Source organism: Streptomyces sp. NRRL S-337 (assembly GCF_000720175.1).
Lineage (GTDB): Bacteria > Actinomycetota > Actinomycetes > Streptomycetales > Streptomycetaceae > Streptomyces > Streptomyces siderophoricus.
The window spans coordinates 1-57,033 of the sequence record NZ_JOIX01000029.1 but is presented as its reverse complement, the minus strand read 5'-3'; the positions used below and the strand labels follow the sequence as shown (position 1 = coordinate 57,033).

The following is a 57,033-nucleotide window of genomic DNA, read 5'->3' as shown; positions in this document are numbered from 1 at the left end:
CGATCCCTGCGAGGCTAACCGCCGCCGCTCGTCACTGCTTGTCGAAACGCGGCTGGTCCTGCTGCGGGGCGGGCCGGCCCTGGCCGCCCTGACCGCTCTCGATGGCCTGCTGGCCGGCCGACGAACCGCCCGCGAGCTCGGCCTTCATCCGCTGCAGCTCCAGCTCGACGTCGCTGCCGCCGGAGAGCCGGTCCAGCTCGGCGGTGATGTCGTCCTTGGCCATGCCGGACGGGTCGTCCAGCGCGCCGGACGCCATCAGCTCGTCGATCGCGCCGGCCCGGGCCTGCAGCTGCGCGGTCTTGTCCTCCGCGCGCTGGATGGCCAGACCGACGTCGCCCATCTCCTCGGAGATGCCGGAGAACGCCTCGCCGATCCGGGTCTGCGCCTGGGCCGCGGTGTACGTCGCCTTGATCGTCTCCTTCTTCGTGCGGAAGGCGTCGACCTTGGCCTGCAGCCGCTGCGCGGCGAGCGTGAGCTTCTCCTCCTCACCCTGCAGCGTCTGGTGCTGCGTCTCCAGGTCCGTGACCTGCTGCTGCAGCGCGCTGCGCCGGGTCAGCGCCTCGCGGGCCAGGTCCTCGCGGCCGAGCGCCAGCGCCTTGCGGCCCTGGTCCTCCAGCTTGGCGGACTGGCCCTGAAGCTGGTTGAGCTGCAGCTCCAGGCGCTTGCGGGAGGTCGCCACGTCGGCGACGCCGCGGCGTACCTTCTGCAGCAGCTCCAGCTGCTTCTGGTACGAGTAGTCAAGGGTCTCGCGCGGGTCTTCGGCCCGGTCCAGGGCCTTGTTGGCCTTCGCGCGGAAGATCATCCCCATCCGCTTCATGACACCATCGCTCATGGGCCTCGCGCGCCCCCTTCTGACCGACTTGCATCGGGCTTAGGCTCCAGCACATCTACAGACCCCACAGTACGGGCCCTGGTTCCATTACCGCACTGTTCGCGCCCGGATGCGCTCCTCCTCCAGGACGATCGGGACGGCCTCTTCTCCCGCGCAAGGAGTAGGGAAGGGGTTGCGGGGGGTCGCCGGACGGGAGGTGACCGCCGCCTTCCGGGCGGTGCCGTTGCCGGATCGTGCCCGTCGGCCCCTGGCCCCCGGGCGGCGACCACGTACTCTTGGGTGTTGTGTTCCGAAGCCGTTCGAAGGATGAGCAGGCCGCGCCCGCCAAGGTGACCGCGGACCAGCCCCAGCAGCCCCGCGACCCGCAGGCCCCCAAGGGCCGCCCGACGCCCAAGCGCAGCGACTCCCAGTCGCAGCGCCGGGCCCGTGCGCACACCCCCACCAACCGCAAGGACGCGGCGAAGGCCCAACGTGAAGCGCGCCGTGCCGATATGGCCCGGCAGCGCGAGGCGCTGGCCAACGGCGACGAGCGGTACCTCCCGGTGCGGGACAAGGGACCGGTGCGCCGGTTCGCCCGTGACTACGTCGACTCGCGCTGGTGCGTCGCGGAGTTCTTCCTGCCGATGGCCGTGGTGATCCTGGTGCTGACCATGATCCGGGTGCCGTCGATCCAGAGCATCGCGCTGCTGCTGTGGCTCGTGATCATCGTGCTGATCGTGCTGGACTCGATCCTGATCTGGTTCCGCCTGAGCAAGCGGCTGCAGGAGAAGTTCCCGAACGAGAACCTCAAGGGCGTGAAGGCCTACGCGGTCATGCGCACGCTCCAGATGCGGCGGCTGCGGCTGCCGAAGCCGCAGGTCAAGCGGGGCCAGCGGCCGTAATCGCGGCATACGAAAGGGCCGGATCCGCCGGGTGGCGGGTCCGGCCCTTCGTGCTGTCCGGGCGGGCCGCTCAGTCTTCGTCGGCCGCCTGCAGGCTCATCGGGGCCGGGTAGATCTCCTGGCCGTCCTCGAAGAGGCGGACCTGCTCGACGCCGCCTTCGAGGAGGGCCTTCCACTCCTCGCCGATCCACGATTCCGCGTCGCCCTGCGTCGTGAACTCCTCCGGCTCCACGGCGGGTACCGCCTCCGTACCGTCCGCCTTCTCGAACCGCCACGTCCACGCCATGTCCGCCTCCTGGATCCCACCGGGTACGTGAGTCGTGCTGTCGTGCCTGTCGTGCTGATCGAGAGCCTAACGGCCGTGTCGAGTCCGCCCCCGCCGCGCTCACCGGGAGCGGACGCGAGAAACTCGCGGTGTGGATGTGACTCTCCTCGGCACCGGGGCCCCGCTGGGGCTGCCGCGCCCCGGCTGCCCGTGTGCCGCCTGTGCGACCGCCGTCGGCGACGAGGCGCGGGCGGCGACCGCGCTGCTGGTCGACGGCGCGCTGCTGATCGATCTGACGCCGGGCCCGGCCTTCGCGGCCGCCCGCGCCGGACAGTCGCTGGCGGGCGTGCGGCAGGTGCTGCTGTCGCATCCGCACGAGGGGCCGGCGATGGAGGTGCCGGCCGGGCTGCCCACCCCGGGCCGGGTCGCGGACGGCCGGGAACTGGCACTGCTCGACGGGCACCGGATCCGGGCCCTCGCGGTCGACATCCCGGGCACCGCGTACGAGATCTCCGGGCCCGCCGGCGAGCGGCTGCTGTATCTGCCGCCGGGCGCGGCACCGGCCGGCCTGGTGGACGGGAACGGGGTCGCCGGCGGCGGCTACGACGGCGCCGGCGGGAACGGCCCGTACGACCTGGTGCTGCTCGACGTGCTGGGGCGGCCGGACGCGCTGGCGCGGCTTCGGGCGAGCGGGGCGGTGGACGCGGCGACGGACGTGGTGGCGGTGCACCTCGACCACGACGTGCCGCCGGGGCCCGAACTGCACCGCAGGCTGGCGGCGGTGGGGGCGCGGGCGGTGCCGGACGGCAGTTCGCTGGTGGTCGGCGAGTACCACGCGGTGCCGGACCTGCCGCGCCGGACGCTGGTGCTCGGCGGGGCGCGCAGCGGGAAGTCGGTGGAGGCGGAGCGGCGGCTGGCGGCGTTCCCGGACGTGCTGTACGTCGCCACCGGCGGCAGCCGGGACGGCGACGCGGACTGGGCGGCGCGGGTCTCGCTGCACCGGGAGCGGCGGCCCAGCAGCTGGCGGACGGTCGAGACCTGCGATCTGGTGCCGCTGCTGGCGGAGGGCGGGGCCGGCGGGGCTTTCGGGGCGGACCGGCCGGGCGGCGGTTCGCCGTTGCTCATCGACTGTCTGGCGCTGTGGCTGACGCACGTCATGGACGAGGTCGGGGCGTGGGACGACGCGACCTGGGAGGGCGGCGGCCGAAAGGCGCTGCGGGAGCGGACCGACGCGCTGGTGGCGGCGGTGCGGGCGACGCGGCGGCCGGTGGTGGCGGTCAGCAACGAGGTCGGCTCGGGGGTGGTGCCGGCGACGCCGGCGGGCCGCCGGTTCCGCGACGAACTGGGGCGGCTGAACGCGTCGTTCGGCGCCGAGTGCGAGCAGGTGCTGCTGGTCGTCGCGGGCCAGGCGCTTGCGCTGCGCGGATGACGCGGGCCCGGCCGCGCCCGTGTCCGCTTGCCCGGGGGCGCGCCGCCGGGTGCTCTTGAAGCGTGACCGGATACGGGCTGACCGAGTGTGTCGACGCGGCCGTGCGTGCCTATCTGGCGGAGCACCCGGAGGCGACCGTGGTCGCGCTGGACGAGGGCCTCGGCACCGGCTTCTGGCGGCTGGACAACGGGCTGCTGCACTGGCTGTCGGTGCTGCCGGAGGAGGCCGCCGCGGTGCGCCGGATGCTGCTGCCGGACACCGCCCGGCGGCACACCCTCGCCCGGGAGCCGGCCGGCCGGGAGTGGCCGGCCGCGGTGCCCGGGACGTCCCGTGGGGTGGTGGTGATCGCGGCCGGGGTGCTGCGGCGGCTGCCGCTGCCGGCCGGGCGGGCGCTGCTGACGGTGTGCGCGGCGCGGTTCCCCGGCGGTGCGCTGGTCTTCGACGCGCTGCCGCGGCGCGCGGCCGCCCTGGTCGCGGGCCGTCCGGGCCTGGTACCGGGGGACGTCCGCCGGCCCACGCCGGGGCGGTACCGGCCCCCGGTCCCGCGGGCGTTGCGGCCGCGGGTGTACGAGGTCCGCTTCGCCGCCGGGCCCGCTCCCGTACCGGAGGGCGAGCGGCCGCGGCGGGGCGGGAGCGGGGCCGGTGACGGCGGCCGCAACCCCGCCGCACGCCGAACGCATTGCCGGTAATCTGCGGCCAATGAGCGCCCTGAACCTCGATGACTTCGCCCATCTGATCGAGCGCCCCGATGGCGGGGTGCGCCGTGACGCCGAGGAGCGGCGGGCGCGGCTGGCCGTACCGCCGGGCGCGCTCGGCCGCCTCGACGAGCTCGGCGAGTGGCTGGCCGGTGCGCAGGCGCAGGTGCCGGTGCGGCCGATCCGGCAGGCCCGGCTGGTGCTGTTCGCCGGCGATCACGGGGTGGCGGAGCTGGGCGTCTCGGCCCGGCCGGCCGGCGGGACGAAGGACCTGGTCCGGGCGGTGCTGGACGGCGCGAGCCCGGCCGCGGTGCTGGCCCGGGGCGCGGGGGCGCAGCTGCGCGTGGTGGACATGGCGGTGGACTGCGACCCCGGGGAGCTGCCCGAGGAGGTCACCCGGCACCGGGTGCGGCGGGGCAGCGGCCGGATCGACGTCGAGGACGCGCTGACCGCCGAGGAGGCCGAGGCGGCGTTCCGGGCCGGGATGGCGGTCGCGGACGAGGAGGCGGACGCCGGTACGGACCTGGTGGTGCTGGGCGATCTGAGTGTCGGCGGCACGACCGCGGCGAGCACCTTGGTCGCCGCGCTGTGCGGCACAGACGCCTCGGTGGTCACCGGGCGCGGCGGGGCGCGGATCGACGACCTGGCGTGGATGCGCAAGTGCGCGGCGATCCGGGACGCGCTGCGGCGGGCCCGGCCGGTGCTCGGCGACCAGCTGGAGCTGCTGGCCACGGTCGGCGGCGCGGACCTGACCGCGATCACCGGGTTCCTGCTGCAGAGCGCGGTGCGCCGGACGCCGGTGATCCTGGACGGGGTGGTCTCGGCGGCCTGTGCGCTGGTGGCCCAGCGGGTGGCGTTCCGGGCGCCGGACTGGTGGCTGGCGGGTCAGGCCAGCGGCGAGCCGGCGCAGGCCAAGGCGCTGGACCGGATCGCACTCAACCCTCTGCTCGACCACGGCGTCACTGCTGGCGAGGGGACGGGGGCGCTGCTGGCCCTGCCACTGGTGCAGGCGGCCGCGGCCCTGGCGGCAGAACTTCCCGTACACGACTGAGGTGCACGCCGCCCCGGCCGGGGCGGCGCTCCTTCCCGCCCGTACCGGACCACCGGCGGCGCCCCATAAGATCTCGGCTTTACACGTTTTTTATGGGAGACATCGCTTGAGTCCGGACGAAGACCGCCGCGAGCAGCGCGGCGGCACCTGGTCGCAGCGCGGTGCCGCGTTCGGCATCTGGTATCTGCGCACGGTCACGTTCCTCAATCTGCTGAGCGCGGTGTGGGTGTCGTTCGGCACCGACATCCGCCGGCACAACGTCGAGGAGTACTTCACCCCGTACCTGCTGACCGCGGGGTTCGCCTCGGGGGCCTTCTCGCTGTTTTTGTCGGTGACGCTGCGGCGCCGCAAGCGGGCCGCCTGGATCCTGAACCTGGTCCTCTCCGGGCTGCTGGTGGGGCTGTTCGGCTTCGCGCTGGCGGCGGCGCCGGAGTTCCGCGGGCATCCGCAGAACTGGGTGTCGCTGGTGGTGACGGCGGTGTTCGCGGTCGCGCTGGTGGTCGGCCGGCGGGAGTTCTACGCCAAGGGCGACCGGTCGAACCCGAAGCTGGCGGCGGCGGTCGCGGTCGGCGGGCTGCTGGTCACCTCGCTGCTGGCGGCGCTGCTGGTGACCGTCACCAACACCGCCCAGGACACGTCCTCGACGTTCGTCATGCGCTGGCGCTACGGCCTGATGCGCCTGGTGTCGCTGGCCGCCGACGACCACCGCTTCCCCGCGATCGACACCCCGAACTGGGTCAACGTCACCATCAACGTGCTGAGCACGCTGCTGCTGGTGGCCGTGCTGTGGGCGGCGTTCCGGTCGGTCCGCAGCACCGAGCGGCTCACCGAGGACGACGAGGAGCGGCTGCGCGCCCTGCTGGACCGGCACGGTGACCGGGACTCGCTGGGCTACTTCGCGCTGCGCCGGGACAAGAGCGTGCTGTTCTCGCCCAGCGGCAAGGCGGCGATCACCTATCGCGTGGTGGGCGGGGTGTCGCTGGCCTCCGGCGATCCGCTGGGCGACCCCGAGGCGTGGCCCGGGGCGATCGAGGTGTGGCTGGCCGAGGCCCGGGCGCACGGCTGGGCGCCGGCCGTCATGGGCGCGAGCGAGGAGGGCGGCACGATCTACGCCCGGCACGGCCTGGACGCGCTGGAGCTGGGCGACGAGGCGATCGTGGAGACCGCGGAGTTCACCCTCGGCGGCCGCGCGATGCGCACCGTGCGGCAGGCGTACAACCGCATCGAGCGGGCCGGCTACACCGTCCGCATCCGGCGGCACGAGGACATTCCCGCCGAGGAGATGGCGCGGCTGCTGGAGCTGGCCGACGACTGGCGGGACGGGGAGACCGAGCGGGGCTTCTCGATGGCGCTGGGCCGGCTCGGCGATCCGGCGGACGGCCGCTGCGTGATGCTGGAGTGCTCCGACGAGCAGGGTGAGCTGCGGGCGCTGCTGAGCTTCGTGCCGTGGGGCGCGAAGGGCCTGTCGCTGGACCTGATGCGGCGGGACCGCGCGTCGGAGAACGGGCTGATGGAGTTCATGGTCCTGGAGCTGATCCAGCGCGCGAAAGAGGTGGAGATCACTCAGCTCTCACTGAACTTCGCGATGTTCCGTTCCGTCTTCGAACGCGGTTCGCGGCTCGGCGCGGGCCCGGTGCTGCGCCTGTGGCGCTCGCTGCTGAGCTTCTTCTCCAGGTGGTGGCAGATCGAATCGCTCTATCGCGCCAACGCGAAATACCGGCCCATCTGGGAGCCGCGGTTCATGCTCTTCGAGAAGAGCACCGATCTGCTGCGGATCGGCCTGGCCGCTGCCCGGGCGGAAGGCTTCCTGGAAGCACCTGGTCTGCCGAAGTGGCTGAACCGCAAGCACCTGGAGAACGCGAGATGAGTGTGGCCCGTGCGGGGCGGCGGGACATAGCCGTTCTGCGCCGGGCGGCGCGGGCCGAGTGGGGGGCGCTGCTGCGGACGGTGCGGTCGGAGCTGGTCTCCGCGAGGCTGCGGGCGATCCCGGTGACGCTCGCCGCGGTCTGCCTGACGCTGGTCTTCCAGTTCGTGCAGAACCAGGCGTGGGGCTACCACGCCATCCAGGACATCGGCTCGGTCCAGGCGTACGAGCACCTGTGGATCGCGCTGCTGCGCACCCCGCTGTCGCTGTTCGTGCCCGCGCTGGACCTCCCGGTGTGGGGCGCGCTGGCGCAGATCCTGGTGGTCTTCGGCATCGCGGAGACCTGCCTGGGCTGGCGGAAGACGCTGCTGGTCGCCTACGTGGCCACGCTCGCCGGGACGATGTACGCCCGGATCGGGATCTGGATCGGCCCGCAGAGCCCGCTGGGCCTGCCCGACTCGGACAAGTACGTCATCGACACCGGCCCGTCGGCGGCCGTGGTGGGCCTGGCGGTGTTCGTGTGCTGGCGCTACCGGGCGTGGTTCACCGGTTCGCTGGTGGTGCTCTCGATGGTCTTCGAGGTGCTGTTCATCAAGAACAACCTGGCCGGCAAGGAGCACCTCGCGGCGATCCTCGGGGTGCTGGTGGTGTGCGGGCTGTGGGAGGCCTGGCGGCCGGTCAAACCGCGCGACGCGCAACGCGTCAGCGGCTGGGGGCGCCGCCGATGAGGTGCTCCACCTTGCGGCGCAGGCCCGACCAGCGGCGGTCGTGGCGGTAGGCGCGGACCCTCGCCCGGGCCCGCGCCCGGGGCCGGTTGCGGTAGAGGCGCCTGGCCCACGGTGAGTTGGGCCGGGCCAGCCGGATCGCGCCGAACAGCGCGACGAACGGCACGAACACCCCGATGACCGCCATCCGCGCCTTCCCCTTCACCAGTGCGAGCAGCGCGAAGAGGAAGTTCACCGCGACGGTTTGGACGACGGTGAGGCGGTCGGTGGTCTCGTCCGGGGTGAGTTCGTTGACGCCGAACGGCAGGAAACCGCCGAGGACCAGCGCGACCAGGGCGACGGTGAGGATGACGGCCTCGACGCTCTTGGTGCCCTCCTCCGTCCAGTACACGTCGTCCAGGTGCAGGATCAGCGCGAACTCGTCCAGGACGAGGCCCACGCCGATCCCGAAGAGCACCGCGGCGACGCCGGCGCCGAAGCCGCGCCGGCCGCCGGCGATCGCGATGAATCCGCCGGCGACCATCAGCACCACGCCGGGCACCACGTGGTGGACGTGCAGCCCGCCCGGCGAGATGTCGTGGAACGGTCCCTTCCCGGCCCGGATCAGCCGGGTGACGGCCCGGGTGACGAGGAAGGTCAGCACGAAGGAGGCCAGGGCGAGCAGCAGCGGCAGCTTCCCCGGCTCGACGATGTTGCGGTACCACCAGTGACCCATGGGCACCATTAGGCCCTCTCGTGACGGCCGGGGGTGGCAGGCGGGCGCGGCGGACGCCCGGATAGCCTGCCGCGATGACCGAGACCCCCGCTCCCCCGGCCCGCGCGGACGCCCTGCGCTTCGCGTTCGGCACGCTGACCGTGCTGCCGGTGCGGGTGCACCGCTGGGACCGGGCGGCGGCCCGCGGCGGGATGCTCTGCGCGCCCCTGGCCGGTCTGGTCGTCGGCGGCTTCGCGGCCGCGCTCGGCGGGGCGCTGCTGCTGCTCGGCGGCGGTCCGCTGCTGGCCGCGGTCGGCACCGCGGCGGTGCCCGCCGTCCTCACCCGCGGACTGCATCTGGACGGGCTCGCCGACACCGCCGACGGACTGGGCAGCGGCAAGCCCGCCGAGGACGCGCTGCGCATCATGAAGCAGTCCGACATCGGCCCGTTCGGCGTCCTCACGCTGCTGTTCACCCTGCTGGCCCAGGTGGCGGCGCTGGCCGGGCTGTACGCGGCGGGCTGGGCGTACGGCGCGCTGGGAGCGGGGGTGGCCGCGGTCACCGGCCGGTGCGCGCTGACCCTGGCCTCCCGTACGGGGGTGCCGGCAGCCCGTCCGGACGGGCTGGGCGCGGCGGTCGCGGGGACGGTGCCGGTGCGTGCGGCGGTGCTGTGCGCCGCCCTGGTCGTCGCGGGCTGTGCGGCGGCGGGCGCGGTGTGGGGCCCGTACGGCGCGGTGCACGCGGGGCTGGCGGCGGTGCTCGGGCTGGCGGCCGGCGAACTGCTGCTGGGGCGCTGCCGGCGGCGGTTCGGCGGGGTGACCGGGGACGTGTTCGGCGCGCTCGCGGAGGGCGCCGGGCTGACCGCGCTGCTGGCGCTGACCCTCGGCTGATCCGGCGATTCCGCCAATTCCGCCAATTCCCTTGTATCGTCCATGAGTTGGCCGGGCTCGGTACGGCCCGCCGCGCAACGGTCCGCACCGGAACGGCAGCGGGCCGGGCCTCGCGGCGCCGCCGAGCGTAGGCTCGGCCGCAGCAGCGCGCCAAGGCGCGACAACGGATTCCCGGACGGAACAGGACTCTCATCACCGTGACTGCACTGACCCTCAGTACTTCTTCCGCCGCAACGGTGCGTGCGGATGCCGTCGTCGTCGGCGTGGCCAAGGGCGCCAAGGGCGTCGTCGTGGCCCCCGGTGCCGAGGCCGTGGACAAGGCGTTCGGCGGCAAGCTCGCCGGTGTGCTGGAGACCCTCGGCGCAAGTGGTGCCGAGGGCGAGGTGACCAAGCTGCCCGCGGCGGACGGTCTCAAGACGCCGGTCGTGCTGGCGGTCGGCCTGGGCGACGCACCGGCCAAGGGCGACGGCTACGCCCACGAGGCGCTGCGGCGCGCCGCGGGCAGTGCCGCCCGGGCGCTGGCCGGCAGCAAGAAGGCCGGCTTCGCACTGCCGGTCGAGGACGCCGAGGCGGCCGCGGCGGTGAGCGAGGGCGCGCTGCTCGGCGCGTACACCTTCACCGCGTTCCGCAGCAACGGCGCCGGCAACGGCAAGAACGGCAAGAAGAACGACGGCAAGTCGGCGCCGCTGGCCGAGGTCGCGATCCTCGGCGGCAAGCCGCGCGACAAGGAGTTCAAGGCCGCCACCGAGCGCGCGCAGGCGCTGGCCGCGGAGATCAACCGCGCCCGCGACCTGATCAACACCCCCTCCAACGCCCTCAACCCGAAGTCCTTCGCGGCCGAGGCGCAGGCCGCGGCCAAGGAGTTCGGCCTCAAGGTCGAGGTGCTGGACGAGAAGGCGCTCAAGAAGGGCGGCTACGGCGGTCTCATGGGCGTCGGCCAGGGCTCGGAGGCCCCGCCGCGGCTGGTGCGGATCGCACACACCCACCCCAAGGCGAACAAGACCCTGGCACTGGTCGGCAAGGGCATCACCTACGACTCGGGCGGCATCTCGCTCAAGCCGGCCGGCCACAACGAGACCATGAAGTGCGACATGAGCGGCGCCGCCGCGGTGTTCGCCGCCGTCGTGGCCGCGGCCCGGCTCGGCCTGGAGGTGAACGTCACCGGCTGGCTGGCGCTCGCCGAGAACATGCCGTCCGGCTCCGCCACCCGCCCGGGTGACGTGCTGACCATGTACAGCGGCAAGACCGTCGAGGTGCTGAACACGGACGCCGAGGGCCGGCTGGTCCTGGCCGACGCGCTGGCGCGGGCCTCGGAGGAGGAGCCGGACGCGATCGTGGACGTCGCCACGCTGACCGGCGCGATGGTGCTGGCGCTCGGCCACCGCCACTTCGGGATCATGGCCAACGACGAGGCCTTCCGCACCTCGATCCACGAGATCGCGGAGGAGGTCGGCGAGCAGTCCTGGCCGATGCCGATGCCCGAGCACCTCCGCAAGGGCATGGACTCGCCGGTCGCCGACATCGCCAACATGGGTGAGCGCATGGGCGGCGGTCTGGTCGCCGGACTCTTCCTGAAGGAGTTCATCGGCGAGGGCATCCCGTGGGCCCACCTGGACATCGCCGGCCCGGCCTTCCACGAGGGCTCGCCCTGGGGCTACACCCCCAAGGGCGGTACCGGCTCCGCGGTCCGCACCCTGGTCCGGCTGGCCGAGCGCACCGCCGCGGGCGACCTCGGCTGACGCCGGCCCGTCTGATCCGCTTTGTCCGTACGGCCCCGAGCTCACAGCCCGGGGCCGTCGGTGTGCGCACGGGGCAGTGTTCGCCCTCAACGAAATCCGTACGTGCATACGCACCGGTAACCCCGTCGAGGCGGCGACTCAGCCGTCCAGAGCCCGGCCCGCCGTCCCGGCTTCGTTGAACAAGTGCGAAGATGGGTTCTCGGCAGGACAGGGCCCCCCTTACCCAGGGCCGAAATTAAAGCGGCCGAACAACAGCCGCGGTCCGGTCATCGCAGACCGGTCCGGCGCATCCATGCATGGAGGACGTGACGTGGCGAACGACGCCAGCACCGTTTTCGACCTAGTGATCCTCGGAGGCGGTAGCGGTGGTTACGCCGCTGCCCTGCGCGGGGCGCAGCTGGGCCTGGACGTCGCCCTGATCGAGAAGGGCAAGGTCGGCGGTACCTGCCTGCACAACGGCTGCATCCCCACGAAGGCACTGCTGCACGCCGGTGAGATCGCCGACCAGGCTCGCGAGAGCGAGCAGTTCGGTGTCAAGGCCACTTTCGAGGGCATTGACATGGCGGCGGTCCACAAGTACAAGGACGACGTCATCTCGGGCCTGTACAAGGGCCTGCAGGGTCTGATCGCCTCCCGCAAGGTGACGTACATCGAGGGTGAGGGCCGCCTGTCCTCGCCGACCTCCGTGGACGTGAACGGCCAGCGCGTCCAGGGCCGCCACGTCCTGCTGGCGACCGGCTCCGTGCCGAAGTCCCTGCCGGGCCTGGAGATCGACGGCGACCGCATCATCTCCTCGGACCACGCGCTCAAGCTGGACCGCGTGCCGAAGTCCGCGATCGTCCTGGGCGGCGGCGTGATCGGCGTCGAGTTCGCCTCGGCGTGGAAGTCCTTCGGCACCGACGTCACCATCGTCGAGGGCCTCAAGCACCTCGTCCCGGTCGAGGACGAGAACAGCTCCAAGCTGCTGGAGCGGGCCTTCCGCAAGCGGGGCATCAAGTTCAACCTCGGGACCTTCTTCGACAAGGCCGAGTACACCACCGACGGCGTCAAGGTCACCCTCGCCGACGGCAAGACCTTCGAGGCCGAGGTGCTGCTGGTCGCGATCGGCCGCGGGCCGGTCTCGGCGGGCCTGGGCTACGAGGAGCAGGGCGTCGCGACGGACCGCGGCTACGTCCTCGTCGACGAGTACATGCAGACCAACGTGCCGACCATCTCGGCCGTCGGTGACCTCGTCCCCACCCTCCAGCTCGCGCACGTCGGCTTCGCCGAGGGCATGCTGGTGGCGGAGCGACTGGCCGGTCTGAACGTGGTCCCGATCGACTACGACGGCGTGCCGCGGGTGACGTACTGCCACCCCGAGGTCGCTTCGGTGGGCATCACCGAGGCGAAGGCCAAGGAGCTGTACGGCTCCGACAAGGTCGTCGCCCTGAAGTACAACCTCGCGGGCAACGGCAAGAGCAAGATCCTCAAGACCGCGGGCGAGATCAAGCTCGTCCAGGTCAAGGACGGTGCCGTGGTCGGCGTCCACATGGTCGGTGACCGTATGGGCGAGCAGGTCGGCGAGGCCCAGCTGGTCTACAACTGGGAGGCCCTGCCGGCCGAGGTTGCGCAGCTGGTGCACGCGCACCCGACGCAGAACGAGGCGCTCGGCGAGGCCCACCTGGCCCTGGCCGGCAAGCCCCTCCACTCCCACGACTGACCCGAGTCCGGGCGCGACGACCACATCCCTTCCCCGAGCCCTCGAAACCGGCTCGGGCAGGGGAGACCCCAATCCCGTAAGGAGCAACCGAAACCATGGCGGTTTCCGTATCCCTTCCGGCGCTCGGCGAGAGCGTCACCGAGGGCACCGTCACTCGCTGGCTGAAGGCCGAGGGTGAGCGCGTAGAGGCCGACGAGCCTCTGCTGGAGGTGTCGACCGACAAGGTCGACACCGAGATCCCGGCCCCGGCCGCCGGCATCCTGACCTCCATCAAGGTGGCCGAGGACGAGACCGTCGAGGTCGGCGCCGAGCTGGCCGTCATCGACGACGGCACCGGTGCGCCGGCCGCTGCCCCGGCCCCGGCCGCCGCCGAGGCCCCCGCCCCGGCCGCGCAGCCCGAGCCCGCCGCGGCTCCGGCCCCGGCCGCCGAGGCCCCGGCCCCCGCCGCCCCCGCGGGCGGCGCCGAGGGCACCGACGTCGTCCTCCCCGCGCTCGGTGAGAGCGTCACCGAGGGCACCGTCACCCGCTGGCTGAAGGAGGTCGGCGAGGAGGTCTCGGCCGACGAGCCGCTGCTGGAGGTCTCCACCGACAAGGTCGACACCGAGATCCCGGCGCCGGCCTCCGGCACCCTGCTGGAGATCGTGGTCGGCGAGGACGAGACCGCCGAGGTCGGCGCCAAGCTCGCCGTCATCGGCGCCAAGGGCGCGGCCCCCGCCGCCCCCGCGGCTCCGGCCCCGGCCGCCCCGGCTCCGGCCGCCGAGCCCACCCCGGCTCCGGCGCCCGCGCCGGCCGCTCCGGCGCCCGCCGCCCCGGCCGCCCCCGCGGCGCCGGCTCCGGCCCCCGCGCCGGCTCCGGCCGCCCCGGCTCCGGTCACCCCGGCCCCGGCCGCCGGTGAGGGCGAGGGCGCCTACGTCACCCCGCTGGTGCGCAAGCTCGCCGCGGAGAGCGGCGTGGACCTCGCCACGGTCAAGGGCACCGGTGTCGGTGGCCGGATCCGCAAGCAGGACGTCATCGCCGCCGCCGAGGCCGCCAAGGCCGCTGTGCCTGCCGCCGCGCCGGCCGCCGCGCCGTCGAAGGCCCCGGCGCTGGAGGTCTCCCCGCTGCGCGGTCAGACCGTCAAGATGCCGCGGATGCGCAAGGTCATCGGCGACAACATGATGAAGGCCCTGCACGGCCAGGCGCAGCTGACCACCGTGGTCGAGGTGGACATCACCGCGATCATGCGGATGCGCAACAAGGCCAAGGACGCCTTCGCGCAGCGTGAGGGCGTCAAGCTCTCCCCGATGCCGTTCTTCGTCAAGGCCGCCGTCCAGGCGCTGAAGGCCCACCCGGTCGTCAACGCCCGGATCAACGAGGACGAGGGCACCATCACCTACTTCGACACCGAGAACATCGGTATCGCGGTGGACGCGGAGAAGGGCCTGATGACCCCGGTCATCAAGGGTGCGGGCGACCTCAACATCGCCGGTATCGCCCGCAAGACCGCGGAGCTGGCGGGCAAGGTCCGGGCGAACAAGATCACCCCGGACGAGCTGTCCGGTGCGACCTTCACGATCTCCAACACCGGGTCGCGCGGCGCGCTGTTCGACACCGTGATCGTGCCCCCGAACCAGGTCGGCATCCTGGGCATCGGCGCGACCGTCAAGCGTCCGGTGGTCATCAACCACCCGGACCTCGGCGAGACCATCGCGGTGCGCGACATGACCTACCTCGCGCTCTCCTACGACCACCGTCTGGTGGACGGCGCCGACGCCGCCCGCTACCTGACCACGGTCAAGCAGATCCTGGAGGCCGCCGAGTTCGAGACCGAGATCGGTCTCTGAGCCCGGCAGTCACCCGGTAGGCGTGTAGCAGCAGGGGCCGGCCCCGGTTCGTACGGCATCCGTACGGACCGGGGCCGGCCCTTCTGCATGCCGCCGTCCGGCCGCCGTCCCGGATAATGGCCCCCTCGCCACCCGCCGCGTCACCCCCCGCTCTGAAGGAGCACCTCATGACCCCGCCCGTCGTCCATTCGCTGCGCGAGCAGATCCGCGAGCACATCCTCGAGGGGATCGTCAGCGGCCGCTGGCAGCCGGGCGAGCGGATCGTCGAGCGGCGGATCGCGGTGGAGCTGGAGGTCAGCCAGACGCCCGTACGGGAGGCGCTGCGCGAGCTGGAGTCGCTGCGGCTGATCGAGTCGGCGCCCAACAAGGGCGTACGGGTGCGGAACCTGACCGCGGCCGACCTCAAGGAGAGCTACCCGGTGCGGGCCGGGCTGGAGCAGGTCGCCGCGGAGCTGGCCGCGGGGCGGCTGGCGGAGGACACCGCCGCACTGGAGCGGGAGGTGGCGGCGCTGCGCGAGGCGGACCGGGCGGGCGACGGGGAGGCGCAGGTGCGGCACACCGTGGCGTTCCACCGGGAGATCGTGCGGGCCGCCGGGAACGCCGTGCTGCTGCACACCTGGGAGTCGCTGGGCATCGAGGTCTGGACGGCGCTGTCGATCCGCTGGTTCAGCCCGGAGCAGCGCTCGCACGCCCAGGACCACCAGGAGATCGTGGACGCGTTCCGGCGGCGTGACCCGAAGATCGGCACGCTGCTCAAGACACACGTGCTGAGCTGCGCACCGAGGGTCTGAACGGGTGCGCCGGGCGGGCCCGAGGGGCCCCGGCGCGGCATAGCGGAGGACCCCTCCGGGGCTGGCACCGAGTGCCCGAAATCGCGGCACCCCGTGCCGACCTGCGGTTTTCCGGTTGCTCAGCGTTGATCGATCATCGATCAGGGGCGTATCGTCTTCCGACGGGGCGCGACACCCTGCCTGCCGAAACTGCCGAACTCGCATCCGGGTGCCGTCGAGATCCCGCCGCAGCCCACGCGCGCGGCCCGGTCCTCGACGGCACCCCCGAGCTTCCCTCCCGTCCGGAAAGGGGCCACCCATGCCCGACCCCGTGCGCCTGCCGTACAGCCAGCTCGACCAGCTCCCGGACCGCGACCCCGAGGAGACGGCCGAGTGGCGCGAGTCGCTCGACGCCGTCACCAAGGCAGCGGGCCCGCATCGCGCCGCCTACCTGATGCGCCGCACCCTGGAGCAGTCGGGGCTCGCGCTCCCCCAGCTCCTGGAGAGCGACTACCTCAACACCATCCCCACCGCCGCCGAGCCCGCCGTTCCGGGTGACGAGGCGATGGAAGCCAGGATCGCCGCCTGGAACCGCTGGAACGCGGCCGCGATGGTCTCCCGCGGCGCCAAGTACGGCGTCGGCGGCCACATCGCGACCTTCGCGTCCGCGGCCTGGCTCTACGAGACCGGCTTCAACCACTTCTTCCGCGGCAAGGAGGGCGACGGCAGCGGCGACCAGCTCTACATCCAGGGCCACGCCGCGCCCGGCATCTACGCCCGCGCCTTCCTCGACGGCCGCCTCACCGAGGAGCACCTCGACCACTTCCGCCGCGAGGCCGGGGGCAAGGGCCTGCCGTCCTACCCGCACCCGCGGCGGCTGCCCTGGCTGTGGGAGTTCCCCACCGTGTCGATGGGCCTCGGCCCGCTGTCGGCCATCTACCAGGCGCGCTTCAACCGCTACCTGACCAACCGCGGCATCAAGGACGTCTCCGACTCGCACGTCTGGGCGTTCCTGGGCGACGGCGAGATGGACGAGCCGGAGTCGACCGCCGCGCTCGCGCTCGCCTCCCGTGAGGGCCTGGACAACCTCACCTTCGTCATCAACTGCAACCTGCAGCGCCTGGACGGCCCGGTCCGCGCCAACTTCAAGATCGTGCAGGAGCTGGAGGCCCAGTTCCGCGGCGCCGGCTGGAACGTCGTCAAGACGCTGTGGGGCACCGCCTGGGACGAGCTCTTCCGGCTCGACACCACCGGCGCGCTGGCCCGCCGGCTGCGCGAGGTACCGGACGCCCAGTTCCAGACCTACGCGACCCGCGACGCGGCCTACATCCGCGACCACTTCTTCGGCGCCGAGCCCGCCCTCGTCGAGATGGCCAGACTGCTCTCCGACGACAAGATCCTGGAGTGCTTCCACCTCTCCCGCGGCGGCCACGAGTCCCGCAAGGTGTACGCGGCGTACAAGGCGGCCGTGGAGCACAAGGGCGCCCCGACCGTGATCCTCGCGCAGACGGTCAAGGGCTTCACCCTCGGCAAGGGCTTCGAGTCCAAGAACGCCAACCACCAGATGAAGAAGCTGACGGTGGACGAGTTCAAGGTCATGCGCGACCTGCTCGAACTCCCCATCTCCGACAGCGACTTCACCGACGGCCAGGTCCCCTACGGCCACCCGGGCGCCGACTCCCCCGAGGTCCGCTACCTCCAGGAGCGCCGCGCGGCCCTCGGCGGCCCGGCCCCGGCCCGCCGCGTCCACCCGCTCGCGCCGCTGCCGGCCCCGGCCGACAAGGCCTTCGCCGCCTTCGACAAGGGCTCCGGCAACCAGTCCGTGGCCACCACCATGGCCTTCGTCCGCCTGGTCAAGGACCTCATCCGCGACAAGCAGACCGGCAAGCGCTGGGTGCCGATCGTCCCCGACGAGGCCCGCACCTTCGGCATGGAGTCGCTCTTCCCGTCGCTCGGGATCTACTCCCCCAAGGGCCAGACGTACGAGCCGGTCGACCGCGACCAGCTGATGTACTACAAGGAAGCCACGGACGGCCAGATCCTCAACGAGGGCATCACCGAGGCCGGTTCGATGGCGGACTTCATCGCCGCCGCCACCGCGTACGCCACGCACGGCGAGACGATGATCCCCTTCTACATCTTCTACTCGATGTTCGGCTGGCAGCGCACCGCCGACCAGATGTGGCAGCTCGGCGACCAGCTCGGCAAGGGCTTCCTGGTCGGCGCCACGGCCGGCCGCACCACGCTGACCGGTGAGGGCCTGCAGCACGCGGACGGCCACTCGCCGATGATCGCGTCGACCAACCCGGCGGCGCTGTCGTACGACCCGGCGTTCGCGTACGAGGTCGCGGCGATCGTCAAGGACGGCCTGCGCCGCATGTACGGCGAGACCGCCCCCGGCGAGGACCCGAACGTCTTCTACTACCTCACGGTCTACAACGAGCCGATGCCCCAGCCGGCCAAGCCCGCGGGCGTCGACGAGGGCATCGTCCGCGGCCTGTACCGCTTCAACACCGCGGCCACGGCGGGCGTCACGGTGCCCGCCGACGCCCCGGGGATCCAGCTGCTGGCCTCCGGCACCGCGATCCACTGGGCGCTCAGGGCCCAGCGGATGCTCGCCGACGAGTGGGGCGTGGCCGCCGACGTGTGGTCCGCGACCTCCTGGACGGAGCTGCGGCGCGACGCACTGGAGGCCGACGAGGCCACCCTGCGCGGCGAGCAGCGCACGCCGTACGTCCGCGAGGCGCTCAGCGGCGTCGAGACGCCGGTCCTGGCGGTCAGCGACTACATGCGCCAGGTCCCGGACCAGATCGCGCAGTGGGTCGAGCAGGACTGGTCCTCCCTCGGCGCGGACGGCTTCGGCCTGTCCGACACCCGCGAGGCGGCCCGCCGCCACTTCGGCGTCGACGCCGAGTCGCTGGTCGTCGCGGCACTGGCCCAGCTCGCCCGCCGCGGTGACGTCCCGGCCTCCGCGGTCAAGGAGGCCCGCGAGCGCTACGGCTTCTGAGCCGCCCCTTCCCAGGGGCCCCCTACTCCCGTGCGGAGGTCACCCACCCGCGCCCGGAACCTCCGCACGGGAATCCACGGCCCGGCCGGTCATGCCCTGACCACGGCCGGGCCTTCTTTCTGCCGGCCGGGGCGGACCGGCCGCCCGCGACCGCTCGGCCCGCGACCGCCCGCCCCCGCGCGCCCCGGCGTTGTCAGTGGCCCCCGGCATCATGAAGGCATGCGTGCTGCCCGGCTGATCAAGATGGTGCTGCTGCTCCAGTCGCGTCCGTCGATGACCGGCGCCGAGCTGGCGCGGGAGTTGGAGGTGTCCGAGCGCACGGTCGCGCGGGACGTGCTCTCCCTCTCCGAGGCCGGAGTGCCCGTCTACGCCGACCGCGGCCGGGCCGGTGGGTACCGCCTGATCGGCGGCTACCGCACCCGCCTCACGGGTCTCGGCCGCAGCGAGGCGGAGGCGCTCTTCCTCTCCGGAGTGCCCGGCGCACTGCGGCAGATGGGGCTCGCCGACGCCGCCTCCGCCGCCCGGCTGAAGGTCTCCGCCGCCCTCCTGCCGGAGCTGCGGGACGCCGCCACGGGCGCCGCCCAGCGCTTCCACCTCGACGCCCCCGCCTGGTACAAGGAGCCCGAAACGCCCGGTCTGCTGCCCGCGATCGCCGAGGCCGTGTGGTCCGACCGCCGGATCGCGGCCCGCTACCTCCGGAAGGCGAAGGGGGCCGAACGCACCGAGGTGCGGCGGGAGTTGGAGCCGTACGGCCTCGTACTGAAGGCGGGCGTGTGGTATCTGGCGGCGCGGGCCGAGGGGGACTTCCGGGTGTACCGGATCGACCGCTTCACCGCCGTCGACGTGCTCGACGACGGGCCCGGCGCCTTCACCCGGGACGCGTCGTTCGACCTGCCGGCGTTCTGGGCCGAGCGGGCCGCGGAGTTCGCCCGCTCGATCCTCCGTACCGAGGTGGTGCTCCGGCTCTCCGAGCCCGGGGTCCGCGTCCTGCCGCACGTCACCGAGGCCGCGGCGGCCCGCGAGGCGATCGACGCCGCCCGGGCCGCCGGCGGGCCGGACGCACACGGCCGGCTGACGGTCACCCTCCGCGTGGAGTCCCACGAGGTCGCGTACTCCCAGCTGCTGGCCCTCGGCCCCGAGGGCGAGGTCCTCGCCCCCGCCGCGTTGCGTGACCGCTTGGCGGCGGCCGCCCGGCGCACGGCCGCGCTGTACGGGAGTGATCGGGGCGATCGGGGTGCCTAGCGGTAGTCCGCCGCGGTGGCGTCCTTACCGCCGAAGACCACGTCCTCGAAGTAGCCGAAGCAGTCGGGGCGGGAGCCGTCCGTGTCGGTGAAGTCGTACTCCTTCGCCAACTGGCCGCTGGAAAGCGACCGGCCGGTCCAGCGTGCCTTGTCCGGGTCGGCGGCCAGCGCCCGTACGGCCCGGCCGATCAGGGCCGGTGACTCGGCGATCGCGAAGTGCGGCTCCTTGGCCACCGCCTCGCGCCAGGTCTCCTCGGTCACCCCGAAGTGGTCCAGCATCTCCTCGGACCGCAGGAAGCCGGGGGTGAGCGACACCACCGTGCCGCCCAGTTCCTTCACCTCGGCGGCGAGGCCGAAGGCGATGCGGTGCGGGGCGTTCTTGGTGAGGTCGAAGCAGAGGTTCTCGCGGTAGGTGCGGTTGAAGGACGCCGTGCCGTCGGTGACCTCGACCAGCAGACCGCCGGGCCGCCGGTTCATCAGCGGCAGCGCGTAATGGCTGGTGATGACGTGGCTGTCGATGCCGAGGCGGAACATCCGCAGGCCGTCGGCCAGGTCGAGGTCCCAGAGCTTGGTGTGGAATTCGAGCAGATGGTCGCCGCCCCAGACGCTGTTGACCAGGATGTCCAGCCGCCCCTGTTCCCGGTCGATGCGCTCGATCAGGGCCTTGACCTGCGTCGGCTCCAGATGGTCGGTCGGTACCGCGATCCCGGTCCCGCCCGCCCGTCGCCCGCCACCGCCCTCGGCCGAGGCCCTGTGGGCCGCCTCTCCCGCTGCGGTCACCAGCTCAGCGGTCTGCTCGATCGTCTCGGTCGGGCGGCCCACCTCGCTGACCCGGTCGCGGGTCGTCCGCCCGGTGACGTACACCAGCGCGCCCGCCCGGCCCAGCTCGACGGCCATCGCCCGGCCCGCGCCCCGGGTCGCCCCGGCGACCAGCGCCACCCGCCCGGTCAGCTCCGCGGTCACCGGCCGGTCCGGTCCGCCGTTCGTCGCGTGCCCACTCGTCACGTTCCACTCCTCGATGTCAGGTGCCCCACTGTCAGATGCCGCGCGCACGGGCCGGCGGCCCACCAGGGCTCGCCCGGCCCGGCGCAGCGTGACTCTGACACCGAATCCCGACACCTTCTGTCCGGATTCCCCTCCGTGGCGGACGCCGCGCGCCACACCGCCGGCCGGCCGGTCCCCCTGGCCACCCCCTACGGCCGGAACGCCCGCACGCTCCCCCCGTTCCGCAGCCGTCCGACGACCTCGGCGGCGGGGGCCGGGCCGGGGGCCGGTGCGGCGAGGGTGGGGCCCTCGGCGGTGGCCCGGAGGGCGCCGGTGGCGTCGAGACCCTCGACGTCCGGGCCGCCCGCGGCCAGCAGGTACCACTTCCCGGACGGCGACCGCCAGGGGACGTCCCCGACGACGTGCGGGCCGTAGCGGCTGCAGGCGGCGGTGCCGTCGGACCGGCCGGCGATCCGGCCGGGGTCGCCCGGACGTACGGCGGGCGGCAGGAAGCGGACCGTCGCGCTCCCGGGCCCGCGCCAGGTGTCGGCGCGGGTGCACACCCAGGTCGCGCTGCCGCCGTCCTCGGGGAGGCGCTGCACGGCGAACGCCCAGTCGCTGACGGACCGTACGCCGGCGCCCCGCAGCGCGCCCAGCCCGCAGGCCGTACGGGCCCAGGTCCCCAGGGCCGCGGGGTCGGTGGCCTCGCGCTGCCCCGCGACCGGGCCCGCGGCGCCGGCGGGCGGCGGCGGTACGTAGGTGAGGTGGACGGGGACGAGGTCGTTGAGGTCGGCCAGCAGGAAGGGCGGGGCCGGCGCCCCGATCCGCGTCGAGGGGCGGAACTGCGCCACCGGCCAGTGCCCGCAGCCGCCGCCCGTCCGCGGGGGGAGCGGGATGCGGTCGGTGACGCCGTCGGGGGCGACGTGCAGCCCGTGCGGCGGGGCGCCCGGCGCCAGCAGGTCGCGGACGGCGACGTCGGAGATCCAGGGCGCGAGCAGATAGCGCATCCAGCCGTTGCCGCGGCCGATCACCAGCGCGGCGCCGCTCGTCAGGTCCGCGTCGTCCACCCGCGCGAAGTGCAGCGTGGGAGTGGCGTCTTCGGGTTCGGCGTAGCGGACCAGTCGTTCGCCGTCGTGGAGGACGACCACCATGACGTTGTCGATCAGGCCGGCGTACAGCAGCTGCGGCGGATGGTCGGGCGGGCGGGTGGAGGTGCCCGCGGAGGCGGTGATCCGGGCGTCGGCGGGCGGGGCCGCCCAGACCCGCAGCGCCCGGCCCAGCAGCTCCTCGTCGCCGGCCTGCCGGCCGCGCGCGGGCCAGGCGGTGAAGTCCACCCGCGCGGTGTCGGACCACTGCTCGTTGCGGGTGCGCAGCAGCTTGGCGGGGTCCAGCGCCTGCTCGGCGGGGGTCGCCGGCCGGCCCGCCGGGTCCCCGTCACCGCCGGGCACCGCCGCGACCACCGCGCCGATCGCCGCGACGGCCGCCAGCGCCACCGCGGTCCGCAGCCGCTGCCGGCGGCGCAGCAGGTCCGTCGGCCGGGTCTGGACCGTACAGGGGTCGAACTCCCCGGAGTTCAGCAGCGCCGCGGCCCCCGCCCCGGTCTCCCGGTCCAGTTGCTCGGCCGCCCGCAGCGCGGCCTCCGGGTCGGCGGCCCCGGCCCGTTCCAGCAGCGCCCGTACGGCGTCCTCGTCCAGGCCCTCCAGCTGCCACAGTCCGATGGCGGCCCGGACCGACGCCGGGACGGCGGACAGCGCCTGGTCCAGGGCGAGTTCATCGGCGCCGCCGGCCCGGGGGAAGAGCCGCAGGCCCCAGACCTGGGGCACCGCCGGGAGCCCCCGGCCGGGCCGGCCCTCGTGGGCCAGCGCCAGCCGCAGGGTCCGCAGCCGCACCAGGTCGTAGCCGTTCTCGGGCAGCGGGCCGCGCTGGGCCGGCAGCCCGCCGTCCGGGCGGCGCCGGCGACCGGTGCGCGGCAGTGCCCGCTGGACCAGACCGTGCGCGGTGAGCACCCGGCGGTGGCGGCCCATCGACGGGGGCAGGACGAGATAGGCGAGGCGGACCAGCCGCGGATAGTGCTCGACGAGGGCCGCCTCGGCCCGTTCGACGTCGGCCCGGGTGCGTTCGTCCATGGGCATGGCCTGGAACAGCCCTTCAGAAATTGGCAGATTTACCGACTATGCCGTGTATGCCGTCGTTTGGTTGTTGCACGCCTTCCAACGAGTGATTCTTGGGGCGGTCACCCGACGGCCCGCCCGGCCCCGCGCGGCCCGTACGCGCCCGGCCACCGCCCGCGCCCGGCCCGCCCGTCCCCCCGCTCCCTGCCTGCTCATTCCCCCCTCCCCCGGCCCGGACGGCAGCCCGCGTCCGGCCCGGTCCGGCCCGGTCGACGGCACGACAGCATCCGGGGGACTCCGCATGCGGCACACCCCCGCAGGGCAGATGCTGGAGCGGTGATGGACGAGACGGAGTTCTGGGAGCTGATCGACGACTCGCGCGAGGCGGCCGAGGGGGATCCCGAGGAGCAGGCCGACGCGCTGGTCGAGCGGCTGCTCAGGCGCGACCCGGACGCCGTCGTGGACTTCGCCCGCCACTTCGAGTCCCGCTACAACCGGGCGTACACCTGGGACCTGTGGGCGGCGGCCGCGGTCCTCCTGGACGGCTGCAGCGACGACGCCTTCGACTACTTCCGCTGCTGGCTGATCGCCCAGGGCCGGGAGGTCTTCGAGGGCGGGGTGCACGACCCGGACCAGCTCGCCGAGCTCCTCGACGACTTCGACGAGTCGGTGGACGGGGACGCCGAGGAGGTGGGATACGCGGCCGACGAGGCGTACGAGCAGATGACCGGCGGGTCGATGCCGGACCTGGAACTGCCGCCGCCGCCCCGCGAACCGCTCGGCACGTACGTCGACTTCGACGACGACGAGACCCTCGCCGAACGCTTCCCCCTCCTCTGGGACCGTTTCCGGCCATAGGGACTCGGGCCCCGCGCCGGGCAGTTGTCGTCGCCGGACGCCGGGCCCGGGCAGTATGGGCGCATGCGGATCGCGATCACCGGCTCGACCGGACTCATCGGCACGGCCCTCGTACGGTCCCTGCGCACGGACGGCCACGACGTCGTCCGGCTCGTACGGCGCGCCCCGGCGGCCGGCGACGAGGTGCGCTGGGACCCCGCGCGGCAGCAGGTCGACACCGCGGGGCTGGCCGGCTGCGAAGCGGTGGTCCACCTCGCGGGCGCGGGCGTCGGCGACCACCGCTGGACCACCGCCTACAAGCAGCAGATCCGCGACAGCCGGGTGCTCGGCACCCGGGCCCTGGCCGAGGCGCTCGCCTCGATGGACGTCCCGCCGCGGGTCTTCGTCTCGGGCAGTGCGATCGGCTACTACGGGGACACCGGCGACCGGCGGACGGACGAGAGCGCGCCGGCCGGCCACGGTTTCCTGCCCGAGGTGTGCGTGGACTGGGAGGCCGCCGCGCGGCCGGCCCAGGACGCCGGCATCCGCACCGTCTTCGCCCGCACCGGCCTGGTCGTGGCGCGCTCGGGCGGTGCCTGGGGGCGGCTGTTCCCGGTCTTCCGGCTCGGTCTGGGCGGGCGGCTCGGCGACGGCAGCCAGTACTGGAGCTTCATCTCCCTGCACGACCACATCGCGGCGCTCCGCCACCTCGTGACCACCGAGGAGCTGACCGGTCCGGTCAACCTCACCGCGCCGGAACCGGTGACCAACCGGGAGGTCACCGCCGTGATGGGCCGGGTGCTGCACCGCCCCACGCTGTTCTCCGTTCCGGCGCCGGTGCTGCGGATCGCCCTCGGTGAGTTCGCCGGGGACGTGCTGGGCAGCCAGCGGGTGGTGCCGAAGCGGCTGCTGGAGTCCGGGTTCACGTTCGCGCACCCGCGGATCGTCGAGGCGGTCCGGGCGGCGGTCGGCTGAGGGGGCGCCCGGCCGGGCGCCGTCCAGCCCCGATAGACGGCCGCGGCCGCCGGCAGCCGCCGGCAAACCTCCGCCGAGGGCGCTCCCACGCGCCCCGTACGCCCCCTGTCGTACGCGCCGGCGGCTCCCTACCTTTCCGCACACATCACCCGGCATTCCTCGCGGCCTCAGAGGGCATGACACTCGGTGCACCGCCGCTGGGACCGACCTCGGGAGGCCATGTGCTGCGTACCGCTTCGACCGTGGACGTCGTCATCGTGGGAGCCGGCCCGGCCGGTCTCGCCGCCGCCCGCCACCTGACCGGCGCGGGGGTGTCGGTCACGGTCCTGGAGGCCGCCGCGCGGATCGGCGGCCGCTCCGTCACCGACCGGCTCGACGGCTTCCGGCTGGACCGCTGCGGCCGGCCGCTGGCCGTCTGCGCCGCCGAACTGCGCCGCACGCCGGGGCTCGGAGATCTGACGCTCCGTCCGTTCGCGCCGGTGCTGAGCGTCCACAACGGCCAGCGGGCGCAGCACATCAGCGGCTCCCGGAGCACAAGGGGCGCACTCTCCGCGGCGCGCGCCCTCGCGCGCGCCGACCGTCCGATCCAGGACGCCCTGGCGACCCGGCCCACCTTCCCGCCCCGCACCCCGGACGTCTTCCTGCGGCCGCTGCTGGGCATGCTGCTGTGTGATCCGCGGCTGCGCGGCTCCAGCCGGAGCGCCGCGCTCGCGCTGCGCGGCTACGCGGAGACCGGCCGCCTGTGGGTGCCGGCCGGCGGCGCCTCGGCCGTCCCCGACCTGCTCGCGGCCGGCCTCCCGCCCGGCACGGTCCGCACGTCCGTCCAGGTCACCTCGGTCTCCACCACGGGCGTCAGCACCGCCGAGCACGGCCGGATCCCCTGCCGGGCGGTCCTGCTGGCCACCGGTGCCCGCGACGCCGCCGAACTGCTCCCGGGCCTGCGGGTGCCCGCCTTCCACCCGGTGACGGTGCTGCACCACACCGTCCCGGCCGGTGCGGACGGCCGCGGCATGCCGTCCCGGGACGCCACCACGGCGATCCTGCCGGTGGACGGGCCGGTCGCCTGCAGCTTCCGCGCCGGGGCGGTCGACCCGTCCCGTACGCCGCCCGGCCGGCCGCTGATCACCACGACCGTGCTCGGCGCCGCGGCGGCGCTGCCGCTGTCCGTCCTCGACAAGACCGTCCGGCCCCAGCTGGAGCGGCTCTACGGGGCGCGCACCGACGACTGGGAGCTGCTGACCGGCCATCACGACCCGTACGCGGTCCCGGCGATGCCGGCCCCGCACGATCCGCAGCGGCCCGTACGGGTGCTGGCCGGGCTCTACGTCTGCGGCGACCACCGCGATGCCGGCACGCTCCAGGGCGCGCTGAACTCGGGCCGGCGGGCGGCCCGCGCCCTGCTGACGGACTTCGGGCTGCCGGCCCTCACCACCGAACCGGACGCCCTGCGCCCGGCGGCCTGACCACCGGGGCCGGCCGGGCCCGGCGCACCGCCCGGCCCGGCTCCCCCGGGCGGTGCCTCAGCCCAGCGCGGCGATCCGCTCGCGGTAGCCGCGCACCGGCGCCGCGTCCCGGTACGGCTCCAGGCGGCGCTCGAACTCCCTGACGTACTCATGGGCGCGCACCGACCGCATCTCGGACGCCTGGAGCGCCGCCTCCGCCCCGAGCGTGCAGGCCTGTTCCAGCTCGCCCAGGCCCAGCCGCGCGGTCGCCAGCACCACCCGGCAGAACAGCCGGCTGCGGGCGAACCCGGCGGCGCGCAGCTGCAGGGAGCGCTCGGCGTGCTGGGAAGCCGCGCGGTACTGCTGGAGGTCGCGGTGGCAGTGCGCCAGTTCGTCGGCGAGCTGGGCCTCGTCGAAGAAGCGGGCCCAGTACGGGGTGTCGTCCCCGGGGCGGGAGGTCTCCAGCGCGCGTTCCGCGCGGGCCAGCGCCGCCGTGCAGGCCCGGACCTCGCCCAGGACACCGTGGCCGCGGGCCTCCGCGGAGTGCAGCAGCGCCTGGACGGCGGGCGGCGCACCGCTGCCGATGCCCTGCTGGGCGACGCGCGCCAGCTGGACGGCCTCCCTGCCGTGCCCCAGATAGACGGCCTGCCGGCTCATCGTCACCAGGACGTAGGAGCCGTACGCCCGGTCGCCGGCCGCCTGGGCCAGCCGCAGGGCCTGGACGAAGTACCGCTGCGCCAGGCCGTGCGCGGCGATGTCGTACGAGGTCCAGCCCGCGAGCCGGGTCAGATCGGCGACCGCCGCGAACAGCCGGCGGCCGGTGGCCTCGCCGTAGGTGCCGCGCAGCATCGGCTCGGCCTCGTGCTCCAGATAGCGCACCAGGGCCTGCCGGGCGTGGCCGCCGCCGTAGGCGTGGTCCAGCGCCCGGAACAGCTCGCCGACCGAGCGCAGGGCGGCGATGTCGCCGGAGGTGACCTTGGAGCCCTGGGTGCGGTCGACCCGGTCGGCGGTCCGGCGCTGCCGGGGCACCGAGGCGCGGCCGCCCTGGACGGGCACCCGGCCGGCGCTCTCGCCCGCACCCGTGCCCGCACCCGTGCCCGCACCCGTGGCCTCGCCGGTGGCCGGCTCGCCGCGGGCCACCCGGTCGTCGGGCCGGCCGATCAGCCAGTCGCGGCTGGGGACCACGAGCCCGGCCGGGGTGAAGGCGATCTTGCGGAGCTCGGCGTGGCTGCCGGAGTCCTTGCGCCACAGTCCGCTGACGATGTCCACCGCCTCGGTGGGGCTCGCGGCGAACTCCAGCCCGGCGTACACCGGCGCACAGGCGTCCAGACCGAGGTCCTGGGCGGACAGCCGGCGCCCGAGCCGGCGGGTGAAAACCTCCGCGATCAGCGCGGGGGTGGTGCCCCGGGGCTGCTGGCCGCGCAGCCAGCGGGTGACCGAGGTCTTGTCGTAGCGGAGGTCGAGGCCGTGCTCGATGCCGAGTTGGTCGACCCGTCTGGCCAGACCGGCGTTGGAGAAGCCCGCCTCGGCGATGAGCGCGGCGAGCTGTCGGTTGGGGGTGTGCGCGGGTCGTTCCGTCATCAGCTTTACGGTCTCCTGCCTTCCGGGCCGGGCGCCGGTTTCGGCCCACCCGGTCCGGCATGCTCATCGCCCTCTTGGAACGGCGTGAATGTAACGGCCTTCGGTGCCGTTCTTGCGGCCTGCGTCCCGCGTTCATCCGATCGTGTGAGCAGGGGCGGGACTGCGGTTGCTGGGGGTACACCGGCCGCCTGCGGGGACCGGATCCGGCCGCCGTACAGTTGCTGGGGGCGCGAACGCATCGAAACGCATCAACGTTGCCGCACAGCGCAACAGAAGTTCGGATGGGAGCTGCCGTGACTGCGATCTCTCGGGGGGAGACCCCCGCACCCGAGGGGCTGCGCTTTGTCCACCTGGGCTTCGGGGCCGACGCGGTCGACTACGAGTCGGCCTGGCAGGAGCAGCGCCGGATCCACGCCGCCCGGTTCGCGGACGAGGTGCCCGACACCTGTCTGCTGCTGGAGCATCTGTCCGTCTACACCGCGGGCCGGCGCACGTCCGACGACGAGCGCCCCCTGGACGGCACGCCGGTCGTCGACGTGGACCGCGGCGGGAAGATCACCTGGCACGGCCCCGGCCAGCTGATCGGCTACCCGATCCAGAAGCTGCCGCGTCCGGTGGACGTCGTCGCGCACGTGCGGCGCCTGGAGGAGGCGCTGATCCGGGCCTGCGCCGAGTTCGGCATCGAGGGCAGCCGGGTCGAGGGCCGCAGCGGTGTGTGGGTGCTGGGCGACCCGCTGGAGGAGCGGCCGGCCCTGGGCGGGCTGAACCTGGACTTCGACCCGCGGCTGGCGGACGAGCTGTTCGACCCGCGGCTGAACGGCCCGGAGTACGCGCCGTCCAACGCCGGACAGCGCCGGGAGGACCGCAAGCTCGCCGCGATCGGCATCCGGGTCGCCAAGGGCGTCACGATGCACGGCTTCTCGCTGAACGTGAACCCGGACAACACCTCGTTCGACAAGATCGTGCCGTGCGGCATCCGCGACGCGGGGGTGGCCTCGCTCGCCGGTGAACTGGGCCGGGACATCACCATCGCCGAGGTGCTGCCCGTGGTGGAGAAGCATCTGCGCGACGTCCTGGAGAACGCCGAGCTGCTGCCCCGGGCGGTCTGACCGCCCGGCGGTCCGGGACGGTCCGACCGCCCCGGCAGCGCGGGAATGCGACCCTGCGACCTGGGGTTGCCATGCACGTAAAGACGTGCGAATTATCGGGCGTACCCTGGTGTTCGCCGTAGAAACGAAGTGGTAGGGAGCCGGACGTGTCCGCAGTCGCACCCGACGGGCGCAAGATGCTTCGCCTGGAGGTCCGGAACAGCCAGACCCCCATCGAGCGCAAGCCCGAGTGGATCAAGACCCGGGCGAAAATGGGTCCCGAGTACAACCACCTCCAGGGCCTGGTCAAGAGCGAGGGCCTGCACACGGTCTGCCAGGAGGCGGGCTGCCCCAACATCTACGAGTGCTGGGAGGACCGCGAGGCGACGTTCCTCATCGGCGGCGACCAGTGCACCCGTCGGTGTGACTTCTGCCAGATCGACACCGGCAAGCCGCAGGCGCTGGACCGCGACGAGCCGCGCCGGGTCGCCGAGTCCGTGCAGACCATGGGCCTGAAGTACGCCACGATCACCGGCGTCGCGCGCGACGACCTGGAGGACGGCGGCGCCTGGCTGTACGCCGAGACCGTCCGGCAGATCCACGCCGCGATGCCCGGCACCGGCGTCGAGCTGCTGATCCCGGACTTCAACGCGGTCCCCGAGCAGCTCGCCGAGGTCTTCTCCTCCCGTCCCGAGGTGCTGGCCCACAACGTCGAGACGGTCCCGCGGATCTTCAAGCGGATCCGCCCCGGCTTCCGTTACGAGCGGTCGCTGGAGGTGATCACCAAGGCCCGCGAGGCCGGCCTGGTCACCAAGTCCAACCTGATCCTGGGCATGGGCGAGGAGCGCGAGGAGATCAGCCAGGCGCTCCAGGACCTGTACGACGCGGGCTGCGAGCTGATCACGATCACCCAGTACCTGCGCCCGTCGGTCCGGCACCACCCCATCGAGCGCTGGGTCAAGCCGGCCGAGTTCGTGGAGCTCAAGGAGGAGGCCGAGGAGATCGGCTACGCGGGTGTCATGTCCGGTCCGCTGGTCCGCTCCTCGTACCGCGCCGGCCGCCTTTACCAGCAGGCCATCGAGCGGCGCGAGGTCGAGGCGTCCAGTCAGGCGGTTTGAGTCCGGCCGGCCCTCCCCGGCGCGCCGTCTTGTGAAATGTGGCACATGCTGGAACCACGCGGCCCGCACTCCCCTCAGGACAGGGGGCGTGGCGGGCCGCGTCAACGTTTCATTGGTGTTTGACCGGCAGGTCATCCGTTGGTAACACCGTTGAGTGACGATGGATGCACGCACCGCTCCCACACCAGTCCTGCTTTCTCCGAACAGCCAGAGGGAGTCACTGACCATGCAGGCCGCGCCGCTCCGCGCCACCCCCGTCCGCCCCCTTCCTTCCGTCACCGGTGCCCTGCGTGCCGTCGAGGCCGTCCTGATGCGCGGCGGCCAGCGCACCGCCCGCCGCAACGCCTGGACGTCGGTCCTGGAGGACCGCCGCCGGGCCAAGGACCGCCACGAGGCGGCGCACGTACTGGAGGCCGCGGCGACCCGCCGCCCGCACGCCACGTAAACTTCGCTGTATGGCGAGGAAGGCACACTCCAACGGCGCTGCCGGCGCTGAGAACCCCGGGCGGCTGAAGCAGATCGCCCTGACCTACAAGATGACCCGTCGGGTCGACTCGAAGGTCGGTCTTGTCGTCGCTGGCGTAGGCATCGTCGTATTCGGCGTCCTCCTCGCCATCGGCTTCGCGATCGGCCACCCCGTCTACGCCGGAATCCTGGGCTTCGTCCTGGCCTTCCTGGCGATGGCGATCATCTTCGGACGGCGTGCCGAGCGCGCGGCCTTCGGGCAGATGGAAGGCCAGCCCGGTGCGGCGGCCGCGGTACTGGACAACGTCGGGCGCGGCTGGACGGTCACCCCGGCGGTGGCCATGAACCGCAACCAGGACGTCGTGCACCGCGCGGTCGGCAAGGCCGGCATCGTGCTGGTCGGCGAGGGCAACCCGAACCGGCTGCGCGGCCTGCTGGCCGCCGAGAAGAAGCGGATGGCGCGTACCGTCGCCGACGCCCCGGTCCACGACATCGTGGTGGGCGACGGCGAGGGCCAGGTCCCGCTGAAGAAGCTCCGCACGACCCTGCTGAAGCTGCCCCGTGTCCTCCCCGGCGCCCAGGTCACCACGGTCAACGACCGGCTGCGGGCACTGGGCGACCTGATGAGCAACATGCCCGTACCGAAGGGCCCGATGCCGAAGGGCATGCGGATGCCCAAGGGCGGCGGCAAGGCACGCTGAGCGCAGCCCCCGATCCGACACGGGTGGGGCCCGGGACCGTCGCGGTCCCGGGCCCCACCCGTCTGTCATGTCACCCGTGCGTCATGTCGAGCCGGTGTGTCATGACATCCGTGCGTCGTCACGATCCGGTGTGCCATGACATCCCTGTGTCATGAATCCATGGGTCATGACGATCCGGTTTCTCACGTCATCCGTGCGTCCTGTCGATCCGGCGGCTAGATCCGGACCTGTACGGCGCGCACCAGGCGGTCGTGCAGTCCGCGGCCGTCCCGGTCCCAGACGACGGCCGGGATGACCAGGACGAGCAGCAGGGTCCGCAGCACCACCCGCGGCAGCGAGATCCGGCCGCCGCCCTCGGCGACCACCCGCAGGCCCAGCAGCCGCTTGCCCGGCGTGAAGCCGACCGTGCCGACCGTCAGCACGCTGAGCACCGCGAAGACCACCAGAGCCCAGTTGCTCGCCGACTGGGCCCGGCCGCCGCTGAGCAGCCCGTAGGCGATCAGCAGGCACAGCGCCCAGTCGATGAAGAGCGCGGCGAACCGGCGCCCGGGGCGGGCGAGCGCCCCCGGCCCCTCCTCCGGCAGCCCGAGCCGCTGCCCGCGGTATCCGAATTCGACGCCCATGTCCTCGGCTGCCGCGCGGGGCCCGGAGATCCACGATCCGATTGCTTGCCTGTTGTCCACCCGTCCACGGTACTGGGACCGCATACGTTCCCTTCCCGGAGGGCCGGTATCCGCGCGGGCGGACCGCCCGGAACGGTGGCGGAAACCTGGCCTCACCACCGGGTCCGCAATCCCGTTCATTGGCGCACACTGGGGGGTAAAGAGGACCGCGCGGCGGTTAACCTCGGCGAAACAAATGGGTCATGCTTGAGAAATCCCGCCTGCCTATGGTCGGGCGAGCGCGCCACCGGACTGGTCGCGTTCCGAGTAGCAATCCCGCGTCCGCCGACCGGTGACCGGGCTAGGAGGAGTTGGATGTTCCAGAACGCCGACGAGGCCAAGAAGTTCATCGCGGACGAGGACGTCAAGTTCATCGATGTCCGTTTCTGCGACCTGCCCGGTGTGATGCAGCACTTCACGATCCCGGCAGCGGCCTTCGACCCGGCCGAAGAGCTGGCGTTCGATGGCTCCTCGATCCGTGGTTTCCAGGCCATCCACGAGTCCGACATGGCGCTGCGCGCCGACCTCTCCACCGCTCGTGTGGACCCGTTCCGCCGGGACAAGACGGTCAACGTCAACTTCTTCATCCACGACCCGATCACCGGCGAGCAGTACAGCCGCGACCCGCGCAACATCGCCAAGAAGGCCGAGGCCTACCTCGCCTCCACCGGCATCGCGGACACCGCGTACTTCGGCCCGGAGGCCGAGTTCTACGTCTTCGACAACGTCCGCTTCGAGACCAAGTCGAACGAGTCCTTCTACCACATCGACTCCGAGGCCGGCGCCTGGAACACCGGCTCCGAGGAGAACAACCGCGGTTACAAGGTCCGCTACAAGGGCGGCTACTTCCCGGCCCCGCCGGTCGACCACTTCGCCGACCTGCGCGCCGAGATCTCCCTGGAGCTGGACAAGGCCGGCCTGCAGGTCGAGCGCCAGCACCACGAGGTCGGCACCGCCGGCCAGGCGGAGATCAACTACAAGTTCAACACCCTGCTGGCCGCCGCCGACGACCTGATGCTCTTCAAGTACATCGTGAAGAACGTCGCCTGGCGCAACGGCAAGACCGCCACCTTCATGCCCAAGCCGATCTTCGGTGACAACGGCTCCGGCATGCACGTCCACCAGTCCCTGTGGCAGGGCGGCGAGCCCCTCTTCTACGACGAGCAGGGCTACGCGGGCCTCTCGGACACCGCCCGCTACTACATCGGCGGCATCCTCAAGCACGCCCCCTCGCTCCTCGCCTTCACCAACCCGACGGTGAACTCCTACCACCGCCTGGTCCCCGGCTTCGAGGCCCCGGTCAACCTGGTCTACTCCCAGCGCAACCGCTCCGCGGCCATGCGCATCCCGATCACGGGCTCCAACCCCAAGGCCAAGCGCGTCGAGTTCCGCGCCCCGGACCCGTCCTCGAACCCGTACCTCGCCTTCTCCGCCCTCCTCCTGGCGGGCCTGGACGGCGTCAAGAACAAGATCGAGCCGGCCGAGCCGATCGACAAGGACCTCTACGAGCTCGCCCCCGAGGAGCACGCGGGCGTCCCCCAGGTCCCGACCTCCCTCCCGGCCGTCCTCGACGCCCTGGAAGAGGACAACGAGTACCTCCAGCAGGGCGGCGTCTTCACCGCCGACCTGATCGAGACCTGGATCGACTACAAGCGCACCAACGAAATCGCCCCGATCCAGCTGCGGCCGCACCCGCACGAGTTCGAGCTTTACTACGACATCTAAGACCGCCCCAAGCCGGCGCGGTTTTCCGCTCCGGCCTGTGAGGTCTCCGGGCCGTCGGTCGTGTTTCTCCCGCTTCGGGAGAAACACGACCGACGGCCCTTTTGTGTGGGGCGGCGACCAAGGGCCAAAGGTCAGTTCCGGCGGCGACGTCCTTGGCCGTACGGACCGCTGTGGTCGTGGGGGCGCCATTCCTCGTAGTGGAGGTCCCGGTCTCCGCTTTCCTGGCGGTCCACGAGCGTGGTGTTTTCTTCGTCCCGGTCGCCTTCTTCCGGCAACGAGTAGAGCGGGGCGGGCTGCTCGTCGTCGTAGTTCTCGTACCTACTCATGTACAGGTCCCAGGGTCGTCGTGGCGGTGGGCCTGATCAGTAGGGCCGTGGCCAGGGCTGCGAGGAGGGTGAGGCCGACCGACCACCACAGGGTGTCGGCGTAGCCGCCTACCGTGGCCTTGGTGACGGTTTCCGCGAGTTGGGGTGGAAGGCCGGCCGGGGTGATGACGTGGCCGTTGCGGGCCGCGGCGCCGAAGGTGGGTGGGAGGCCCTGGACGGCGTCCAGTCGGGCGGCGATGGCCGCGGCGAGGGAGCTGCTGAACAGCGCGGTGCCGAGCGCCGCGCCCACCTCGTCGGTCGTGCTGGTCACTGCCGCGACCCCGCCGGAGTCCGGGGCGGTGATGCCGCCCGTGGCGAGGGAGTAGAGCGGCATCAGGGCCATGCCGAGGCCCAGGCCGGCCAGGGTCATGCCGGGCAGGATCACGGTGGTGTAGTCGCTGCCGGGCTCCAGGCCGGTCAGCAGGAGCAGGCCGCAGGCGGTGAGTGCCAGGCCCGGCGCGATCAGGTTACGCGGCGCCGTGCGGTGCAGCAGGCGGGCGGAGACCTGGGTGGAGCCGATGAGGATCGCGGCCACCGTGGGGAGGAGGGCCATGGCGGTGGCTGTCGGGGAGTAGCCGCGGACGATCTCCAGGTACGCCATCAGGGTCGGGAAGAGGGCGAGCGTCCCCGCACCGGTCAGAAACAGGCCGAGGAAGGAGCCGAGGCGGTTGCGGTCCTGGGTGAGGTGGGGTGGCAGGAGCGGGTCGGGGGTCCTGTTCTGCCAGAGGGCGAAGGCCAGGAGGAGGACGACGCCGAGGGCGAGCAGGGCCAGGACGAGGAGGTCCAGCCAGCCGCGCGGGCCCGTCTCCTGGAAGCCGTAGACCAGGGCCACGATCCCGCCGGTGCCGAGCAGGAGGCCCGGCGCGTCGAGGCGGCGGCGGGGGCGGAGCGGGCGGTCGTGGACCAGGGTGGCCGTGCCGATCACGGCGAGCAGGGCGAGGGGGACGTCGGCGAACAGGCACCAGCGCCAGCTGAGGTTCTCGATCAGCCAGCCGCCGGTGAGCAGGCCGGCCGTCGAGCCGCCGGCGGCGACGGCGGCGTAGATGCCGAACGCCCGGCCCCGGGCCTTGGGTTCGGGGAAGTTGGCCGTCACCAGGGCCAGTGCGGCCGGGGACAGGAGGGCGGCACAGGCGCCCTGGAGGGCGCGGGACGCGATCAGCATGCCGGAGGTCGGGGCCATTCCGCCGAATGCGGCGGCCACCGCGAAGCCGGCCAGCCCGATGAACAGCATCCGCTTGCGGCCGATCAAGTCGGCGAGGTGGCCTCCGAGCAGCAGCAGCCCGCCGAAGGCCAGTCCGTACGCGGTGAACAGCGGGTTCAGGGCGTCGGCGGGCAGGTGCAGGTCCGCCACGATCAACGGCATCGCCAGGTGCAGGGACGACGCGTCGAGCAGCACGAACAGCTGCACCAGGGCGACCGCCACAAGGCCCCACCAGCGCCTGGGGTGCGGGGGCGGATCCTGGAGGTTCGGCGGGCAGGCCGGTGGGGGCCAGGCGTGGGAGGGCGGGTTCAGGGGCGGTCCGAAGCCCTGCGGGGTGGCGAGCTGGGCCGGGGCGGTGGGTGAGTACGCGGGCGGTGGGGGTGTCGACGGTTGCGGCGGGCCGGGCGGAGTGGCGGGGGTTGCGGGGACCTCGGGAGCCGCCATGGGCGCCCCGGCGGGAGCCGCACCGGGTGTGCCGACGGCCGTCTCAGGGCCGTAGTCCAGCAACCGGGCCGCGTGACGGCCGAGTTGGGCCAGCACCGCGCCCGGCAGCCACTCCCCCTCCGCGTCCGTCTCCGTGCGAGCCGCGACCTGCTGGAGGGCGGGCCGCGCGGCCGGGTCCTTGTCGAGGCATTCGCGTACGAGGTCGAGCAGCGGCTCCGGTACGCCGGTCAGGTCCGGCTCCTCCTCGGCGATCCGGAAGAGGTGGGCGTTCAGGCCGGTCTCCGTGGCGCCGAAGAGGAGGCGCCCGGTGGCGGCGTAGACGAGGACGGCGCCCAGGCAGAACACGTCGCTGGCGGGGGTGAGTTCGAGGCCGCGTACCTGCTCGGGCGACATGAAGCCGGGGGATCCGATCAGCATGCCGGTGCGGGTGTGCAGGCTGTCCCCGGCGAGGGTGTCCATGGCCCGCGCGATACCGAAGTCGATCACGCGCGGTCCGTCCACCGTCACCAGCACATTGGACGGCTTGAGGTCGCGGTGGATCAGGCCCGCCTCGTGCACCGCCTGCAGGGCGAGGGCGAGGCGGTTGGCCAGCAGCCGGACGGAGTGCTCGGGCAGCGGCCCGTAGTCGTCCGCCACCACGGTGGTCAGGTCGGGCCCCGGAATGTACTGGGTCGCCACCCAGGGCACCGCGGCCTCGGTGTCGGCGTCGAGCACGTCCGCCGTCCAGGAGCCGCCCACCCGCCGGGCCGCGGCCACCTCACGGGCGAAGCGCCTGCGGAACTCCGGATGCTGTGCGTGCTCGTCCTGGACGACCTTGACCGCGACGGTCCGTCCGGCCTCGGAACGGCCCAGGTACACCAGCCCCATACCGCCGGCGCCCAGGCGGGCGATCAGGCGGTACGGGCCTATGTGCGTCGGGTCCGATGAGATCAACTGGTCCACGGGGGCAAGGTAATCCACGGCGCGGATCCCCGTACCGGATTCACACTTCCTTCTCCCTTCCCGGGGCGGGGCTCGGGGCGGGGGCTCTGTGGCCGGGAGCCGGACTGCGCGGCAGACTGGGGATATGCCTGAATTGCCGGAGGTCGAGGCGCTGGGGCGGTTCCTGGAGGAGCGGCTGGCGGGGCGGGTGGTGGACCGGGCGCAGCTGGTGTCGGTGGCCGCGTTGAAGACCTACGATCCGCCGCTGGGGGCGGTGGAGGGGCAGGCGTGCGAGGCCGTGGCCCGGTACGGCAAGTTCCTCGCGCTCCGGGCCGGGGAGCTGTTTGTGGTGATGCATCTGGGGCGGGCGGGGTGGGTGCGGTGGAGTGAGCGGCTGCCGGCGGCTCCGCCGCGTCCAGGGAAGGGGCCGCTGGCGCTGCGGGTGCGGCTCCGGGAGCCCGAGGGTGCGGGGTTCGACGTGACGGAGGCCGGTAGTCAGAAGCACCTCGCGCTGTACGTCGTGCGGGATCCGCAGGAGGTGCCCGGGGTCGCGCGGCTCGGGCACGATCCGCTGGGTGACGACTTCACCCAGGAGGCCTTCGCCGGAATGCTGACGGGCGAACGGCGGCAGATCAAGGGCGTGTTGCGGGACCAGAGCGTGCTGGCCGGGATCGGCAACGCCTATTCGGACGAGATCCTGCACGCGGCGCGGATGTCGCCGTTCAAGCTCGCCGCCGATCTGTCCGAGGAGGAGGTGGCGCGGCTGTACGCGGCGGTCGTCACGACGCTGGGCGAGGCGGTCGAGCGGGCCCGGGGGCTGGCGCCGGAGGACCTCAAGGCGGAGAAGAGGACGGGGATGCGGGTGCACGGGCGGACCGGGGAGCCCTGTCCGGTCTGCGGGGACACCGTACGGGAGGTGTCGTTCAGCGACTCGTCGCTGCAGTACTGCCCCACATGCCAGACCGGGGGCAGGCCGCTCGCCGACCGGCGGTTGTCGCGGTTGTTGAAGTAGTTGCGCCCGGCGTTGCTGAAGTAGTTGCGCCCGGCATGCGGCCTCCGCCACCGGCAACCGGCGGCGGAGTGGCGTCAGATCGTCCAGGGTTCACCAACTCGCTAGCGAGTACTGCTGCTATCTCACGTACCTGCAGTCCCACGCGTCACCTATTTCCGTGGCGTTGGCATTAGCCAACCGGTCAAGTGCGTCAGAGCCATATTGCCACTTGCAGACCTGGTCCACGGGTATACCCTCTACGCGCGACTTATCGGAGTTCACACAGAACCAGCGGTATGCAGGGTACTTGGCATTCTCTGAGGCAAGTAGATTGAGCCCCTTGGCTTTGCACCAACCCTCCAGGTCGGGCACTCCCGCATAGGAGACGCTATCCATGCATTCCCATGCACTGTAAGTGTTCGCCATAGTCCTGAGCCGGTCGATTACATTGCGTTTCGGGTAAGCCGCTCCACAGACACCCTCGACGAAATTGTGAATGTCTTCGTCATTGGCGAATTCTTGCAGACTGCCGTCATCGTTCTTGCAACGTATGGAGTACGCATCCTCGCCGATGGTCGTGACACCCTGCCCGTACCCCTGATCCTTGCAATAGTCGTTGAAATCCTGAACCGATAGCGGGTGAACGACATCTGCATCACTTTCTGCCACGGGGGACGCAACAGCCAGTGAACCGCTGAAACCTCCTGAGAACAGGCAGGTCGCCAGCATGAACGCTGTCACGACCAGAGAGGCTTCGACCTTTCTCACGAAACGCAACATAGCCGCCTCGATTTCACGGAGAGAACTTCATCGATTCGCCGCATGAGACAAGTGTCAGACACCGACATGAATTCCCCATCGTGCAGCCGTCGGGAGAGAACCGACTGCAGCGGCAGATAAGGCAATTCCCGTTTCGACTATTTGAGCGTGACGAGAAACGGGGCAACGGAAGGTAGACCCCCAAAGGAATGCAGTGTTCCCTCCTAGCAGGATCCCTCGCACCTCGGAGGTGGGCAACTCGCAGTCCCTCTCCGCCGAGCAGTGCCTCAGTTCGCTCCTCCCGGTCTGTCCGAGACGGCTCAGCCGCCTCCCAACCCTTGGCGACGCCCTGCATTCGAGGCGTCGCCACTGCGGGTTGGTGTCTGGGGCTGAGCCCTACGTGTCAATTGCTCATCCCGACGCCAGCAGCTCCCGGAGTTCGTGTACCGCCTCGCGGAGGTGATCGGCGAAGGCGTGCATTTCGGCGGCCACGGGGCGGGGGGTGGAGAGGTAGAGGTGGAAGCGGTCGGGGAGGAGGACGTAGGCGACGCCGATGCAGCGGGGGCTGGTGGAGCCGAAGCCGAAGTACTGGATGTGGGTGGAGGGGGCGGAGCTGGTGCTGAGGTAGTCGTCGCGCATGACCAGCCAGCCGGGGGTGCGGTAGAGGGCGGGCTGTTCGGTGAGGCCGAGGTCGGGGCCGCGGCGGCGCTGGATCAGTTCGAGTTCCCAGAGGTGTTGCTCCGGGGCGTCGCCGGCCTGGCATTCCTTGGCGCGGGTGACGTGGGCGCGGGCCGCGGTGTGGAGGGCGGCGCGGCGGGCGGCGGGGTCGGTCGCCGGGTCCTGCAGGGTGGCGACGAAGTCCACGATCTCCGGGGTGACCACGCGCATGGCCTCGGTGCGGCCGCGGCGCCACTGGCGGGTGGCGATCGACTCGTAGGTGGCGCCCAGGTGTCCCTTGGCGCGCTGGTGGGCCAGTTGGTAGGCGAGCTGGACGAAGGCGTCCGGGGAGACGCCCAGGGACTTGGCCGTGGTGGCGCCGAAGTCGTCGAAGGAAACCGTTCGGGTGGCGGTGTCGGCGCCGTACCGGGCGAAGGCGGTGGCGGCGGAGCGCACCTGGGCGCGGAGGGCGTCGTCGAGGTGGAAGGTGAGGGGGTGGGGGGTGGGGGCGCCCTGGGGGCGCGCTCCGGAGAGGCGGGAATGTTCCTCGGACGGCGTGGCGAGCAGGGCGTCGACGAAGCTGAGGATGGTGGTGCCGTCCAGTTCGCAGTGTTCGACGTTGATGCCGGCGCGGCCGTCGGCGAAGACGATGAAGGAGACGGCCTTGTCGAACCAGCGGTTGCCGCGGTCGCCGTGGAGGAGTTCGTCGCAGGCCGTCTGGGTGTCCGCGGGGGCGAAGTCCTCCAGACAGAGGCAGAAGAGGGCGGTTTCGACGGTGTCGAGGGCCGCGGCGTTGTCGGGGTGCAGGGCTTGGAGGGACGCGCGGGCGGCGGCCCATTCGGCGCGGGCCATGGTGGTCAGGTGGCCGACCGGGGCGTCCGGCTCCGTACCCGGGTCGGCCTTGAGGACGGCCCGCAGGCCTTCCTTCAGGTCGTCGAGGGTGTGCGGTGTGCCGTCGGGGCCGAGGACGTCGAGGGTGTACATGCGGCCCCGGAAGAAGACCACGATGTGGCGGGCGTCGGACGGGCCGGGCCACTCGTCCGTGTAAGGGGCGCGGACGGTGTCCTGTTCCGGGCCGGGGATGCGGGTGGTGGAGAACAGGAACTTGTTCTGTTCCATGGTCTGCGGGCGGCCGCGCTGGATCACCGGGGGAAGGGCCTCCCGGTCCAGTTGGTGCTTGTGGTGCAGCGCCCCGGCGATCAGGCCGGCGGCCCGGTCCAGCTGTGCCTGCCCGGTGTCCTGGAAGAGGAAGAAGAAGTTGGCGTTGAGGGCGATGCGGTCGCGGCGGCCGAGGTAGCGGTAGGGCCAGAAGGTGTCGAGCCAGCTGTGCACGCCCTCGGTGGCGTCGTACTCCTCCAGGGCTGCCTGGAGCACCCGGCCGGGGCCGCCGGGCCGGAGGAAGGCGGCCACCTCGGCCTCGGTCTCGGCGAGTTGGGCGGGGGTCAGCAGGGGCCGGCACCAGGCGAGGAACCGCTCGCAGCTCTCCTCCAGGGAGGGCAGCGGTACCCGTGGGAGGGTGTCCTCCAGGGCGAAGGTGGGGGTGGAGGCGGATCCCTGGCCGGTGGGCGGGAGGGCGGTGCCGTCGCTGTCGGTCACGTCTACGGTCCCCTGACTGTTGGTCACGTGCGTCTCGTTTCGGTGTGCGGTGTTCGGGGTGCGGGGTGCTGTGTGCGGTGTGCTGTGTTCGGGCGGGGTGTACTGGGTTCGAGGTGCGGGGTGCGGGTGCGGGGGCCTAGTCCAGCAGCTGGTCGCCGCGTATCGCGCGGCCCTCGGCGGTCAGGTGTGCGGGGTCGACCCGGCCGAAGAGCTGGCGGGTGCGGGCGACGCTGCCGATGACACCGGGGCGCTCGCTGTAGGCGAAGATCGCCGAGTGGCGTGCGGCCGCGCCCCGCACCGGGCTGACCCGGTGCAGCGAGTAGCGGCCCTTGAACAGCTGCAGGTCGCCGGGGCGGAGCGGAAGGCGGTGGATCAGCCGCTCGCCCCGGCCCTGAAGGACGGCGCGGACGTCGTCGAAGTGCTCGTCCTGTGCGGACCGGATGTTCGGGCAGTACTCGAAGTCGCCGCCGGCTCCGGCCTCCTGGGTGAGCATGCTGACGGTGAACTCGTTGGTGTCGAAGTGCCAGGGGTGTTCCTTGCCCGGTTCGACGACGTTCAGGACGAGCGCGGAGTACGGGTCGGCGAGCTCGTACAGCCGGGGCAGGCGGAAGCAGCGGGCAACGAAGCGCTGGAACGCGGGGTGGGCGTAGAGCCGGCTGATCAGGGCGCCGGACGGGATGCGGTCCCGGGCGACGAAGGCGTTGCCGCGCTCGAAGACCGTGCGGCCGGGGTGGCCGGGCGGCAGGTCCCGGTCGACGGCGATGTTGTAGACGTTGACCGATTCGACGTCGAAGTGGGCGCGGGGGGCGATCTCGGCGCATTCGGCCCGGAGGAGCGCGCGCCGGGCGGGGTGGATGAAGTCCGGCAGGACGGTGCAGCCGAGGGTGTCCAGCTCGTGCCGGGCGCGGGCGACGACGGCCCGCGCCTCGGGGCCGTCGGGGTCCGCCAGGGGGTATCGGCCGGTGTCGACCACCTCGTCGAGGGTCGGGGTCTGCGTGGTGGTGGGGGCGGGGTCGTGCGCGGTGCCGATGCTGTTCACGGTGCTCATGCGTTCCTCTCCGCGGGCGTGGAGACACCTGCGGGCACCGGGGTGCGGCAGGCGTCCACGTCATGGCGCGTCATTGCACGTCTTTGCACGTTGCTGCACGTTTTTTTACGTCAACTCCCTCGAAGCCGAGGCGAGTTGGCGTAGGAGCTGGAAGAAGTTGACGTTGCCACACCTTCCGGGGCGTTGTCTGTGACACGACGCACGGTGCGGAGATCGTCACGCATTCGGTACGACCGCCCGGGCGGAACGACGGACGGGCCGGCACCCTGCCCGCCACGTCGCCTCCCTCACAGTTTTTGCAACTTGTTGCATAACAGCCCTCGCCTGGTCTAGAACCGGTATCAGTCCACCCCGCCCGAGGAGGCCCCCGTGAGCCCGAAGAACCCGTACCCGCATCTGATGAGCCCGCTCGACCTCGGGTTCACCACGCTCCCCAACCGGGTGCTGATGGGGTCGATGCACATCGGCCTGGAGGAGGCGGAGAACGGGTTCGCGCGGATGGCCGCGTTCTACGCGGAGCGGGCGCGCGGCGGGGTCGGGCTGATGGTCACCGGCGGGATCGCACCGAACGACGCGGGCCGGCCGTACGAGGGCGGGGCCAAGCTGACCACCGAGGCGGAGGCGGCGCAGCACCGGACCGTGACCGAGGCGGTGCACGCCGCGGGCGGGCGGATCGCGATGCAGATCCTGCACTTCGGGCGGTACGCGTACCACCAGGACCTGGTCGCGCCGAGTGCGATCCAGGCGCCGATCAGCCCGTTCATCCCGCACGCGCTCACCGAAGCCGAGGTGGAGCAGACCGTCGAGGACTACGTACGGGCGGCGGAACTGGCCAGGTCGGCGGGGTACGACGGGGTCGAGATCATGGGCTCGGAAGGGTACTTGATCAACGAGTTCGTGGTCGGCGCGACCAACCACCGCGACGACCGGTGGGGCGGCTCGTACGAGAACCGGATGCGGTTCCCGGTGGAGATCGTGCGGCGGACGCGGGAGCGGGTCGGGCCGGACTTCATCCTGATCTACCGGCTGTCGATGCTGGACCTGGTGCCGGGCGGCTCGACGCTGGAGGAGGTCGTCACGCTCGCCAAGGAGATCGAGGCGGCGGGCGCGACGATCATCAACACCGGCATCGGATGGCACGAGGCCCGCATCCCGACCATCGCGACGTCGGTGCCGCGCGGGGCGTACACCTGGGTGACCAAGCGGCTGATGGGTGCGGTCTCGGTGCCGCTGGTGACCAGCAACCGGATCAACACCCCCGAGGTCGCCGAGGAGTTGCTCGCCGACGGACGGGCCGACATGGTGTCGCTGGCCCGGCCCTTCCTCGCCGACCCGGACTTCGTGGCGAAGGCGGCCGACGGGCGGGCCGCGGAGATCAACACCTGCATCGGCTGCAACCAGGCCTGCCTCGACCACACCTTCAGCGGGAAGATCACCTCGTGCCTGGTGAATCCGCGGGCCTGCCACGAGACCGAGCTGGTGCTCGCGCCGACCCGGCTGCGCAAGCGGCTCGCGGTGGTCGGGGCCGGGCCGGCCGGACTCGCCTGTGCGGTGTCGGCCGCCGAGCGCGGGCACGAGGTCACGCTGTTCGAGGCCGCGGACGAGATCGGCGGGCAGCTGAACATCGCCAAGCGGGTGCCCGGCAAGGAGGAGTTCGAGGAGACGCTGCGGTACTTCCGCGAGCAGCTGGCGCTGCGCGGGGTGGACGTCCGGCTGAAGACCGCGGTGACCGCGGCCGACCTGGGGGCGTACGACGAGGTGGTGGTCGCCACCGGAGTCACCCCGCGGATCCCGGAGATCGAGGGCATCGGCCACCCGAGCGTGGTCAGCTACCTCGACGTGCTGCGGGACGGTGCGCCGGTGGGCGCGCGGGTCGCGGTCATCGGGGCGGGCGGCATCGGCTTCGACGTCGCGGAGTTCCTGACCGACGCCGGTGACGGGGCGAGCCGGGACGCGGAGACGTACTTCCGGGGCTGGGGCGTGGACACCGGCTACGGCGACCGCGGCGGGCTGCGGGCGCCGGAGCGGCCCGCGCCGCCGCGCCAGGTGCACCTGCTCCAGCGCAAGGCGTCCAAGGTGGGCGCCGGGCTGGGCAAGACCACCGGGTGGATCCACCGTACGGAGCTGCGGCACCGGGGCGTGACGATGGTCCCCGGCGTGACGTACGAGCGGATCGACGATGCGGGGCTGCACGTCACGATCGACGGCGAGGCCCGCACGCTGCCGGTGGACACCGTCGTGCTGTGCACCGGACAGGAGCCCCGCCGGGACCTGTACGAGGAGCTGCGGGCGGAGGGCCGGGCGGTGCATCTGATCGGCGGTGCGGACGTCGCCGCCGAGCTGGACGCCAAGCGCGCCATCAAGCAGGGGACGGAGCTGGCGGCGGCGCTCTGAACCGCGGGCGGCACCCGGATCGGCGCCCGGCCTGCCTAGGATTCCCCCATGTCCCTCCCCCACGCGATCCTCACCGCCCTGCTGGAGAAGCCGTCGTCGGGGCTGGAGCTGACCCGGAGGTTCGACCGGTCGATCGGGTACTTCTGGCCGGCCACGCATCAGCAGATCTACCGGGAGCTGGGGAAGCTGGAGCAGGCCGGGTTCATCCGGGCGCTGCCGTCCGAGCAGCCGTCGCGCGGGCAGAAGAAGGAGTTCGAGGTGCTGCCGGCGGGGCGCGCGGAGCTGACCGCGTGGGCGTCCGGCGAGCAGGACGCCAAGCCGGTGCGCAATGCGCTGGTGCTGCGGCTGCGGGCGGCGGCGGTCGTCGGGCGGGCCGGACTGGACACCGAGCTGCGGCGCCATCTGGCGTTGCACCAGCGGCAGTTGGCGGAGTACGAGGAGATCGAGGCGCGCGACTTCGGGGCGGTGGCCGACCCGAAGGACCGGCTGCGGCGACTGGTGCTGCGGGCCGGGGTCGGGCTGGAGACCTTCTGGGTGCAGTGGCTCCAGGAGGCCCTGGCCGAGGTCGAGGACATGGCGGACGACGGGGAAGCGGGCGGGCGGCCCGGGGAGTGATTCCCGGGCCGCCCGCCGGTGTCGTCAGCAGGTGGCGCGAAGCGCGGGCGTGTGTCGGCGGGCCGTCAGCAGTTGTCGTAGAGCAGCGCGCGCACCAGGCGGCAGGTCGTCTCGGAGGGGGCGTGCACCCCTATCCGGGCGGCGGTGCTGCGGATCCGGTGGTTGGGGGCCTGCTCGGGGCGGTAGACGCCGGTGTCGAGCAGGGCGATGGCCAGGCGCATGGCCTTCAGGCGGCGGTTGTGGGATTCGTACCGCTCGCGAGGCCAGCCGGCGGGCAGTGGCTTCTTGGGCAGCGGGTGGGCGGGGAGAGGCTTCGTCATCGTTGCGGCAACAGCCACGGGCGACCTCCTGGAGCGCTGGGAAAACCCTCACTGACTGGTTCCCATTCTACCGGCCGGCACTGACAAAAGCCCCTGGCCAGAGCCGATTTGAGGGCTCTGGCCAGGGGTTCGGTGCGGGTCGTCGTCAGGCCGTGGCGGCACCCGCCCGCAGCACCGTCTTGTCGGGTTTGCCGACCGGCGTGAGCGGGATGGCGTCGACGACGTGGACGGCGGCCGGGGCGTACATGGCGCCCTTGTGCGCGGTGACGAACGCGCGGAGGTCGGCCGGGTCCACGGTCCGGCCCGGGGCGGGGACCACCGCGACGTGCACCTCCTCGGTCTCGTCCGCGGTGCGCACCCCGTAGACGGCGCAGTGGGCGACCGCGGGGTGGGTGTGCAGCAGGTCCTCGATCTCCGCCGGGTGGACGTGGCCGCCCACGACGATGATCACGTCCTTGACCCGGTCGACGAGGTAGAGCCGGCCCTCGTCGTCCAGGCAGCCGACGTCCCCGGTGCGCAGCCAGCCGTCACCGGGCAGGGCCCGCGCGGTCTCCTCGGGCTGCTTCCAGTAGCCGGCCATCACTCCTGCGGAGCGGATGTGAACCTCGCCCTGCTCCCCCGTCGGCAGGTCGCGGCCGTCCGCGTCCCGGACGGCGATCTCCACGCCGGGCAGCGCGCGGCCGACGGTGATCCGGCCGCCGGGCCCGGTGGGCACGTGGTCCTCCGGGAGGGCCAGGCTGATGCTCATCGCCTCGGACATGCCGTACATCCCGTGCAGCACCGGACCGAAGACCTCGGCGGCCTGCAGCAGACGGGAGGGCGAGGCCGGGCAGCCGCCGTAAGTGATACGGGCGAGGGAGCTGAGGTCGGTGGTGGGGAGGGTGGGGTCGTCCAGCAGACGGTAGAGCAGCGGCGGCAGCAGCCACAGGTCGGTGATGCGGTCGCGGGCGACGGCGGCGAGGACGGCCGCGGGGTCGAAGGAGCGGTGCAGGAAGACGGTGCCGCCGCCGGCGAGGGTGAGGTCGGACAGGATGCCCGCCAGGTGGGCGAGCGAGGTGCAGGCCAAGAAGCGGGCGGGCCCGTCCGCGGGGTCAGGTGCCATGTGGGCGAGCATCGCGCCGTAGGGGGCGTGCGCCATCCGGACGCCCTTGGGGATGCCGGTGGTGCCCCCGGTGTGCCGGATGCACCAGTCGTCCTCCGGGCGGGCGCGGCTCGGTACCTCGGGGGTGGCCGGGAGCGCGGCGCAGGCGGCGAGCAGATCCGCGCCGAGGGCGGGGGCGGGCGCCGGGCCGAGGGTCAGCACCTCGGGGCGCGGGCCCGGCAGCCGGCGCAGGACCTCCCGTGCGGTGGCGTGCAGTTCGGGGTCGGCGACGAGCAGCGCCGGTTCGACGCTGTCGGCTATCCGGGCCAGGGATTCGGCGGCCATGCCGTCGTAGAGGAAGACCACCCGGGCGCCGAGGAGGTTGACGGCGTAGCGGACCGCGAGCACCTCGGGGCGGTTGCCGCTGAGCAGGCAGACCGTGTGGCCCCGGCCGATGCCGCGGGCGTCGAGCACCGCCGCCATGCGCTGGACGGTGGCGTGCAGCTCACCCGCGGTGAGGTCGGGGTGGCCCTCCGGGCCGGTCAGTGCGAGCCGCTCCGGGTCGCGGGCGAGGGCGGCCAGGATGGTGTCGGCGTAACTGGTGAAGCCGGTGGCGGGTGGCATCGACGGTGTGCTCCTCGGTGCGGTGCTCGGGTGGTCGGCGGCCGGACGGTGACCGGCCGGCGGAACCGACGCTACGGCCGATCTCCCATGCCCTCCACGACCAAATGCGCCATGTACTCATGACCGTTGAGGCATGAGCGGGGCGAGGGACTCCTCCGCCGCCGCCAGGATCTCGGTGACCCGCAGGCCGAAGTGGACGTCGCAGGCGTTCGGTAGACCGGTCTCCACCGCGGCGAGCAGGGCGTCGAGGGCGCGGTGGTAGGCCGGTCCGGGGCCGTGCTGACGGCGGGGCAGGGTGGTGACGCCGGCCGTGCCGCGGAGGGTGACCTCGACGCCGGCCGCGGCGGCCGGGGCGGTCAGCCCGACCGTCGCGGTGCTGGCCGCGCCGCTGCTGTGCCGCATCGTCAGGAGCACGGTGTCGGCCGGGCCCCTGGTGGCGGTCACCTCCTCCGCGTCACCCAGGACGGGCAGCAGGACGGAGAGCGCGTGCGGGCCGACGTCCCACAGGCCGCCCTTGTCGCGGCGCCACGGCGAGTGGGCGTACGGGCTGGTGGAGCCGTTGGAGAAGACCGGCGCGAGCCAGTCGGCGTGCGCGGTGAACCAGCCGCCCACGGCCGCCTGCGCGGCGATCCACTCGCCTTCCTCCGCGCCGAAGCGCGCGGTGAAGAAGACCACCGAGGCCACCCCCGCCCGGTCGGCTGCCTCGGCGACCGCCCGGGCCTCGGGCACGGAGGTGGCGACCGGCTTGTCCAGCAGGAGGTGGCAGCCGGCCCGCGCGGCGCGCTGGGCCAACGGGCCCTGTACGGAGGGCGGCAGCGCGATGGCCACGGCGTCGCAGTCGGCGCACAGCTCGTCGGGGCTCTCGTACGGGCGGGTGCCGTGGGCCTGGGCCAGGGCGGCGGCGGCCTCCGCGCGGCGCCCCCAGACGCCGGTGAAGGCGACGCCGGGGTGGTCGGCGAGGGCGGGGGCGTGGACGCTGCGCGCCCAGGGACCGGTACCGAGGAGTCCGATGCGCATGATCGTCATGCGACCCAGTGTCCCCCGGGGCGGGCGGCGGACGGCCGATTCCCCGGGGCGGCCGGGCCGTGTCCCAGGGGCGGCCGGGCCGCTGTCCCGGGCCGGTAATCGGCATGCCTGCCGCGCCCGCCCGGTGTTACGTTTCCCCCAGCCGGCCGCGGGACTCCGGTGCGACTTCCGGACCTGCTCTGCAAAGCAACGATTCGCTGTTCGTGCCCCCATTCCCCGGCCGGCGTCCGACGACGGGGAGGGACGGGGTGGAGAGCTGCCCGGATCTGGTGGCGGCCGAGGACGTGCTGCTCTTCGTGAACGCCGCGATCACGGCCACCGGACAGCGGGAGTTCCGCTCCGGCGCGGCGGCACAGCAGCTGTCGCTGGACTTCCTGCACGAGTACGTGCGGATCAACTACCGCCCGCTGTACGCCGCTTCGCTCGCCCTGGACATCAACGACCACAACGCCGCGCTGATCGTGCGCCGGCTGCTGGAGACCGCGGGCGAGGCGACGGCGGACGGTCGGCGCACCGAAGGACGGCTGATCGCGGCCCGGCTGGCGCGGCTGCCCGCACCGCGGGTGTACCGCCTGTTCCGGGCGCTCGGCGCGGCCGGGGTGAACAACCGCCGGACCCGCGCGATCATCCGCGATTGGGTCGCCGCGCGCCCGGACCCGGCGCTGGACGCGGTGAAGTACCGGGCCGGCCTCAAGTCCGCGGCGCGCCACGCCCATCTGCCGCTGCACGGGCCGGGTGAGGACGTTGGTGAGCTGGGCGACTTCCTGTTCGCGCCGCGCCGCCGGAAGCAGTTCGACACCCCGCTGCTGGACGCCTGGCGCCGGGCGCACTACGAGCAGGGCGCGCTGTACGAGCTGCCGTTCACCGTCGCCGAGGGGTTCGCGGCGGCGCACGGCATCGGGCGCCGGGCCTTCCTGGAGCGCATCGCCCCGCGGATGACACGTGGGGAGCGGCTGCGGGTGCAGGAGTCGGCCCGTGCGCACGGCGCCGAGGTGGACCGCGACCTCACCGGGATGCCGCTGACCCGGCTCGCCTCGTACGTCCTGGGGCTGCCGCTGGACGACCGGGTCGCCCGCCGGGCCGAGCTGACCGGCGCGCTGCGGGCGGCGGCGCGGCGTACCGCCGGGGCCCGGGCCGGGACGTGGGGCCGGGTGGCGGCCGTACTGGACGACAGCTACTCCACCACCGGCTCGCGGCAGAAGCGGCGCCGCCCGCTGGCGACCGCGCTGGCCTGCCACTTCCTGCTGGAGGCGCTGGGCGGGGAGTACCTGCCCCTGTGGACGTCCGGGCGCAAGGACGCGCTGCTGGCCCGGCCGTACGGGCCGACTCCGCTGGGCATGCGGGTGCTGGACGCGCTGGAGTACGCGCCCGAGCGGCTGGTGATCGTCTCGGACGGCTGGGACAACGCGCCGCCCGGGCTGGCCGGTGAGGTGCTGCGGGTCTGGCGGACCCGGCTCGACCCGGGCGGCGCCACCTCCGCGGTCCACCTCAACCCGGTCTACGACGCCGAGGACTTCACGGTGCGGCGGCTGTCCCCCGTGGTGCCGACGGCCGGGGTGCGTGACGCCGAGGACCTGCCGGCGCTGGTGCAGCTCGCGCGGTTCGCCGAGGGCCGCACCGGGCTCGCCGAGCTGCGGGCTCATCTGGACGAGCGGGTGCGGCAGTTCCTCGCGGAGGACGGGGAGCCGGTCCGTGCAGAGGGGGCGGCGGGATGAGCAGGCTGGATCTGAGCGGGCTGCGGGCCCGGCCGGCGCAGGTGTGGGGCGCGGTCCGGCTGGTCCCGCTGGTGCGGGCGGAGCCGATCACCGATCTGCGGCTGCACCGCGAGCTGTACGAGGACGGGCCGCTGACGGTCCGGGGCGAGCGCGGCACGGCCTACACGGCATACGTTCCGCACGGTTTCGTGGCGAACTGGACGGGCGACGGGTCGCCGGCCGCCGCGTACGGCTCGCAGCTGAGCGATGAGCGGGGCCCGGTGGTGTGCGCGCCGCTGCACCTTCCGCGCAAGCTCGTCCAGCGACGGCGCGGCAAGGAGGCGGGCACGGGGGCCGGGAAGGGGCCCGGGACGGGGCCCGGGAAGGGGAAGGCGGCCGGCGGCCCCTCGGGCGGACTGCGGTTCCTGCCGCTCCATCTGGCGCTCGACGGCTATCTGGCGCTGCACTTCGGCGGTCCGTCGATCGTGTGGGAGGAGTGGACCCGGAGGGCGGTCCGCGACGGGCTCTCGCCGCGCGCGGAGCGGGCCTACCGGGGCGAGGCGATCCCCGGGCTGGACGACGCGCTGCGGGTCTTCGAGATCCATCCCGGGCAGTGCGGGGTGCTGGTGTACGTCGCCGACGCCCTGGCCGCCGCCTTCGTGGTGCCGCATCCGGACGACTACCGGGCGCTGCACCCGTCGCTGCTGCAGGACCTGTACGGCGAGCTGATGCACCAGTACGCCCTCTACGGCGGGCCGGTGCCGGAGTTCACGGCCCGGATCGCGGCGGAGTACATCACCTCGCTCGCCGAGCTGCGGTCCGCCGCCGAGCGCCGGCAACAGGAGTGGGAGAGTCAGCACGCCGTCCTGATGGCGGGTGAGCTGCTGGACGAGTCCTACGAGGTGCGGCAGGCGTACCGGATGGGGCGGTTCCGGCTGTCCCGGTTCCTGCCGCCGTTCGCGCTGCACCGCACCCAGCACATCGGCGAAACGATCACCGACGGCAAGGGGCGGGTCGCCTACCTCAAGACGTTCCGGCTGACCGACAAGCAGGTCCGGCGCGGTCATGTCCTGCACCGGCTGGCGGCCCACGACTGGCACGTGGGCCGCACCGCGGAGGCGATGGGCATCACCGGTCCGGAGCTCGTCCGGCGGGTAACACACCTGGGGTTCGAGGGGCTGCTGGAACGGCCCGTCGAGCGTCCGGCGAAGGGGCGCGGCTGAGGTCTGCGCCACACCATCAGCCGCAAACCGGGAGATAACCCCCAGGAATCGGTCGTGGCACGCCATGGATTCCTGGGCAGAATGGGGCAAACCGCTTTCGAATGGCAGGATGTCCGGCTGAGTAACCTGCGGTTCACATATGGGCAACGGACGAGAAACGGCCCGTTGCGAGAGTGCGAACGTACGCCCGCACGCGTACCCGCACCTACCCGTATAAGAGGACCCCGTGAGCATCAAGGCCGAGTACATCTGGATCGACGGCACCCAGCCGACCGCCAAGCTCCGTTCCAAGACGAAGATCCTGGATGGGGGTCCCTCCCAGGCCTTTAGCACTGGGGGAGCGAGCAAGCTGCCGCGCTGGGGCTTCGACGGGTCCAGCACGAACCAGGCGGAGGGCCACTCCTCGGACCTCGTCCTCGAACCGGTCTTCAGCTGCCCGGACCCGATCCGCGGCGGGGACCACCTGCTGGTGCTGTGCGAGGTGCTCAACACCGACCTCACCCCGCACTCCTCCAACACCCGTGCGCTGCTGCGCCCGGTGGCGGAGAAGTTCGCGGACCAGGAGCCGATCTTCGGCATCGAGCAGGAGTACACCTTCCTCAAGGGCGAGCGGCCGCTCGGCTTCCCCGAGGGCGGCGGCTTCCCGGCCCCGCAGGGCGGCTACTACTGCGGCGTCGGCGCCGGCGAGATCTTCGGCCGGGAGATCGTCGAGAAGCACCTCGACCTGTGCCTGGCCGCGGGCCTCGGACTGTCCGGCATCAACGCCGAGGTCATGCCGGGCCAGTGGGAGTTCCAGGTGGGCGCGCTGCCGCCGCTGGAGGTCTCCGACCACATGTGGGTGGCGCGCTGGCTGCTGCACCGTACGGCGGAGGAGTTCGGCGTCACCGCGTCGCTGGACGCCAAGCCGGCCAAGGGTGACTGGAACGGCGCGGGCGCGCACACCAACTTCTCCACCCGCGCGATGCGCGAGGGCTACGACCCGATCATCACCGCCTGCGAGGCGCTGGGCGCCGACGGCAAGCCGCTGGAGCACGTCCGCCAGTACGGCACCGGCATCGAGGACCGGCTCACCGGTGCACACGAGACCGCGCCCTGGGACGAGTTCAGCTACGGCGCCTCGGACCGCGGTGCGTCGGTGCGCATCCCCTGGCAGGTCGAGGTCGAGAAGAAGGGCTACATCGAGGACCGGCGGCCGAACGCCAACGTCGACCCGTACGTGGTGACCCGGCTGATCGTGGACACCTGCTGCACGGAGCTGGCGCGGCGCGAGCAGGTCTGAGACGGGCGGTAGCGCGTAGGGGCCGTAGCACGTAGGCCGTAGCGCATATGGGGGCCGGACCGGTGGGTCCGGCCCCTTCGCGTGTCCGGCCCCTTCGCGTGTCCGGCCCCTTCGCGTGTCCGGGCCGTTCGCATGTCCGGCGTCCCGGGCCTCGCATCCGCCGCCCGCCGTCCCCGCGCCCGGCCGCCGGGCGGCGTTGTCAGTGGCGGATGGCAGGCTGGGATCATGCTTGCGATCAGCGTCAAGACCGAGTCCGGGGCGGACCTTTCGCGCCCCACCGCCGCGCAGCTGGCCGGGCTGCTGCGGCGGATCGGTGCCGACGGCGACCACTTCGCGGTCGTCGAGCGGCTGCCCGTCGAGGACCAGGTGTTCATACAGACCTGGCGGGACGGCGACGGGCCGTTCGCCGTGGAGCACCGCGACGGTGCCCCGGAGCGGCACTTCACGGCCTCGACCGCGGACGCCGAGCGGGTCGTCGAGGTGTTCCTGGACTGGGCCGGCGGCGGGCGGGCGTGGCGTACGGCCCTGGACTGGCGGCCCGCCGACCTGTTCGGCACACCCGGTCTCGACCCCGCGATCCGCGCGGAGGCCGAGGAGCGCGCCCGGGCCGGCATACGCTCCGGCTTCCGCGCTTTCCACGAGGTCGTCAGGGACGTCCAGGACGCCTTCGACCCCGCGGAGGCCGAGGTCTCGAAGGACGAGGCACGGCGGATCGTGGCGCAGCTGTGGGAGCAGCGGCTCACCGAGCAGGCCGGATGGCCGGAGGTGACCGACCCCGACCGAATCGCCCGGGCCTTCGCCGCGCTGGCGGACCAGGGATTGACCGCCCGGATGGACTTCACCTGCTGCAGCAGCTGCGCGCTGGGCGAGATAGGGGGCGAACGGACCGAGGGCGACCGGGGCTTCGTCTTCTTCCACCACCAGGACACCGAGGCGGCCGCCGAGGGCCACGGCCTCGCGGTCCGCTACGGCGCGTACCCCGGCCCCGGCCAGGACGCCCGGGAAGTGCCGGGCGAGCAGCGGGCCGAGGTCGGCCGGACGGTGGCCGCAGTGCTGGCCGAGGCGGGCCTGCCGGTGCGGTGGGACGGCGATCCGGACCGCGTGATCGACCTCGCCCCGCTGGACTGGCGCAAGCGCCTGCCGACGGGGGCCTGAGATGACTCCCCTACCGCCCCGCCCGTCGCGCCCGTCCCGACCGTTCGGCGTGCCCTGGGCCGCACCGCTGTACGTCGGAGCCCTCCAGCTCGGCGCGTACGCCACCGCGCGGCTGCCCGCCCGCCGCCGGACGGAGCTGCTGCGCGCCCACTCCACCAACGTCGCCAATCTGCGGGCCGGCCGCTGGGGCACGCTGCTGACCAGCGCCGGGTTCGTCGAGGAGCCGCTTCCGGTGCCGTACGGCGCGGCGCTGCTCGCCGTCCTCGGCACGGCCGAGCGGCGCTGGGGAGTACGGCGCGCGGCGGGAGTCTTCGCGGCCGGCCACATCGGCGCCAGCCTGCTGGTCTACGCCGGCCTGCGCGCCCGCACCCCCCTGCGCGGGCCCGGGGACCCGACTTCGCACGCCGTCGACGTCGGCGCCAGCTACGGCTTCTACGCCACCCTGGGCGCGCTCGCCGCGTCCGGCCCGCACCGCGGCGTCCGGACCGCCGCCACGGCCGGCCTGCTGGCCCTGGGGATACGGCCCGTGCTGCGCCGCGGGCGGACGTTCACCGACGCCGGCCATCTCACCGCCCTCGTGCTGGGGACGGCGACCGGAGCCGGAATACGCGCAGGACGGCCCACCCGGAAAGGGGCAAACCAGGGATACACGGCAGCAGGCCGCTGACGGCACGGCGACGACGGATTTCGGTCACCCGCCCGCTCCCCTCCCCCTCCCCCAACTCCTGTCCCCACAGGCCGAGTCGGAAAGGAATCGCGCCCGGTCCGGTGGTATGTGCCGCCCGGGTGCGGTGGATTCGCGTCACACCGCCACCCACACGAGGGACAGATCACCGACTGTCTGGTTCAATGGGGCCATGGCCAGCCTCACCGACACCGCGACAGGTCGCAGCGACCTTGAGCCCTTCTGGCCGTCCCGGCAGGCGCACGCTTTCGACCGTCTGTGTTGCCGCGCGCACTGAGCGCGGGCCCGCACACACCTCATCGACGCCGCTGACCGGCGTCCCCAGCCCTGCCCGCGCGCACGACGTCCCCGACGCCCCTCTGCGCGAAAGAGCTGACTCCTGATGACGAACGTCCGTACCCTGACCGCCGGTTCCACGACGGCCCCCCTGTCCCCCCTCACCACCCCGCACCCGAACCGCCACCGCCTGCGCGCCGTTTCACCCGACGAAGCCCTCCCGTCACCCGCCACCGCCCCGGACGGAGGCGCTACGAGCCACCGGGTCCCTGCCGTGGCGGAGCTGCTGAACTCCGGCGCCACCTGGCTGCCGGCGCCCCAGCACAGCCTGCCGGCACTGCCCGGCCAGCCGCCGATGGTCGGCTACCTCGTCCTGGTGCCGGCCGACCAGGCCACCGCCCAGGCCGCGCCGCCGCCGGCCGCACGGCCCGAGGCGCCCGCCCCGACCGGCGACGAGATCGTCCGGATCGACCCCGAGCAGCGCACCGCCCAGGTCCTGGGCCGCCCGCTGGACCTGACGTACCTGGAGTTCGAGCTGCTGGCCCATCTGGTCGCGCATCCGCACCGGGTGCACACCCGCGACCAGCTGGTGACCACGGTCTGGGGCTACGGGCACGTCGGGGACGGCCGCACCGTCGACGTCCATGTCGCCCGGCTGCGCCGCAAGTTGGGCGCCGAGCACCGGTCGTCGATCGTGACGGTGCGGCGGGTCGGCTACAAGTACGTGCCGAGCACCTGAGTACGGCGAGTCCGTCGCCGGTCCGGGCCGTAGGGGTCCGGCGGCGGTCCGGGCCGTAGGGCTCCGGCGCCGAAACCGACTGCCCGCCCCTGGGTCAGACTCCCTCCCGCTCCCCCTGGAGCGGGAGGGCGCGCCGCACCCCGCGCCCGTGCACCCAGCCCACGCACCCCGCCACCAGCAGCCCGGCCGCCGAGGACAGCAGCATCCCGCGGGCCGGCGACCCGGCCAGCGCCGTACCGCCCAGGCCGCCGAGCGCCGCACTGCACAGCGCCCAGAGGCCCGCGCCCACCGCATCCAGCAGGACGAAACGGCGCAGCGGGTAGCGCACGCTCCCGGTGGAGAGCGCGGCGACGACCCGGCCACCGGGCAGGAAGCGGCCGGCGATGACCAGCAGCGCGGCGTGCCGTTCCACCCGCGCCCGGGCCCTGGCGTGCCGGGCCCGGCCGCGTTCGCCGCGCAGCAGCCGGGCGACGGCCCGTGGGCCCGCGTACCGCCCGACGGCGTAACCGAGGCAGTCACCGGCCAGCGCCCCGGCCGCCGCGACGCCCGCCAGCAGGGCGAGCAGCGGCAGATCGGGGCCGAGGAGCACCGCGACCAGCACGACGGTGGTCTCGCTCGGCATGAACGGCAACAGCGCGTCGAGCCCGGACACCAGCAGCACGACCAGCCAGAGCCAGGGCGAACCGAGCAGGCCCTGCAGCGTGCGGGCCAGCGCGTCGAGGTGGTCGAGCTGGTCACACATGGACCCGCGCGGGCCGCGCCGCGCCCGGTACCGGTACGGCCGCCACCGGCCGCCCGTACAGCGCCGCCCGTTCCGCCCGCGCCGCCAGCTCCCGCCGATCCGCGCCGTCCGCGGTCGTCAGCAGGGGATGAGCGGTGACCCGTACGGTCAGTGCGCGGGCGGCGAGCACCCGGCGCAGCGAGCCGAGGAAGGTGTCCGCACCGCAGAACGCGGCCACCGTGCTGGGGCGGCCCTGCTGGGCGTACTCCAGGGTGACCGGCCGGACCGGCGCACCCGCGTCGAGGGCGGCCTGAAAGGTGGCCCGGCGGAACACCCCCCGGCCGGCCGTGCACCAGGTGGTCGCCTGCGGAAACACCGCCACCGACCGCCCGGAGGCCAGCAGCCGACTCAACTCGCCTATCGCTGACGGCAGTTGACGAGCATCCGTGCGATCGATGAAGAACGTACCGGCGCGCCGGGCCAGACCGCCCACGACCGGCCAGCCACCGACCTCACGCTTGGCGAGGAGGGTGACCGGTTCGACGGCGAGCAGGGCGGGGATGTCGAGCCAGGAGATGTGGTTGACGACGAGGAGGGTCCCGGGGCCACCGCCGGGCGCGGTGAGCGGCCCGGTCCCGGTGCCCGGCGGCCCGGCCACCGGCGCCGGGCCCTCCAGGCGGATGTCCAGCGCGTCGAGCAGAGCGCCGGCATGGGCGCGCAGCCGCACCGGGTCCGCCATCCGCCCGCCGTCCGTCAGCGCCCGGCGCACCCGGTGGGCGAAGACGGCGGAACGCCGTACGGCCTCGGCGGCCGGGACCCGCGGCAGCGCGTGCCGGGCGCAGTCCGGGGTGCAGTCGGAACGGACGTCCCAGGGGCCGTTCACCGCTCCCCCAGGAAGTAGCGCCGGTAGCGGTCGCCGAGCCGTTCCATGTCCAGCACGACGAAGAAGTCCGCGACGTCGAACTCCGGGTCATGGGCGGGCGCGCCACAGATGAACGCGCCGATCCGGAGGTAGCCGCGCAGCAGCGGCGGCAGCTGGGCAAGGCTGGGACGCACCGGCACGGGGACGGTGGAGTGCCACGGCCGGTGCGGGGTGACCTGCAGCTCGGGCGGGGCGGCGTAGCGGGTGCGGCCCAGTTCCCAGGCGTGCGCGGCGGCCGTACCACCGTCGGCGAGCGGGACGGAGGCGCAGCCGGCCAGATAGCGGTGACCGGAGAGCAGCGTGTAACGGGCGAGCGCGGCCCACATCTGGGTCATCACCGCGCCGCCGCGGTGATCGGGGTGCACGCAGGAGCGTCCGGCCTCGATGAGCGAGGGCCGTAGCGCGGCGAGGGCGCCGAGGTCGAACTCACCGTCGGAGTAGAGCCGCGGGCTGCGGCCGGGTGGCAGCAGCCGGTAGGTACCGACGATCCTGCCGCTGGCGGTGTGGGTCACGACGAGGTGGTCGGCGACCTCGTCGACGTCGTCGATGTCATGGCCGGCCAGCGGGGTGTGCAGGGTCGCGCCCATCTCCCCGGCGAAGACCAGGTGACGCAGCCGCTGTGCTGCGCGGATCTGCTCGGGGGTGTCGGCCATCTGCGCGGTGTAGCCGGTGTCGGTGGGAGCGGCAGCCGCGGGCGCGGCGGCGGTGGGGGCGATGGGGGCGGACGCGGTCGGTGCCATGCGCATGGGAGCTCCATGGGAAGTGGAAGGCCGACGAGTCGACGGACGGGGCTGACCTGGCCCTTCTCTACGCGGCAGACTGTTCCCGCACCGGCCGTCCGGGCGCGTGAAGGAGAGGGGGCGAACGGGTGAGCCTCCGCGGAACACTGCGCTTTGCGGCGCCCCCCACGTACCTGGCTTTCCCGCCGTCGGGGTTGCTCGTCGTTGCGCTTTGCGGCGCCGCGTACGTAGCTGTCTGCGGCGTCGCGGGTCGTCTCGCCGTT

Annotated in this window: 48 protein-coding genes; 30 read left to right on the top strand and 18 right to left on the bottom strand. The window is 73.0% G+C overall.

All coding sequences use genetic code 11. The features are described from left to right. Window positions 1-31: 31 nt before the first annotated feature. Window positions 32-832 (bottom strand): PspA/IM30 family protein, encoded by an 801-nt coding sequence (locus tag IG62_RS0121180; RefSeq protein ID WP_307810944.1) that lies wholly within the window; start codon window positions 830-832, stop codon window positions 32-34. A gap of 284 nt (window positions 833-1,116) precedes the next feature. Between IG62_RS0121180 and IG62_RS0121175 the strand changes: the two genes are divergently transcribed. Further along, window positions 1,117-1,713: a DUF3043 domain-containing protein gene (locus IG62_RS0121175; RefSeq protein WP_030805335.1), complete on the top strand. Its 597-nt coding sequence runs from the start codon at window positions 1,117-1,119 to the stop codon at window positions 1,711-1,713. Between the two features lie 70 nt (window positions 1,714-1,783). On the opposite strand, the gene IG62_RS0121170 is transcribed toward IG62_RS0121175, so the two are convergent. Continuing rightward, a complete protein-coding gene (locus tag IG62_RS0121170; protein ID WP_030805332.1) occupies window positions 1,784-1,999 on the bottom strand; it encodes a hypothetical protein in 216 nt (71 codons plus the stop codon). 130 nt (window positions 2,000-2,129) lie between these two features. On the opposite strand from IG62_RS0121170, the gene IG62_RS0121165 reads away from it, so the two are divergent. The 5 genes from IG62_RS0121165 to IG62_RS47310 all read left to right on the top strand — a co-directional run bounded on the left by IG62_RS0121165 (window position 2,130) and on the right by IG62_RS47310 (window position 7,745). Beyond that, entirely contained in the window at window positions 2,130-3,407 is a 1,278-nt protein-coding gene (locus tag IG62_RS0121165; RefSeq protein ID WP_030805329.1) for a bifunctional adenosylcobinamide kinase/adenosylcobinamide-phosphate guanylyltransferase, read from the top strand. Window positions 3,408-3,469: 62 nt separating this feature from the next. Then, window positions 3,470-4,096 (top strand): hypothetical protein, encoded by a 627-nt coding sequence (locus tag IG62_RS47860; protein ID WP_051798376.1) that lies wholly within the window; start codon window positions 3,470-3,472, stop codon window positions 4,094-4,096. A 10-nt stretch (window positions 4,097-4,106) separates the two neighbouring features. Continuing rightward, on the top strand, window positions 4,107-5,153 hold the full coding sequence (gene cobT / locus IG62_RS0121155) for a nicotinate-nucleotide--dimethylbenzimidazole phosphoribosyltransferase (protein WP_030805324.1): 1,047 nt from the start codon (window positions 4,107-4,109) through the stop codon (window positions 5,151-5,153). Window positions 5,154-5,259: 106 nt separating this feature from the next. Further along, the gene (locus IG62_RS0121150) at window positions 5,260-7,020 is read left to right on the top strand and encodes a phosphatidylglycerol lysyltransferase domain-containing protein (protein WP_030805321.1); all 1,761 of its coding nucleotides are present in this window, start codon (window positions 5,260-5,262) and stop codon (window positions 7,018-7,020) included. After that, on the top strand, window positions 7,017-7,745 hold the full coding sequence (locus IG62_RS47310) for a hypothetical protein (RefSeq protein ID WP_030805318.1): 729 nt from the start codon (window positions 7,017-7,019) through the stop codon (window positions 7,743-7,745). The genes IG62_RS0121150 and IG62_RS47310 overlap by 4 nt, the downstream gene beginning before the upstream one ends. On the opposite strand, the gene IG62_RS0121140 is transcribed toward IG62_RS47310, so the two are convergent. Beyond that, window positions 7,720-8,457, bottom strand: a complete 738-nt coding sequence (locus IG62_RS0121140) for a hypothetical protein (protein WP_030805315.1) — start codon at window positions 8,455-8,457, stop codon at window positions 7,720-7,722. The genes IG62_RS47310 and IG62_RS0121140 overlap by 26 nt on opposite strands. Window positions 8,458-8,531: 74 nt before the next feature. On the opposite strand from IG62_RS0121140, the gene IG62_RS0121135 reads away from it, so the two are divergent. From IG62_RS0121135 to IG62_RS0121105, 7 genes are all read left to right on the top strand, one after another. Further along, window positions 8,532-9,326 carry an adenosylcobinamide-GDP ribazoletransferase gene (locus tag IG62_RS0121135; protein ID WP_030805312.1) on the top strand — a complete coding sequence of 265 codons (795 nt, stop codon included), beginning with the start codon at window positions 8,532-8,534 and terminating at the stop codon, window positions 9,324-9,326. 197 nt (window positions 9,327-9,523) lie between these two features. Further along, the gene (locus IG62_RS0121130; RefSeq protein ID WP_030805309.1) at window positions 9,524-11,065 is read left to right on the top strand and encodes a leucyl aminopeptidase; all 1,542 of its coding nucleotides are present in this window, start codon (window positions 9,524-9,526) and stop codon (window positions 11,063-11,065) included. Between the two features lie 310 nt (window positions 11,066-11,375). Then, window positions 11,376-12,764, top strand: a complete 1,389-nt coding sequence (gene lpdA, locus IG62_RS0121125) for a dihydrolipoyl dehydrogenase (RefSeq protein ID WP_030805306.1) — start codon at window positions 11,376-11,378, stop codon at window positions 12,762-12,764. 95 nt (window positions 12,765-12,859) lie between these two features. Continuing rightward, entirely contained in the window at window positions 12,860-14,587 is a 1,728-nt protein-coding gene (gene sucB, locus IG62_RS0121120) for a 2-oxoglutarate dehydrogenase, E2 component, dihydrolipoamide succinyltransferase (protein WP_030805304.1), read from the top strand. Between the two features lie 167 nt (window positions 14,588-14,754). Next, complete coding sequence (locus tag IG62_RS0121115) at window positions 14,755-15,378, top strand: GntR family transcriptional regulator (RefSeq protein WP_030805301.1); 624 nt, start codon at window positions 14,755-14,757, stop codon at window positions 15,376-15,378. 298 nt (window positions 15,379-15,676) lie between these two features. After that, window positions 15,677-18,364 (top strand): pyruvate dehydrogenase (acetyl-transferring), homodimeric type, encoded by a 2,688-nt coding sequence (aceE, locus tag IG62_RS0121110; protein ID WP_030805298.1) that lies wholly within the window; start codon window positions 15,677-15,679, stop codon window positions 18,362-18,364. Window positions 18,365-18,583: 219 nt separating this feature from the next. Then, the gene (locus IG62_RS0121105) at window positions 18,584-19,606 is read left to right on the top strand and encodes a helix-turn-helix transcriptional regulator (RefSeq protein ID WP_030805297.1); all 1,023 of its coding nucleotides are present in this window, start codon (window positions 18,584-18,586) and stop codon (window positions 19,604-19,606) included. On the opposite strand, the gene IG62_RS0121100 is transcribed toward IG62_RS0121105, so the two are convergent. Then, window positions 19,603-20,568 carry an SDR family oxidoreductase gene (locus IG62_RS0121100; protein ID WP_030805295.1) on the bottom strand — a complete coding sequence of 322 codons (966 nt, stop codon included), beginning with the start codon at window positions 20,566-20,568 and terminating at the stop codon, window positions 19,603-19,605. The genes IG62_RS0121105 and IG62_RS0121100 overlap by 4 nt on opposite strands. 230 nt (window positions 20,569-20,798) lie before the next feature. Then, window positions 20,799-22,715: a hypothetical protein gene (locus IG62_RS0121095; RefSeq protein ID WP_030805292.1), complete on the bottom strand. Its 1,917-nt coding sequence runs from the start codon at window positions 22,713-22,715 to the stop codon at window positions 20,799-20,801. 324 nt (window positions 22,716-23,039) lie between these two features. On the opposite strand from IG62_RS0121095, the gene IG62_RS0121090 reads away from it, so the two are divergent. The 3 genes from IG62_RS0121090 to IG62_RS0121080 all read left to right on the top strand — a co-directional run bounded on the left by IG62_RS0121090 (window position 23,040) and on the right by IG62_RS0121080 (window position 25,975). After that, window positions 23,040-23,558: a DUF4240 domain-containing protein gene (locus IG62_RS0121090; protein ID WP_030805289.1), complete on the top strand. Its 519-nt coding sequence runs from the start codon at window positions 23,040-23,042 to the stop codon at window positions 23,556-23,558. Window positions 23,559-23,621: 63 nt separating this feature from the next. Then, window positions 23,622-24,512: a TIGR01777 family oxidoreductase gene (locus IG62_RS0121085; RefSeq protein WP_030805286.1), complete on the top strand. Its 891-nt coding sequence runs from the start codon at window positions 23,622-23,624 to the stop codon at window positions 24,510-24,512. A 221-nt stretch (window positions 24,513-24,733) separates the two neighbouring features. Then, window positions 24,734-25,975, top strand: a complete 1,242-nt coding sequence (locus IG62_RS0121080; RefSeq protein ID WP_030805283.1) for an FAD-dependent oxidoreductase — start codon at window positions 24,734-24,736, stop codon at window positions 25,973-25,975. 57 nt (window positions 25,976-26,032) lie between these two features. Here IG62_RS0121080 and IG62_RS0121075 read toward each other — a convergent pair whose 3' ends face one another. Beyond that, window positions 26,033-27,535, bottom strand: a complete 1,503-nt coding sequence (locus IG62_RS0121075) for a hypothetical protein (protein WP_030805280.1) — start codon at window positions 27,533-27,535, stop codon at window positions 26,033-26,035. Between the two features lie 281 nt (window positions 27,536-27,816). Between IG62_RS0121075 and lipB the strand changes: the two genes are divergently transcribed. From lipB to IG62_RS0121055, 4 genes are all read left to right on the top strand, one after another. After that, window positions 27,817-28,644, top strand: a complete 828-nt coding sequence (gene lipB, locus IG62_RS0121070) for a lipoyl(octanoyl) transferase LipB (RefSeq protein ID WP_199812506.1) — start codon at window positions 27,817-27,819, stop codon at window positions 28,642-28,644. Between the two features lie 146 nt (window positions 28,645-28,790). Further along, the gene (gene lipA, locus IG62_RS0121065) at window positions 28,791-29,741 is read left to right on the top strand and encodes a lipoyl synthase (RefSeq protein ID WP_030414838.1); all 951 of its coding nucleotides are present in this window, start codon (window positions 28,791-28,793) and stop codon (window positions 29,739-29,741) included. A gap of 226 nt (window positions 29,742-29,967) precedes the next feature. Further along, complete coding sequence (locus tag IG62_RS0121060) at window positions 29,968-30,186, top strand: hypothetical protein (RefSeq protein WP_030805273.1); 219 nt, start codon at window positions 29,968-29,970, stop codon at window positions 30,184-30,186. A 10-nt stretch (window positions 30,187-30,196) separates the two neighbouring features. Then, on the top strand, window positions 30,197-30,907 hold the full coding sequence (locus IG62_RS0121055; RefSeq protein WP_030805270.1) for a DUF4191 domain-containing protein: 711 nt from the start codon (window positions 30,197-30,199) through the stop codon (window positions 30,905-30,907). A 215-nt stretch (window positions 30,908-31,122) separates the two neighbouring features. Here the strand turns inward: IG62_RS0121055 and IG62_RS0121050 are convergent, their stop codons facing one another. Further along, window positions 31,123-31,590, bottom strand: a complete 468-nt coding sequence (locus IG62_RS0121050; protein ID WP_199812505.1) for an RDD family protein — start codon at window positions 31,588-31,590, stop codon at window positions 31,123-31,125. Window positions 31,591-31,884: 294 nt separating this feature from the next. On the opposite strand from IG62_RS0121050, the gene glnA reads away from it, so the two are divergent. Beyond that, window positions 31,885-33,294, top strand: a complete 1,410-nt coding sequence (gene glnA, locus IG62_RS0121045) for a type I glutamate--ammonia ligase (RefSeq protein ID WP_030805266.1) — start codon at window positions 31,885-31,887, stop codon at window positions 33,292-33,294. A gap of 131 nt (window positions 33,295-33,425) precedes the next feature. Here the strand turns inward: glnA and IG62_RS0121040 are convergent, their stop codons facing one another. Together IG62_RS0121040 and IG62_RS49585 are read right to left on the bottom strand one after the other, a co-directional pair. After that, window positions 33,426-33,620, bottom strand: coding sequence for a hypothetical protein (locus IG62_RS0121040; RefSeq protein WP_030805264.1), 195 nt, complete (start codon window positions 33,618-33,620; stop codon window positions 33,426-33,428). Beyond that, complete coding sequence (locus IG62_RS49585) at window positions 33,613-36,246, bottom strand: MDR family MFS transporter (protein WP_078872133.1); 2,634 nt, start codon at window positions 36,244-36,246, stop codon at window positions 33,613-33,615. The genes IG62_RS0121040 and IG62_RS49585 overlap by 8 nt, the downstream gene beginning before the upstream one ends. Before the next feature lie 124 nt (window positions 36,247-36,370). Between IG62_RS49585 and IG62_RS0121030 the strand changes: the two genes are divergently transcribed. Further along, a complete protein-coding gene (locus IG62_RS0121030) occupies window positions 36,371-37,237 on the top strand; it encodes an Fpg/Nei family DNA glycosylase (protein WP_030805260.1) in 867 nt (288 codons plus the stop codon). Between the two features lie 117 nt (window positions 37,238-37,354). Here IG62_RS0121030 and IG62_RS47305 read toward each other — a convergent pair whose 3' ends face one another. The 3 genes from IG62_RS47305 to IG62_RS0121020 form a co-directional block, all read right to left on the bottom strand. Next, on the bottom strand, window positions 37,355-37,984 hold the full coding sequence (locus IG62_RS47305) for a hypothetical protein (protein ID WP_158795067.1): 630 nt from the start codon (window positions 37,982-37,984) through the stop codon (window positions 37,355-37,357). Window positions 37,985-38,386: 402 nt separating this feature from the next. After that, window positions 38,387-40,228: a choline/carnitine O-acyltransferase gene (locus IG62_RS0121025; protein WP_030805257.1), complete on the bottom strand. Its 1,842-nt coding sequence runs from the start codon at window positions 40,226-40,228 to the stop codon at window positions 38,387-38,389. 136 nt (window positions 40,229-40,364) lie between these two features. Beyond that, entirely contained in the window at window positions 40,365-41,276 is a 912-nt protein-coding gene (locus tag IG62_RS0121020; protein WP_051798371.1) for an ArpA protein, read from the bottom strand. Between the two features lie 399 nt (window positions 41,277-41,675). Here IG62_RS0121020 and IG62_RS0121015 point away from each other — a divergent pair, with 399 nt between their 5' ends. Both IG62_RS0121015 and IG62_RS0121010 read left to right on the top strand, forming a co-directional pair. Then, window positions 41,676-43,670: an NADPH-dependent 2,4-dienoyl-CoA reductase gene (locus tag IG62_RS0121015; RefSeq protein ID WP_030805250.1), complete on the top strand. Its 1,995-nt coding sequence runs from the start codon at window positions 41,676-41,678 to the stop codon at window positions 43,668-43,670. A gap of 48 nt (window positions 43,671-43,718) precedes the next feature. Next, entirely contained in the window at window positions 43,719-44,285 is a 567-nt protein-coding gene (locus tag IG62_RS0121010) for a PadR family transcriptional regulator (RefSeq protein ID WP_030805248.1), read from the top strand. 65 nt (window positions 44,286-44,350) lie between these two features. On the opposite strand, the gene IG62_RS0121005 is transcribed toward IG62_RS0121010, so the two are convergent. From IG62_RS0121005 to IG62_RS0120995, 3 genes are all read right to left on the bottom strand, one after another. Then, a complete protein-coding gene (locus IG62_RS0121005; protein ID WP_030805245.1) occupies window positions 44,351-44,623 on the bottom strand; it encodes a hypothetical protein in 273 nt (90 codons plus the stop codon). A gap of 127 nt (window positions 44,624-44,750) precedes the next feature. Further along, on the bottom strand, window positions 44,751-46,310 hold the full coding sequence (locus IG62_RS0121000) for an AMP-binding protein (protein ID WP_030805242.1): 1,560 nt from the start codon (window positions 46,308-46,310) through the stop codon (window positions 44,751-44,753). 117 nt (window positions 46,311-46,427) lie between these two features. Beyond that, window positions 46,428-47,336, bottom strand: a complete 909-nt coding sequence (locus IG62_RS0120995) for a Gfo/Idh/MocA family protein (protein WP_030805240.1) — start codon at window positions 47,334-47,336, stop codon at window positions 46,428-46,430. Window positions 47,337-47,584: 248 nt separating this feature from the next. Here IG62_RS0120995 and IG62_RS0120990 point away from each other — a divergent pair, with 248 nt between their 5' ends. The 6 genes from IG62_RS0120990 (at window position 47,585) to IG62_RS0120965 (ending at window position 54,387) form a co-directional block, all read left to right on the top strand. Further along, window positions 47,585-49,051 (top strand): hypothetical protein, encoded by a 1,467-nt coding sequence (locus IG62_RS0120990; RefSeq protein WP_030805238.1) that lies wholly within the window; start codon window positions 47,585-47,587, stop codon window positions 49,049-49,051. After that, on the top strand, window positions 49,048-50,253 hold the full coding sequence (locus IG62_RS0120985) for an ARPP-2 domain-containing protein (protein ID WP_030805235.1): 1,206 nt from the start codon (window positions 49,048-49,050) through the stop codon (window positions 50,251-50,253). The genes IG62_RS0120990 and IG62_RS0120985 overlap by 4 nt, the downstream gene beginning before the upstream one ends. 226 nt (window positions 50,254-50,479) lie before the next feature. Beyond that, the gene (gene glnII / locus IG62_RS0120980) at window positions 50,480-51,532 is read left to right on the top strand and encodes a glutamine synthetase (protein ID WP_030805232.1); all 1,053 of its coding nucleotides are present in this window, start codon (window positions 50,480-50,482) and stop codon (window positions 51,530-51,532) included. A gap of 225 nt (window positions 51,533-51,757) precedes the next feature. After that, a complete protein-coding gene (locus tag IG62_RS0120975) occupies window positions 51,758-52,687 on the top strand; it encodes a DUF6891 domain-containing protein (protein ID WP_030805229.1) in 930 nt (309 codons plus the stop codon). Between the two features lies 1 nt (window position 52,688). Further along, window positions 52,689-53,354, top strand: a complete 666-nt coding sequence (locus tag IG62_RS0120970; protein ID WP_051798369.1) for a rhomboid-like protein — start codon at window positions 52,689-52,691, stop codon at window positions 53,352-53,354. Window positions 53,355-53,754: 400 nt separating this feature from the next. Beyond that, window positions 53,755-54,387, top strand: a complete 633-nt coding sequence (locus IG62_RS0120965; protein ID WP_030805222.1) for a winged helix-turn-helix domain-containing protein — start codon at window positions 53,755-53,757, stop codon at window positions 54,385-54,387. A gap of 94 nt (window positions 54,388-54,481) precedes the next feature. Here the strand turns inward: IG62_RS0120965 and IG62_RS0120960 are convergent, their stop codons facing one another. The 3 genes from IG62_RS0120960 to IG62_RS0120950 are packed head-to-tail and all read right to left on the bottom strand — an operon-like array spanning window position 54,482 to window position 56,776. After that, window positions 54,482-55,129: a DedA family protein gene (locus IG62_RS0120960; protein ID WP_051798368.1), complete on the bottom strand. Its 648-nt coding sequence runs from the start codon at window positions 55,127-55,129 to the stop codon at window positions 54,482-54,484. Beyond that, the gene (locus IG62_RS0120955) at window positions 55,122-55,991 is read right to left on the bottom strand and encodes a lysophospholipid acyltransferase family protein (RefSeq protein ID WP_051798366.1); all 870 of its coding nucleotides are present in this window, start codon (window positions 55,989-55,991) and stop codon (window positions 55,122-55,124) included. Before IG62_RS0120955 ends, IG62_RS0120960 begins: the two co-directional genes overlap by 8 nt. Further along, window positions 55,988-56,776 (bottom strand): GNAT family N-acetyltransferase, encoded by a 789-nt coding sequence (locus IG62_RS0120950; RefSeq protein WP_030805213.1) that lies wholly within the window; start codon window positions 56,774-56,776, stop codon window positions 55,988-55,990. Before IG62_RS0120950 ends, IG62_RS0120955 begins: the two co-directional genes overlap by 4 nt. Window positions 56,777-57,033: the final 257 nt, after the last annotated feature.

Coding starts and splice junctions, on each gene's coding strand:
- IG62_RS0121000 (WP_030805242.1), bottom strand. CDS start 46,310: ATGCCACCCGCCACCGGCTTCACCAGTTACGCCGACACCATCCTGGCC.
- IG62_RS0120965 (WP_030805222.1), top strand. CDS start 53,755: ATGACGAACGTCCGTACCCTGACCGCCGGTTCCACGACGGCCCCCCTG.
- IG62_RS0121060 (WP_030805273.1), top strand. CDS start 29,968: ATGCAGGCCGCGCCGCTCCGCGCCACCCCCGTCCGCCCCCTTCCTTCC.
- IG62_RS0121180 (WP_307810944.1), bottom strand. CDS start 832: ATGAGCGATGGTGTCATGAAGCGGATGGGGATGATCTTCCGCGCGAAG.
- IG62_RS0121095 (WP_030805292.1), bottom strand. CDS start 22,715: ATGGACGAACGCACCCGGGCCGACGTCGAACGGGCCGAGGCGGCCCTC.
- aceE (WP_030805298.1), top strand. CDS start 15,677: ATGCCCGACCCCGTGCGCCTGCCGTACAGCCAGCTCGACCAGCTCCCG.
- IG62_RS0121030 (WP_030805260.1), top strand. CDS start 36,371: ATGCCTGAATTGCCGGAGGTCGAGGCGCTGGGGCGGTTCCTGGAGGAG.
- IG62_RS0121140 (WP_030805315.1), bottom strand. CDS start 8,457: ATGGGTCACTGGTGGTACCGCAACATCGTCGAGCCGGGGAAGCTGCCG.
- IG62_RS0121055 (WP_030805270.1), top strand. CDS start 30,197: ATGGCGAGGAAGGCACACTCCAACGGCGCTGCCGGCGCTGAGAACCCC.
- sucB (WP_030805304.1), top strand. CDS start 12,860: ATGGCGGTTTCCGTATCCCTTCCGGCGCTCGGCGAGAGCGTCACCGAG.
- IG62_RS0120950 (WP_030805213.1), bottom strand. CDS start 56,776: ATGCGCATGGCACCGACCGCGTCCGCCCCCATCGCCCCCACCGCCGCC.
- IG62_RS0120975 (WP_030805229.1), top strand. CDS start 51,758: ATGCTTGCGATCAGCGTCAAGACCGAGTCCGGGGCGGACCTTTCGCGC.
- IG62_RS0120985 (WP_030805235.1), top strand. CDS start 49,048: ATGAGCAGGCTGGATCTGAGCGGGCTGCGGGCCCGGCCGGCGCAGGTG.
- IG62_RS0121010 (WP_030805248.1), top strand. CDS start 43,719: ATGTCCCTCCCCCACGCGATCCTCACCGCCCTGCTGGAGAAGCCGTCG.
- IG62_RS0121075 (WP_030805280.1), bottom strand. CDS start 27,535: ATGACGGAACGACCCGCGCACACCCCCAACCGACAGCTCGCCGCGCTC.
- IG62_RS0121085 (WP_030805286.1), top strand. CDS start 23,622: ATGCGGATCGCGATCACCGGCTCGACCGGACTCATCGGCACGGCCCTC.
- IG62_RS0120970 (WP_051798369.1), top strand. CDS start 52,689: ATGACTCCCCTACCGCCCCGCCCGTCGCGCCCGTCCCGACCGTTCGGC.
- IG62_RS0121170 (WP_030805332.1), bottom strand. CDS start 1,999: ATGGCGTGGACGTGGCGGTTCGAGAAGGCGGACGGTACGGAGGCGGTA.
- IG62_RS0121015 (WP_030805250.1), top strand. CDS start 41,676: ATGAGCCCGCTCGACCTCGGGTTCACCACGCTCCCCAACCGGGTGCTG.
- IG62_RS0121090 (WP_030805289.1), top strand. CDS start 23,040: ATGGACGAGACGGAGTTCTGGGAGCTGATCGACGACTCGCGCGAGGCG.
- IG62_RS0121020 (WP_051798371.1), bottom strand. CDS start 41,276: ATGAGCACCGTGAACAGCATCGGCACCGCGCACGACCCCGCCCCCACC.
- IG62_RS0121040 (WP_030805264.1), bottom strand. CDS start 33,620: ATGAGTAGGTACGAGAACTACGACGACGAGCAGCCCGCCCCGCTCTAC.
- cobT (WP_030805324.1), top strand. CDS start 4,107: ATGAGCGCCCTGAACCTCGATGACTTCGCCCATCTGATCGAGCGCCCC.
- IG62_RS0121135 (WP_030805312.1), top strand. CDS start 8,532: ATGACCGAGACCCCCGCTCCCCCGGCCCGCGCGGACGCCCTGCGCTTC.
- IG62_RS47310 (WP_030805318.1), top strand. CDS start 7,017: ATGAGTGTGGCCCGTGCGGGGCGGCGGGACATAGCCGTTCTGCGCCGG.
- lipB (WP_199812506.1), top strand. CDS start 27,817: ATGGGAGCTGCCGTGACTGCGATCTCTCGGGGGGAGACCCCCGCACCC.
- IG62_RS0121115 (WP_030805301.1), top strand. CDS start 14,755: ATGACCCCGCCCGTCGTCCATTCGCTGCGCGAGCAGATCCGCGAGCAC.
- IG62_RS0121105 (WP_030805297.1), top strand. CDS start 18,584: ATGCGTGCTGCCCGGCTGATCAAGATGGTGCTGCTGCTCCAGTCGCGT.
- glnA (WP_030805266.1), top strand. CDS start 31,885: ATGTTCCAGAACGCCGACGAGGCCAAGAAGTTCATCGCGGACGAGGAC.
- IG62_RS0120960 (WP_051798368.1), bottom strand. CDS start 55,129: ATGTGTGACCAGCTCGACCACCTCGACGCGCTGGCCCGCACGCTGCAG.
- IG62_RS0120995 (WP_030805240.1), bottom strand. CDS start 47,336: ATGACGATCATGCGCATCGGACTCCTCGGTACCGGTCCCTGGGCGCGC.